At 47.9% G+C, this 55,448-nt stretch carries 61 protein-coding genes, 1 other RNA gene and 2 pseudogenes (2 of these 64 running past the window's edge); 43 read left to right on the top strand and 21 right to left on the bottom strand.

All coding sequences use genetic code 11. From position 1 onward, the window contains the following. Positions 1-402, bottom strand: partial view of a recombination-associated protein RdgC gene (rdgC, locus tag L8G48_RS07705; protein ID WP_248264020.1) — the beginning only. 489 nt of this gene lie to the left of the window's left edge; only the first 402 of its 891 coding nucleotides appear in the window; the start codon lies at positions 400-402; its stop codon lies off the left edge, out of view. 73 nt (positions 403-475) lie between these two features. Then, positions 476-2,209 carry a sensor histidine kinase gene (locus L8G48_RS07700; RefSeq protein WP_248264019.1) on the bottom strand — a complete coding sequence of 578 codons (1,734 nt, stop codon included), beginning with the start codon at positions 2,207-2,209 and terminating at the stop codon, positions 476-478. Between the two features lie 175 nt (positions 2,210-2,384). On the opposite strand from L8G48_RS07700, the gene L8G48_RS07695 reads away from it, so the two are divergent. The 15 genes from L8G48_RS07695 to phoU all read left to right on the top strand — a co-directional run bounded on the left by L8G48_RS07695 (position 2,385) and on the right by phoU (position 18,375). Continuing rightward, a complete protein-coding gene (locus L8G48_RS07695; protein ID WP_248264018.1) occupies positions 2,385-3,179 on the top strand; it encodes a DUF3450 domain-containing protein in 795 nt (264 codons plus the stop codon). 12 nt (positions 3,180-3,191) lie between these two features. Continuing rightward, complete coding sequence (locus L8G48_RS07690; protein ID WP_443986713.1) at positions 3,192-4,577, top strand: MotA/TolQ/ExbB proton channel family protein; 1,386 nt, start codon at positions 3,192-3,194, stop codon at positions 4,575-4,577. 2 nt (positions 4,578-4,579) lie between these two features. Then, positions 4,580-5,110 carry a MotA/TolQ/ExbB proton channel family protein gene (locus L8G48_RS07685; RefSeq protein ID WP_248264017.1) on the top strand — a complete coding sequence of 177 codons (531 nt, stop codon included), beginning with the start codon at positions 4,580-4,582 and terminating at the stop codon, positions 5,108-5,110. A gap of 21 nt (positions 5,111-5,131) precedes the next feature. Beyond that, complete coding sequence (locus L8G48_RS07680) at positions 5,132-5,539, top strand: ExbD/TolR family protein (protein ID WP_248264016.1); 408 nt, start codon at positions 5,132-5,134, stop codon at positions 5,537-5,539. Beyond that, the gene (locus tag L8G48_RS07675; RefSeq protein ID WP_248264015.1) at positions 5,540-6,148 is read left to right on the top strand and encodes an energy transducer TonB; all 609 of its coding nucleotides are present in this window, start codon (positions 5,540-5,542) and stop codon (positions 6,146-6,148) included. An 11-nt stretch (positions 6,149-6,159) separates the two neighbouring features. After that, positions 6,160-7,416, top strand: coding sequence for a tetratricopeptide repeat protein (locus L8G48_RS07670; RefSeq protein WP_248264014.1), 1,257 nt, complete (start codon positions 6,160-6,162; stop codon positions 7,414-7,416). Between the two features lie 138 nt (positions 7,417-7,554). After that, positions 7,555-8,526: a porin gene (locus L8G48_RS07665; RefSeq protein WP_248264013.1), complete on the top strand. Its 972-nt coding sequence runs from the start codon at positions 7,555-7,557 to the stop codon at positions 8,524-8,526. Between the two features lie 76 nt (positions 8,527-8,602). Next, positions 8,603-9,520: an AEC family transporter gene (locus L8G48_RS07660; protein WP_248264012.1), complete on the top strand. Its 918-nt coding sequence runs from the start codon at positions 8,603-8,605 to the stop codon at positions 9,518-9,520. A 94-nt stretch (positions 9,521-9,614) separates the two neighbouring features. Beyond that, positions 9,615-10,301, top strand: a complete 687-nt coding sequence (gene phoB, locus L8G48_RS07655; RefSeq protein WP_248264011.1) for a phosphate regulon transcriptional regulator PhoB — start codon at positions 9,615-9,617, stop codon at positions 10,299-10,301. Between the two features lie 17 nt (positions 10,302-10,318). Next, positions 10,319-11,620 (top strand): phosphate regulon sensor histidine kinase PhoR, encoded by a 1,302-nt coding sequence (gene phoR, locus L8G48_RS07650; protein ID WP_248264010.1) that lies wholly within the window; start codon positions 10,319-10,321, stop codon positions 11,618-11,620. 91 nt (positions 11,621-11,711) lie between these two features. Further along, positions 11,712-12,689 (top strand): PstS family phosphate ABC transporter substrate-binding protein, encoded by a 978-nt coding sequence (locus L8G48_RS07645; protein ID WP_248264009.1) that lies wholly within the window; start codon positions 11,712-11,714, stop codon positions 12,687-12,689. Between the two features lie 160 nt (positions 12,690-12,849). After that, the gene (locus tag L8G48_RS07640; protein WP_248264008.1) at positions 12,850-15,114 is read left to right on the top strand and encodes an ABC transporter permease subunit; all 2,265 of its coding nucleotides are present in this window, start codon (positions 12,850-12,852) and stop codon (positions 15,112-15,114) included. A gap of 23 nt (positions 15,115-15,137) precedes the next feature. Beyond that, complete coding sequence (gene pstA, locus L8G48_RS07635) at positions 15,138-16,793, top strand: phosphate ABC transporter permease PstA (RefSeq protein ID WP_248264007.1); 1,656 nt, start codon at positions 15,138-15,140, stop codon at positions 16,791-16,793. A 33-nt stretch (positions 16,794-16,826) separates the two neighbouring features. After that, complete coding sequence (gene pstB / locus L8G48_RS07630) at positions 16,827-17,645, top strand: phosphate ABC transporter ATP-binding protein PstB (RefSeq protein ID WP_248264006.1); 819 nt, start codon at positions 16,827-16,829, stop codon at positions 17,643-17,645. Between the two features lie 10 nt (positions 17,646-17,655). Further along, positions 17,656-18,375: a phosphate signaling complex protein PhoU gene (phoU, locus tag L8G48_RS07625; protein WP_248264005.1), complete on the top strand. Its 720-nt coding sequence runs from the start codon at positions 17,656-17,658 to the stop codon at positions 18,373-18,375. On the opposite strand, the gene serA is transcribed toward phoU, so the two are convergent. From serA to L8G48_RS07610, 3 genes are all read right to left on the bottom strand, one after another. Then, the gene (gene serA, locus L8G48_RS07620) at positions 18,372-19,601 is read right to left on the bottom strand and encodes a phosphoglycerate dehydrogenase (protein WP_248264186.1); all 1,230 of its coding nucleotides are present in this window, start codon (positions 19,599-19,601) and stop codon (positions 18,372-18,374) included. The genes phoU and serA overlap by 4 nt on opposite strands. Continuing rightward, the gene (gene rpiA, locus L8G48_RS07615) at positions 19,598-20,269 is read right to left on the bottom strand and encodes a ribose-5-phosphate isomerase RpiA (RefSeq protein WP_248264004.1); all 672 of its coding nucleotides are present in this window, start codon (positions 20,267-20,269) and stop codon (positions 19,598-19,600) included. Before rpiA ends, serA begins: the two co-directional genes overlap by 4 nt. A 74-nt stretch (positions 20,270-20,343) precedes the next feature. Then, entirely contained in the window at positions 20,344-20,931 is a 588-nt protein-coding gene (locus L8G48_RS07610) for a 5-formyltetrahydrofolate cyclo-ligase (protein ID WP_248264003.1), read from the bottom strand. A 50-nt stretch (positions 20,932-20,981) separates the two neighbouring features. On the opposite strand from L8G48_RS07610, the gene L8G48_RS07605 reads away from it, so the two are divergent. Next, positions 20,982-22,553: an amidohydrolase family protein gene (locus L8G48_RS07605; protein WP_248264002.1), complete on the top strand. Its 1,572-nt coding sequence runs from the start codon at positions 20,982-20,984 to the stop codon at positions 22,551-22,553. A gap of 3 nt (positions 22,554-22,556) precedes the next feature. Here the strand turns inward: L8G48_RS07605 and ssrS are convergent. Beyond that, a non-coding RNA gene (gene ssrS, locus L8G48_RS07600) (6S RNA) lies at positions 22,557-22,741 on the bottom strand. 43 nt (positions 22,742-22,784) lie between these two features. Beyond that, positions 22,785-23,096: a cell division protein ZapA gene (gene zapA, locus L8G48_RS07595; RefSeq protein WP_248264001.1), complete on the bottom strand. Its 312-nt coding sequence runs from the start codon at positions 23,094-23,096 to the stop codon at positions 22,785-22,787. A gap of 133 nt (positions 23,097-23,229) precedes the next feature. Between zapA and L8G48_RS07590 the strand changes: the two genes are divergently transcribed. From L8G48_RS07590 to L8G48_RS07575, 4 genes are read left to right on the top strand one after another with little or no spacing between them, the layout of a single operon-like run. Then, positions 23,230-23,796 (top strand): UPF0149 family protein, encoded by a 567-nt coding sequence (locus L8G48_RS07590; protein WP_248264000.1) that lies wholly within the window; start codon positions 23,230-23,232, stop codon positions 23,794-23,796. A 24-nt stretch (positions 23,797-23,820) separates the two neighbouring features. Continuing rightward, positions 23,821-25,143 carry a Xaa-Pro aminopeptidase gene (gene pepP / locus L8G48_RS07585; RefSeq protein WP_248263999.1) on the top strand — a complete coding sequence of 441 codons (1,323 nt, stop codon included), beginning with the start codon at positions 23,821-23,823 and terminating at the stop codon, positions 25,141-25,143. Then, the gene (gene ubiH, locus L8G48_RS07580) at positions 25,125-26,291 is read left to right on the top strand and encodes a 2-octaprenyl-6-methoxyphenyl hydroxylase (RefSeq protein WP_248263998.1); all 1,167 of its coding nucleotides are present in this window, start codon (positions 25,125-25,127) and stop codon (positions 26,289-26,291) included. The genes pepP and ubiH overlap by 19 nt, the downstream gene beginning before the upstream one ends. Further along, positions 26,288-27,481 carry an FAD-dependent oxidoreductase gene (locus tag L8G48_RS07575; protein ID WP_248263997.1) on the top strand — a complete coding sequence of 398 codons (1,194 nt, stop codon included), beginning with the start codon at positions 26,288-26,290 and terminating at the stop codon, positions 27,479-27,481. Before ubiH ends, L8G48_RS07575 begins: the two co-directional genes overlap by 4 nt. Positions 27,482-27,663: 182 nt before the next feature. Here the strand turns inward: L8G48_RS07575 and L8G48_RS07570 are convergent, their stop codons facing one another. Beyond that, positions 27,664-28,506, bottom strand: coding sequence for a LysR family transcriptional regulator (locus tag L8G48_RS07570; protein ID WP_248263996.1), 843 nt, complete (start codon positions 28,504-28,506; stop codon positions 27,664-27,666). Between the two features lie 140 nt (positions 28,507-28,646). Here L8G48_RS07570 and gcvT point away from each other — a divergent pair, with 140 nt between their 5' ends. From gcvT to L8G48_RS07530, 9 genes and pseudogenes are all read left to right on the top strand, one after another. Further along, positions 28,647-29,726: a glycine cleavage system aminomethyltransferase GcvT gene (gene gcvT, locus L8G48_RS07565; protein WP_248263995.1), complete on the top strand. Its 1,080-nt coding sequence runs from the start codon at positions 28,647-28,649 to the stop codon at positions 29,724-29,726. A 50-nt stretch (positions 29,727-29,776) separates the two neighbouring features. Next, positions 29,777-30,166, top strand: a complete 390-nt coding sequence (gene gcvH / locus L8G48_RS07560; protein WP_248263994.1) for a glycine cleavage system protein GcvH — start codon at positions 29,777-29,779, stop codon at positions 30,164-30,166. A 125-nt stretch (positions 30,167-30,291) separates the two neighbouring features. Beyond that, positions 30,292-33,180, top strand: a complete 2,889-nt coding sequence (gene gcvP / locus L8G48_RS07555) for an aminomethyl-transferring glycine dehydrogenase (protein ID WP_248263993.1) — start codon at positions 30,292-30,294, stop codon at positions 33,178-33,180. 395 nt (positions 33,181-33,575) lie between these two features. Further along, a complete protein-coding gene (locus L8G48_RS07550; protein ID WP_248263992.1) occupies positions 33,576-34,031 on the top strand; it encodes a DUF6998 domain-containing protein in 456 nt (151 codons plus the stop codon). A gap of 135 nt (positions 34,032-34,166) precedes the next feature. After that, complete coding sequence (locus L8G48_RS07545; RefSeq protein ID WP_248263991.1) at positions 34,167-34,544, top strand: hypothetical protein; 378 nt, start codon at positions 34,167-34,169, stop codon at positions 34,542-34,544. Positions 34,545-34,629: 85 nt separating this feature from the next. Then, positions 34,630-35,598 carry a hypothetical protein gene (locus tag L8G48_RS07540; protein ID WP_248263990.1) on the top strand — a complete coding sequence of 323 codons (969 nt, stop codon included), beginning with the start codon at positions 34,630-34,632 and terminating at the stop codon, positions 35,596-35,598. Between the two features lie 8 nt (positions 35,599-35,606). Further along, positions 35,607-36,302: a DUF2971 domain-containing protein gene (locus L8G48_RS07535; protein WP_248263989.1), complete on the top strand. Its 696-nt coding sequence runs from the start codon at positions 35,607-35,609 to the stop codon at positions 36,300-36,302. A 145-nt stretch (positions 36,303-36,447) separates the two neighbouring features. Continuing rightward, positions 36,448-36,708: pseudogene (locus tag L8G48_RS13620) on the top strand (BrnT family toxin); the annotation flags it as partial. Then, positions 36,701-36,910: a BrnA antitoxin family protein gene (locus L8G48_RS07530; RefSeq protein WP_248263988.1), complete on the top strand. Its 210-nt coding sequence runs from the start codon at positions 36,701-36,703 to the stop codon at positions 36,908-36,910. The pseudogene L8G48_RS13620 and the gene L8G48_RS07530, both read left to right, overlap by 8 nt. A 33-nt stretch (positions 36,911-36,943) precedes the next feature. On the opposite strand, the gene L8G48_RS07525 is transcribed toward L8G48_RS07530, so the two are convergent. Continuing rightward, positions 36,944-37,180 (bottom strand): addiction module protein, encoded by a 237-nt coding sequence (locus L8G48_RS07525; RefSeq protein ID WP_248263987.1) that lies wholly within the window; start codon positions 37,178-37,180, stop codon positions 36,944-36,946. A gap of 233 nt (positions 37,181-37,413) precedes the next feature. Between L8G48_RS07525 and L8G48_RS07520 the strand changes: the two genes are divergently transcribed. The 3 genes and pseudogenes from L8G48_RS07520 to L8G48_RS07510 all read left to right on the top strand — a co-directional run bounded on the left by L8G48_RS07520 (position 37,414) and on the right by L8G48_RS07510 (position 38,500). Continuing rightward, entirely contained in the window at positions 37,414-37,734 is a 321-nt protein-coding gene (locus tag L8G48_RS07520) for a helix-turn-helix domain-containing protein (protein WP_248263986.1), read from the top strand. Positions 37,735-37,820: 86 nt separating this feature from the next. Next, positions 37,821-37,964, top strand: a pseudogene (locus L8G48_RS07515) (type II toxin-antitoxin system HipA family toxin); the annotation flags it as partial. Then, positions 37,910-38,500, top strand: a complete 591-nt coding sequence (locus L8G48_RS07510) for a type II toxin-antitoxin system HipA family toxin (protein ID WP_348983650.1) — start codon at positions 37,910-37,912, stop codon at positions 38,498-38,500. The pseudogene L8G48_RS07515 and the gene L8G48_RS07510, both read left to right, overlap by 55 nt. 27 nt (positions 38,501-38,527) lie before the next feature. Here the strand turns inward: L8G48_RS07510 and L8G48_RS07505 are convergent, their stop codons facing one another. The 7 genes from L8G48_RS07505 to L8G48_RS07475 form a co-directional block, all read right to left on the bottom strand. Continuing rightward, positions 38,528-38,923, bottom strand: coding sequence for a TM2 domain-containing protein (locus L8G48_RS07505; RefSeq protein WP_348983646.1), 396 nt, complete (start codon positions 38,921-38,923; stop codon positions 38,528-38,530). Positions 38,924-38,937: 14 nt separating this feature from the next. Beyond that, complete coding sequence (gene yidD / locus L8G48_RS07500; RefSeq protein WP_248263985.1) at positions 38,938-39,162, bottom strand: membrane protein insertion efficiency factor YidD; 225 nt, start codon at positions 39,160-39,162, stop codon at positions 38,938-38,940. Between the two features lie 7 nt (positions 39,163-39,169). Next, positions 39,170-39,385: a DUF4177 domain-containing protein gene (locus L8G48_RS07495; protein ID WP_248263984.1), complete on the bottom strand. Its 216-nt coding sequence runs from the start codon at positions 39,383-39,385 to the stop codon at positions 39,170-39,172. 78 nt (positions 39,386-39,463) lie between these two features. Continuing rightward, positions 39,464-40,183: a GNAT family N-acetyltransferase gene (locus L8G48_RS07490; RefSeq protein WP_248263983.1), complete on the bottom strand. Its 720-nt coding sequence runs from the start codon at positions 40,181-40,183 to the stop codon at positions 39,464-39,466. Next, positions 40,180-40,632 carry a DMT family transporter gene (locus tag L8G48_RS07485; RefSeq protein WP_248263982.1) on the bottom strand — a complete coding sequence of 151 codons (453 nt, stop codon included), beginning with the start codon at positions 40,630-40,632 and terminating at the stop codon, positions 40,180-40,182. The genes L8G48_RS07490 and L8G48_RS07485 overlap by 4 nt, the downstream gene beginning before the upstream one ends. Next, positions 40,629-41,255 carry an NAD(P)H-dependent oxidoreductase gene (locus tag L8G48_RS07480; RefSeq protein ID WP_248263981.1) on the bottom strand — a complete coding sequence of 209 codons (627 nt, stop codon included), beginning with the start codon at positions 41,253-41,255 and terminating at the stop codon, positions 40,629-40,631. The genes L8G48_RS07485 and L8G48_RS07480 overlap by 4 nt, the downstream gene beginning before the upstream one ends. 95 nt (positions 41,256-41,350) lie before the next feature. Continuing rightward, the gene (locus L8G48_RS07475) at positions 41,351-41,986 is read right to left on the bottom strand and encodes a Crp/Fnr family transcriptional regulator (RefSeq protein WP_248263980.1); all 636 of its coding nucleotides are present in this window, start codon (positions 41,984-41,986) and stop codon (positions 41,351-41,353) included. A 174-nt stretch (positions 41,987-42,160) separates the two neighbouring features. Between L8G48_RS07475 and L8G48_RS07470 the strand changes: the two genes are divergently transcribed. The 3 genes from L8G48_RS07470 (at position 42,161) to L8G48_RS07460 (ending at position 43,973) form a co-directional block, all read left to right on the top strand. Then, positions 42,161-42,445, top strand: coding sequence for a helix-turn-helix domain-containing protein (locus L8G48_RS07470; protein ID WP_248263979.1), 285 nt, complete (start codon positions 42,161-42,163; stop codon positions 42,443-42,445). A gap of 5 nt (positions 42,446-42,450) precedes the next feature. Then, positions 42,451-43,731, top strand: coding sequence for a type II toxin-antitoxin system HipA family toxin (locus L8G48_RS07465; RefSeq protein ID WP_248263978.1), 1,281 nt, complete (start codon positions 42,451-42,453; stop codon positions 43,729-43,731). 65 nt (positions 43,732-43,796) lie between these two features. Further along, positions 43,797-43,973: a DUF6435 family protein gene (locus L8G48_RS07460; protein WP_248263977.1), complete on the top strand. Its 177-nt coding sequence runs from the start codon at positions 43,797-43,799 to the stop codon at positions 43,971-43,973. Between the two features lie 3 nt (positions 43,974-43,976). On the opposite strand, the gene L8G48_RS07455 is transcribed toward L8G48_RS07460, so the two are convergent. Next, positions 43,977-45,128, bottom strand: coding sequence for a DEAD/DEAH box helicase (locus L8G48_RS07455; RefSeq protein ID WP_248263976.1), 1,152 nt, complete (start codon positions 45,126-45,128; stop codon positions 43,977-43,979). 759 nt (positions 45,129-45,887) lie between these two features. Between L8G48_RS07455 and L8G48_RS07450 the strand changes: the two genes are divergently transcribed. The 3 genes from L8G48_RS07450 to L8G48_RS07440 all read left to right on the top strand — a co-directional run bounded on the left by L8G48_RS07450 (position 45,888) and on the right by L8G48_RS07440 (position 48,898). Continuing rightward, positions 45,888-47,444, top strand: a complete 1,557-nt coding sequence (locus L8G48_RS07450) for a Fic family protein (RefSeq protein WP_248263975.1) — start codon at positions 45,888-45,890, stop codon at positions 47,442-47,444. A gap of 323 nt (positions 47,445-47,767) precedes the next feature. Continuing rightward, on the top strand, positions 47,768-48,517 hold the full coding sequence (locus L8G48_RS07445; protein ID WP_248263974.1) for a hypothetical protein: 750 nt from the start codon (positions 47,768-47,770) through the stop codon (positions 48,515-48,517). A 156-nt stretch (positions 48,518-48,673) separates the two neighbouring features. Then, on the top strand, positions 48,674-48,898 hold the full coding sequence (locus L8G48_RS07440) for a hypothetical protein (protein ID WP_248263973.1): 225 nt from the start codon (positions 48,674-48,676) through the stop codon (positions 48,896-48,898). Positions 48,899-49,216: 318 nt separating this feature from the next. Here L8G48_RS07440 and L8G48_RS07435 read toward each other — a convergent pair whose 3' ends face one another. Beyond that, positions 49,217-49,978, bottom strand: coding sequence for an IS5 family transposase (locus L8G48_RS07435; protein WP_248263187.1), 762 nt, complete (start codon positions 49,976-49,978; stop codon positions 49,217-49,219). 268 nt (positions 49,979-50,246) lie between these two features. Here L8G48_RS07435 and L8G48_RS07430 point away from each other — a divergent pair, with 268 nt between their 5' ends. The 3 genes from L8G48_RS07430 to L8G48_RS07420 all read left to right on the top strand — a co-directional run bounded on the left by L8G48_RS07430 (position 50,247) and on the right by L8G48_RS07420 (position 51,101). Beyond that, the gene (locus L8G48_RS07430) at positions 50,247-50,489 is read left to right on the top strand and encodes a type II toxin-antitoxin system Phd/YefM family antitoxin (protein ID WP_248263972.1); all 243 of its coding nucleotides are present in this window, start codon (positions 50,247-50,249) and stop codon (positions 50,487-50,489) included. Continuing rightward, the gene (locus L8G48_RS07425) at positions 50,486-50,749 is read left to right on the top strand and encodes a Txe/YoeB family addiction module toxin (RefSeq protein ID WP_248263971.1); all 264 of its coding nucleotides are present in this window, start codon (positions 50,486-50,488) and stop codon (positions 50,747-50,749) included. The genes L8G48_RS07430 and L8G48_RS07425 overlap by 4 nt, the downstream gene beginning before the upstream one ends. Before the next feature lie 142 nt (positions 50,750-50,891). Then, complete coding sequence (locus L8G48_RS07420; RefSeq protein WP_282444715.1) at positions 50,892-51,101, top strand: type II toxin-antitoxin system Phd/YefM family antitoxin; 210 nt, start codon at positions 50,892-50,894, stop codon at positions 51,099-51,101. A gap of 130 nt (positions 51,102-51,231) precedes the next feature. Here L8G48_RS07420 and vapC read toward each other — a convergent pair whose 3' ends face one another. After that, positions 51,232-51,612 carry a type II toxin-antitoxin system VapC family toxin gene (gene vapC / locus L8G48_RS13615; RefSeq protein WP_443986716.1) on the bottom strand — a complete coding sequence of 127 codons (381 nt, stop codon included), beginning with the start codon at positions 51,610-51,612 and terminating at the stop codon, positions 51,232-51,234. Positions 51,613-51,792: 180 nt separating this feature from the next. Between vapC and L8G48_RS07410 the strand changes: the two genes are divergently transcribed. Further along, positions 51,793-52,257 (top strand): PAS domain-containing protein, encoded by a 465-nt coding sequence (locus tag L8G48_RS07410; RefSeq protein ID WP_348983645.1) that lies wholly within the window; start codon positions 51,793-51,795, stop codon positions 52,255-52,257. Positions 52,258-52,287: 30 nt separating this feature from the next. Here L8G48_RS07410 and L8G48_RS07405 read toward each other — a convergent pair whose 3' ends face one another. Continuing rightward, positions 52,288-53,721, bottom strand: coding sequence for a sensor histidine kinase (locus L8G48_RS07405; RefSeq protein WP_248263968.1), 1,434 nt, complete (start codon positions 53,719-53,721; stop codon positions 52,288-52,290). Further along, positions 53,718-55,103 carry a sigma-54-dependent transcriptional regulator gene (locus tag L8G48_RS07400; RefSeq protein WP_248263967.1) on the bottom strand — a complete coding sequence of 462 codons (1,386 nt, stop codon included), beginning with the start codon at positions 55,101-55,103 and terminating at the stop codon, positions 53,718-53,720. The genes L8G48_RS07405 and L8G48_RS07400 overlap by 4 nt, the downstream gene beginning before the upstream one ends. 220 nt (positions 55,104-55,323) lie before the next feature. On the opposite strand from L8G48_RS07400, the gene L8G48_RS07395 reads away from it, so the two are divergent. Beyond that, on the top strand, positions 55,324-55,448 hold the 5' portion of the coding sequence (locus L8G48_RS07395; RefSeq protein WP_248263966.1) for an efflux RND transporter periplasmic adaptor subunit. 1,126 nt of this gene lie beyond the right edge of the window; only the first 125 of its 1,251 coding nucleotides appear in the window; its start codon is at positions 55,324-55,326; its stop codon lies off the right edge, out of view.

Below are 55,448 nucleotides of genomic sequence, written 5' to 3'. Positions count from 1 at the left end.
AATTTGGCGATCCAAATCAATGTAACCCCAGCTTTGACGAAAGCGACTGAAGGCTTGTGGCAAAAGCTGATGAATTAAATCTTCTTTTAAATTTTGTTTCTCTTTACGCGGCACGGAACGGCCTTCAGCTTCGCTAATTTGGCGGACCTTCTCTTCTAATTGGGCGTTAACCACGGTGCTGGGCAGCACTTTTTCTTCACGTTTTGCACACAGCAGCCAGCAATTACCCAGGTTGTGGGTCAGCACTTCATTATCCGCACCAAACGGCGAGCTCCAGCCAAACGAGCTTTGATCCGTTCGTGAGCAGGGATGGAAGCTGTGTTCAGCTAATTGTTCAGAGAAGTCAGCAGGCAGTGAAAAGGTCTCGCTGAATTGATAAAACCGAAGATTTTTAAACCACATAGGTAAGCTATTCCTGTCGCAACAAATAAACCAAAGATAAGGTTTGCGATTGTAGCCCGTTAGCACTGAGCTGTCAGTGTAAAACCTTTACAGGAAACGAAAAGAAATAGCTCAAACCTCCGCCGGGTTGGCTTTCGGCTTTAATATCGCCGGATAAAGTTTGGGTTACCAGGTTTCTGACAATATGAGTGCCTAATCCGCTGCCGCCCTGGTTTCGTTTGGTGGTAAAGAAGGGGTCAAATAAGCGATTAAGCTGAGAATCGGATAAACCATTACCGTTGTCGGAATAACGAATCTCTATCGTTTCGTCCTCTAATTGAATAGAAATAGTCATTATGCCCTCCTCAATACCGTCAAACGCATGGCGTAACGAGTTGAGGATCAAATTGGTAAAAATCTGCGACAAAGCACCCGCCGGGCAACGTATGAAAATGTCATCGGCGCACTCAAGCTGTACCCGATGTTTGGTCTTTTTTAGGTGAGGTTGCAGTGACTGGACCAAGTCTTCAATATAACTTTTCAGATTAATGTCACGGATGGCATCCGATGCCTGGTCGACGGCGACTTGTTTAAAGCTACTGATAAGGTCGGAAGCGCGGTGTAAGTTATTGTCTAATAAGTTGAGGCTTTCGCGACCCTCTTCAATAAATTTCTTTAACTGTGACTGCGTCAGCTCTTTATTAAGCAGTGACTGGTCCAGCGTATCCAGTTTTTCGCGCAGGTAAGAAGAGGCGGTGACACTAATGCCTATCGGCGTGTTAACGTCGTGAGTAATGCCGGCAACCAGGCCGCCTAATGAGGCCATTTTTTCTGATTCAATCAACTGTTGCTGAGTTTCACGTAAGTGATTCAAAGAAGATTCCAGACGTTGGTTAGACTGACGTAAGGTCTTTTCTATGGTACGCCGCTGGCCAATTTCACGTTCCAGCTTGTCCTGACGCATTTCCAGTTCGTTTTTACGTTGTTCCAGGTCCAGCATAACCTGACTTAAACGTGATGTTTTACGCGCGACTTCCTGTTCCAGTATGGCATTTTGTTCGTCCAGTTGACGGTTGGCTGCTTTGAGTTTGTTTTGCGTCCGGTCTAAGTCGCCCTGGTACTCTTCAATATTGTCGAGTAATTGGTTATAAGCCTGCTCTACTAACACCAGCTCGTTATTGTGCTGGTTGTTCAGGCGAATTCTTGAGCGTTCCAGGTTATCCAGCCGGAAGCCCTTAATTTGCTGCGTCAGGTCACCCAGCGGACGGCTTAACATACGGTTAAAGGCAATGGTGAAAAGTATAATAAGGAACGTACTTTTAATAATGGCGTTACCAATAATAAAGCCCAGACTCACTTTTATACGGTCAATAGCAATATCGCGCGTTGAAAACAGGCTGACATCACCCACTTTGGTAGAGTGACCGGAAAACTCGAATATTAATGAGTCGTAGTAACCAAAAATACCTTCGCGCTCTGGTAATAACATGCCTTCGCTGTTGTCATTCGGTAAGTCGCTCATTTCTGTGGTTTCGCCCAGCTGTACCAGAATATTTCCGGCGTCGTCGCGAATAAGAACGCCGGCAATGGCGGGGATACTAATAAGGCCGTCGGCAATAGTATCAATCTGATTACTGTTGAATTCCCAGAGCGAGCGGGTCAGAGAGCCGTTGAAGGTACTCTGCTGATTTTGCAGTTCGGCAATCAGTACACGTTTAGTATCAAAGTATTCAGCGCCTATCTGCACCGCGGTTACTATCAATGTCAGCAAAAAATAGACAGAGAGAACCCGGGTTAATAAGGAGGATGAAATACTTTTGATTGCCATAAACTGAAGTCACGAATTGAACGAATAAGAGTAAACTAATTCATTGAATGAAATAACGCAATAAGGCCGTCAATGCCAATACCCTGCATTGACATAAAAATGACACATTAAAGTCATGAAGCTGTCACGAAAAGTCACTAAAGTCGCCATAAATTAATTCACAAAGGTCTTAATTATGAAGTTTATTACTTCTGCTGGCGCTTTAGCTATTGCTACTTTAGTTGCGGCACCGGTTTATTCGCAACAGGATACGCTGGAGCCTGTGGTAGAGCAGGCGTCCTCGATTAATGATTCCGCTCGTCAATCACAGCTAACCATCGATCAGATTTCTGATGACATGCAGGAACGACTGCAACAGTATAAACGCATCATGAAAGAAATTGATGGGCTAAAAGTTTATACCGCACAGGTTGAACAGCAAATTGGCAGTCAGGAAAGCGAGAAACAGGACATCAATAACTCCATTGATCAGGTCAGTTATGTCGAGCGCCAAATTACACCGCTGATGCTGCGAATGATTGATTCGCTGGAATCTTTTGTTGAACTGGATGTGCCGTTTTTGCAGACCGAACGAAGTGAGCGCTTACAACATCTCAATGATTTAATGGAAAGAGCCAATGTGGATGTTTCTGAAAAATTTCGCCGGGTAATGGAAGCGTATCAGATAGAAGCTGACTACGGCCGTAATATCGAAGCTTATAGCGCTGAACATGAGATTAACGGACAGCAGCAAGATGTTACCTACCTGCGTATTGGTCGTGTTGCGCTCATTTATAAGACCCGCGACGGACAACATTTGGGTATCTGGAATCAGCAGCAACGCAGTTGGCAGGCGCTTGATAGTAAGTACTTACCTGAAATTAAAGAAGCCATTCGTATTGCTAAAAAACAACTGGCACCTGACTTGTTGATGATGCCGTTGTTTGCAAACAAGTCGACCGCTTCAACGAACAACAGCGCAGGCCAATAAGGAGTGATAGCCATGAATTTAAAACGTATTGCACAGTGGTTTTCGGTAATGGCGTTGACCATCGCTTCGGTTGCGGCAATGGCGGCACCGGCTCCGCAGGATCCAATCAACTTAGACGAATTGTTACAGCAGTTACAGCAAGGTCAGTTTTCTCAGTCAGAGAATAACAAGCAGCGTGAGCAGCGCTTTCGTGAAAAAGAGCAAGAGCAAAAAGCGATGCTGGCCGACGCTATTGCTGAAAGAAACCGGCTGGAGCAACGGGCAGAGCAGTTAGAAACACAATTTGAGCAAAACGAAGTAGATTTAGGCAATTTGAGTGACACCCTGACGCAACGTATGGGGTCACTGAAAGAGTTATTTGGTGTGCTGCAACAGGTTGCTAATGACGCCTCCAGTAATTTTAATAACTCGGTAATATCGGCTCAGTACCCGGGTCGGGCAGAGCAGTTGTCTGAGCTGGCGGAACGTATGGGGTCCTCGTCTAAGCTGGCCTCCATTGAAGACATTGAAAGTGTCTGGTTTGCCTTGCAGCAAGAAATGACTGAGTCTGGCAAAGTCGCGGAATTTAATACAAAAGTGACCGCCGCAAACGGTGACAAAGCCGAGCAGCAAGTGGTTCGTGTGGGTGCCTTTAATTTAGTGGCTGACGGCAAGTACCTGGAACGTATGAGCTCGACGGGTTCGGTTGCTGAGTTGGTGCGTCAACCTTCCGGGCGTTATCTAAGCACAGCTGAAGACATTCAGCAAAAAGACAGCGGTATTGTCACCTTTGGGTTAGACCCAACCGGCGGCTCCATTCTTAGTTTATTAGTTCAGGCTCCCAGCTTGAGTGAACGTGTCGACCAGGGTGGTACCGTGGGTTACATCATTCTGGCATTAGGCGCTATTGGTCTGCTGTTCGCGCTGGAACGTTTGGTGTCACTGATGCTACTGGGCAATAAAGTGAAGCGTCAGTTGAAGAAAGCAAAACCCAGTGATGATAACCCGCTGGGTCGCGTTATGCTTCTTAAAGACAAATACCCGCAGGCAGATACCGAAACGCTGGAGCTTAAGCTGAGTGAGGGTATCCTCCGGGAAGTACCTAAGATAACCCGCAACCTGACCTTTATTAAGATTATCTCAGTGGTTGCACCGCTAATGGGTCTGTTGGGAACCGTAACCGGTATGATCAAAACCTTCCAGGCAATTACCTTATTTGGCACGGGTGACCCGAAACTGATGGCCGGTGGTATTTCGCAGGCATTGGTAACGACAGTACTGGGTCTGGTCGTTGCTATTCCAATGACGTTGCTGTTCGCAACGTTACATACTCGCAGCAAAAACCTGATTCATATTCTGCAGGAACAAGCATCGGGCATTATTGCGGAACGGTCGGAGCGGTCTGAGCGAGGAGAGTAACCGTGTTATTTCTCATTGAATTCAGTAATGCGATTAGAGATTTCATCGAGGCCGGCGGGCAAGTTCTGCTGGTCATCGGAATCCTCATTTTTACCATGTGGTTAATGATTCTGGAACGCATTTTTTACTATCTCAATGGCCATCGCACCAATGTGAAAGAAGTACGCAAACGCTGGCAGGAGCGGGAAGATAAGTCCTCCTGGAACGCGGAGCAAATTCGGCAGGCCATGATTTCACGCGTCAGCATAGCGTTAGGCGGCAATTTACCCGTCATAAAAGCCTTAGTCGCGCTGTGTCCTTTGCTCGGTTTAATGGGCACAGTGACCGGCATGATTGAAGTGTTTGACGTGATGGCGGTGACCGGAACTGGCAGTGCGCGGTCAATGGCCTCGGGCGTCTCTAAAGCAACCATCCCGACAATGGCCGGTATGGTGGGGGCTTTGTCCGGAGTATTCGCAGCAACGTGGCTACAACGCACAACCCGTCGGGAACGCATGAAGCTGGAAGACAAAATTTTATTAGAGCGTCACTAAGGTGATGTTGAGGACACGATTATGAAACAGCATTTTGCCAACTTAGTTGAAGAAGAAGAAAGTGCGATTGATATGACGCCAATGCTGGATGTGGTGTTCATTATGCTCATTTTCTTCATTGTCACGGCGTCTTTCGTGAAAGAAGCCGGTATTGATGTGAACCGCCCCGACGCCGCTACTGCCGTGCAAAAAGATCGCGCTAACATTCTGATTGCAATAAGTGAAAGCAATGAAATTTGGATTGATAAACGCCAGGTCGATGTGCGCGCAGTACAGGCCAATATTGAACGCTTGTACGCAGAGAACCCGCAGGGATCTGTGGTGATCCAGGCTGATGAGGAATCAAACACGCGGGTGCTGATTAAGGTGATGGATGCGGCCCGCTCAGCGGGGGTTTACGACGTTTCTGTAGCAACGGATGAAGAGTAAATGATGAGATTCCTGGCAGCATTATTGGTTGCGGCTGTTGTCACCATTGGACTGTTTTATCTGATGCAGTCGTTAATTAGTGGCGGCGAAGGCGCGATGAGCGAACCGCCACGCGGCAGTGTTCTGGACTTTGTCCGTACGCCAGAACCTGAACAAGTGCAGGAGAAAGAGCGCAAGCCCGAGCGTCCGCCAGAGCCTGAGCAGCCGCCTGAAGAATTGCCGCAGCCACAGATGAATAATGATATAGCGGATACTGATGGTGGCTCTGGTTACGATTTTTCAGCCAATGTGGATAGCGGTGCCGATATTGGCAACGGCATGTCACTACAAGCCAGCGATGGCGAGTATCTGCCTATTGTTAAGGTTCAGGCGGCGTACCCTCGCAGAGCATTGCAACGTGGCATAGAAGGCTATGTGGTGGTTGAGTTTAGCGTGACCAAACAAGGCTCGGTGCGGGACCCGGTCGTGGTAGAAGCGGAACCGGAAGGCATTTTTGACCAGGCGGCGATGGACGCGGTACTGAAGTTCAAATACAAACCTCGGGTTATAGATGGTGAAGCGGTAGAAGTGGATGGTGTGCGCAACCGCATGACCTTTGAAATGAACTGAATGGGTGACTTATGAAACTAAAATTCATAGCGTTGGCGGTTTGCGGGTGTTGGCTGGCTTTTGCGCATCCGGTGCTGGCGCAACAAACAGAACGAGTGCCTGCATTGCGGGAGAAAGTTTATGGTCAGTTGGCACGGGCCCAGGAGCAGGCTGACAATGGTAACCTGGCTGAGGGACTCTCGATACTCAGCGACGTGGCAGAAAAAGCCGATAGCATGAACAGCTATGAACGCGCCATGATGTGGAACTTTTATGGCTTTATGCATTACGAGCAAGGCAATACCAAACAGGCAATCAATTATTTTGAGAAGGTGGTGAAAGAGTCTCCTATTCCTGAATCTTTGCAAAAAAGTACACTGTTCAGCCTGGCTCAGCTTGCGTTAAGTGATGGTCAGTTTAAGCGTGCCATTGCTTTTTTAGGGCAGTGGGAAAGCTTAGCTGAAAAAACCGAGCTGAGTCAGGCCTGGGTACTAAAAGCTCAGGCGAACTATCAGGCGGGTGATCACCGCGCAGCTCTGCCGCTTATTGATAAAGCCATTGCCGCGGCAGACGCAAGACAAAAAACGCCCGATGAAAATTGGTTGATATTAAAACGCGCACTGCATTACGAGCTGGAACAACCGAAGCAGGTGGCTAAGGTGATGGAGCGTTTGGTTGCTGATTACAGTAAGCCGGAATATTGGTTACAACTGGCGGGTGTTTACGCACAGTTAGAGCAGGATGAAAAGCAGCTGGCGGTTTTAGAAGCGGCGCATCAGCAGAGCTTTGTTAAAAAAGGCAGTGAATGGCGGCAGCTGGCTCAGGCGTACTACTTTAATGAATTGCCCTATAAAGCGGCTGAAACCATGCAAGAAGCTATTGCTAACGGAAAAGTGGATGCATCCGTGGATAACTTAAAGTTTGTGGCTCAAGCCTATACTCAGGCAAAAGAGTACGAAAAAGCCATCGGTGTCTACAAAAAAGCCTCCGCCAGAGTGGAACACGGAAAATTTGCAGCACAAATAGCGCAGCTCTATTTAACGCTTGATAACAATGAAAAAGCCGTGGAATACGCAAAACAGGCGCTCACTAAAGGTGATTTGGACAACGAAGGTAATTTGTACCTGGCAGAAGGCATGGCGCTACTGAACTTAAAACGTTACGAGCAGGCTGTTGAGTCTTTTGAGCAGGCCGGAGGCCGGGAAGCAACCCAACGGCAAGCAAAGCAATGGCTGAAATACGCAAAAAGTCAGCATAAACAACAACAGCAAATGGCAAAATTACAATAGGAAACAATCGATAACGGCTTTGTAACAAAAATATCATGCAATTAACTCATAAGAGAAAAAAAACTGTAATAATTAGCGAGATCATTATAATGTGCGCGGAATTTATACAGTTTAATGTTTTGTCTTATGGGGATAATAATGAAAAAGTACTCGGCACCGTTGTTGATTGCTGCCACTGTGGCCAGTTTTCCGGTTTTTGCTAACGACGATGACCGTTTAACGGTTTACGGCCGGGCAAATGTGTCGTTACAAAGCAATGACTATGGTAGCGGTGCAGACACGGAGGTTGTCAGTAATTCCTCGCGGTTTGGTTTTAAAGGCGCCGCTGAGCTGGAGTCAAATTTAGAGGTTTTTTATCACATTGAGTTTGGTATCGATTTAGCCGACTCCGATGACGACGACGATGCCGTGTCCAACCGGAACCAGGTTGTCGGTTTGCGCAGTAACTTCGGTGAGGTCATGATTGGCCGCTACGATACCTTTTTAAAAGACTCTCAAGGCTCGGTAGACGAGTTCAAAGACTTTGAAGCTGATGTGAAAGGCTTGTTCCGTGGTGAAAACCGCCCTGACAATACGCTGACTTACTATTCTCCCTCATTCAGCCATTTTAAGGTTGGTGTCACCTATATTGCGTCAGAAAATGACAACCAGGATGACGGTTTTTCATTTGGCCTGCTTTATGGCGACAGTAAACTGAAAAAAACCAATTACTACGCGGCTCTGGCCTTTGACCGCGACGTTAATGGTTATGATATTACTCAGCTGACGGGTGCCACTCAGTTGGGTCAGACTCGGGTTGGGGTTGTGCTGCAGCAATTTGAAACCATTAACGGCTCTAACGATTCCGATGGCTATTTAATGAGTGCGGCGCACCCTTACCAAAACTGGGTGTTTAAAGCGCAATATCAAGTCGTTGATGCTGCCGACGACAGCGATTCATCGTTGTCATTAGGCGCTGATTACTTCTTCAGTGGCGATACCCGTGTCTATGCCTGGTACACCGGTCGTGAATGTGACATCGCCTTGTTTTCTACCCGCGGTTGTAATGCGACTCCGGGAGTTGAGCAAGACTTTGTTGCTGTGGGCATCCGGCACGACTTTTCCTGGTAAGCTTAAAACGCAAAAGTAGCCTGACTCAGGTTGTCAGGCTACACTATAGCGGTCACTCTTAACCTATCTGTACGCTATGATCAACCTGGCAGTATTGGGTCTTTATTTACTCATTGGTTTTATCCTGAAGCGCAGCCGCAAGTTCCCGGATGACACCGCGCAAGTTCTGAACCTCTATGTTATCTATGCGGCATTACCCGGTGTTATTTTTAGCAAAGTGCCGGCGCTGGAGTTTTCTTCCGACCTGCTAATCCCCGTTATTATTCCCTGGGTTTTATTACTTGTTAGCGCGGTTTTTATATGGCTGTTGGGGCGAGCGTTTAAGTGGCCAAGAGAAGTGGTCGGGGCACTGCTTATTTGTGTGCCACTCGGTAATACCTCATTTTTTGGTTTCCCGATGATAGAGGCCTTTTACGACAGTGATGCTATCGTCTACGGTCTGCTTTACGATCAGTTCGGTTCCTTTTTTGGCCTGGCCGTCTATTCAACCATTATTATAGCGCTGTACCGCGAACAGAATGAAAAACCGACCCTTTTAAGCGTTATCCGACAAATCAGCACTTTTCCGCCGTTTATTGCGTTGATTATTGCCTTGCTAACAAAGTCGTTGACTTATCCTGATGTATTTCAGCGACTGATTGACTCCCTCGCGGTGACTTTGGTGCCGGTTATTATGATAGCGGTCGGTTTTCAATTGAAATTTCGCTTGCCTAAGGGCAGTAAAACCCCCTTAACCGTTGGCCTGTTGACCAAGTTAGTGTTAATGCCGGCGCTGACAATTGGCCTGTTGTATGGGTTTGGTTTCGACAGCACATTAATTCAGGTCACTGTATTTGAAAGCGCTATGCCGCCCATGATAACCGCCGGGGCTGTTGCTATTATGGCAGGCTTGGCGCCACGCCTGTCGGCCGCCATGGTGGGTTATGGCATTCTGTTTGCCTTTGTTTCTCTGCCCATTGTTTACGAATTATTACAGCTGCTCTCTGCATATTGATATAAGAAATTTTACGCAAATGTGTCCGGCTTCATAAAAGTGTCATACTATTTAGTAATAATTGCAACATCAGTTCATATTAGGGAACCAATGCATGTCACGCAGAATTCTGATCGTTGAAGACGAAGCCCCCATTCGCGAAATGTTGTGCTTTGTTATGGAACAACATGGGTATCAGGCTGTAGAAGCTAATGATTTTGATGCTGCTGTTGAAAAAATTGCTGAACCATATCCGGATATGGTGTTGCTGGACTGGATGCTTCCTGGCGGTTCTGGTCTGCAGTTGGCTAAAAAGATTAAAGGCGATGATTTTACCCGCAACATTCCTATTATCATGCTCACGGCAAAAGGTGAGGAAGAAGATAAAATTAGAGGGCTGGAAGTCGGCGCTGATGACTACATTACCAAGCCATTTTCGCCAAAAGAACTCATGGCACGTATGCGTGCGGTTTTTCGCCGGGTTGCGCCAACGGTTCTGGATGAGCCACTGGAGGTTGAAGGCTTACAACTAGACCCGGTATCACACCGTATTTCAGTGGATGAGAAAGGCATTGATATGGGACCGACTGAGTTCAAATTATTGCACTTTTTTATGACCCACCCGGAGCGGGTCTACAGTCGGGAGCAATTACTCGACCATGTGTGGGGCACTAATGTTTACGTTGAAGACAGAACGGTTGATGTGCACATTCGGCGCTTACGTAAGGCGTTAACTGAATACGGTTATGAGCGTTTGATTCAAACCGTGCGAGGTGTCGGTTATCGCTTCTCAAATCGCTAAGTTCAGGCTGATTTAGCATGGATAAGAACTATTCTAACTGGCAGTCGTTGACTGGTTTATTTCTATTTTTGCTGCCTTTTTTGTTTGTTGGTTGGCTGTTTGGCGTGTTTTGGATAGTGATGGCAGTGGCCTTATTAGGTCTGGCCTGCTGGCATTATTACTACCAGCAAAAATTAATTAAATGGTTGTGGCAAAGCCGTACTTTAATGCCACCTTCTGCGCCAGGCAGCTGGGCTTACATTTACGATGGTATTTATCGCTCCCAGCGTCGCAGTCAAAGGCGCCGTAAAGCGCTGGCGCGTTTGTTACGCCGTTTTCGTGAAGCCGCTGAAGCCTTGCCGGATGCCGCTATCGTTTTCCGCGATGACGGAGCCTTGCTATGGAGTAACAAATTAGCGCAGTTCTATTTTGGTTTACGCTGGCCAGACGACGCCGGGCAGCGACTGTCTAACCTAATCCGCCACCCGGAATTTCATGCTTACCTGAATGAGGGTAAGTTTGAACAAGAACTGACAATTCCGTCGCCTATACGGGACAGCCTGAACATTGAAATTCGTATCATGCCTTACAGTGAAGACCAGTTTTTATTGGTTGCCCGCGATGTGACTCAGTTAAGGCGTCTGGAAAACTTACGTCGCGAATTCGTAGCCAATGTTTCACACGAATTAAAGACACCGTTGACCGTATTGCAGGGTTATCTGGAAATGGTAGACGAGCCCGAGCAGACTCCCCCGGCTATGCTGAAAAAAGCGGTGGAAAACATGAATGCCCAAAGTACGCGAATGTCTAATCTGGTTGATCAGTTACTGACTTTATCACGCATGGAAACCCCCAGTGATGACGTATTCGACCATAAAGTTGATATGCCGGCTATGCTGGAACAATTGCAGGCTGAGGCAAATCGCTTAAACGAGGTAAAGCAGCACCAGATAGAATTTCAGATAGCTCCTGTCAAAATATACGGAAAAGAAAATTTGTTGCGAAGTGCTATGCAAAACCTGATAACCAACGCGATTAATTACACCGCCGATGGTGGTATCGTCACAGTTAGCTGGAAGCTTGTAGCCGGTGGAGCTGAGTTCAGCGTGACAGATAATGGCAAAGGGATTGCGGCAGAACATTTACCACGTTTGACCGAGCGGTTTTACCGGGTTGAAGATGACCGCAATAGTACCAGTGGCGGTACTGGGTTAGGGCTTTCTATTGTCAAACATGCGATAGAACATCATAACTCACAGTTGGATATTAATAGCTCAGTAGCAAAGGGCAGCCGTTTTTCTTTTCGCATTCCAAGCGGGCTTTTAGTCAATCAGTCATAAATTTTTCACATTGTCATAAAGTTGTCACAAAAACGTCTTAAACTGGCCATAATCCGAAAACAGCTCAATAACCCTTAGAGGTGAATACACTATGTTTCAATCAACTTTGAACAAAACATTAACCGGCTTAGTTGTTGCCGGTTCATTGGCTTTTAGCTCACTAGCCGCCGCCACTGACGATTTACCCGAGTATGAAAAAGTCAGTGGACTGTCAGGTAACCTGACATCCGTTGGTTCAGACACGCTTGCTAACATGGTGACGTTCTGGAGCGAAGAGTTTCAACGCATGTACCCTAGTGTGAACTTTCAGGTTCAGGCTGCGGGTTCATCGACAGCGCCTCCGGGGTTAACCGAAGGGACTTCAAACTTCGGGCCTATGAGCCGTGCAATGAAATCAAAAGAAATTGAGTCTTTTGAAAAACGTCATGGTTACAAGCCGACAGCGGTAAGAGTCGCCATTGATGCGCTGGCGGTTTTTGTACATAAAGATAACCCGATTGACGGGTTAACTATCGCAGAAGTTGATGCGATTTTTTCATCAACGCGCAAGTGTGGCCTGAACCAACAGATTCGCCGTTGGGGTGACCTTGGAATGGAAGATGAATGGACGAATCGTGACTTGCAGCTTTATGGCCGTAACTCGGTATCCGGAACTTATGGTTACTTCAAAGAAGAAGCCTTATGCGATGGCGACTTCCGCTCTGGTGTAAACGAGCAGCCAGGTTCAGCATCGGTTGTGCAGTCGGTATCGACATCAATAAATGCCGTGGGTTACTCTGGTATTGGTTATGTGACTTCGGGCATAAAAACGGTGCCTTTAGCGAAAGCACAAGGCCAGCCTTTTGTAGAAGCCAATCGCGAGAACTCATTAACGGGTGAGTATCCGCTAGCACGTTTTCTGTATGTGTACGTGAATAAGCATCCGACTAAGCCGTTGGGTAAAGCAGAAGGTGAATTCCTGCGCATGCTTTTATCAAAAACAGGTCAGGATATTGTCAATAAAGACGGCTACATTGCATTACCAAAAGCAGTAGTTGATGCTGAACTTAAGAAGTTAGGTTTAGAGTAATCCATCGGTGTGATTATATCGCCGGTAGCTTGCTACCGGCTTTTTTGTCGCTATTTCTGCATTATTAAAGAAATATGACAGCGGTGTAACAGTACTGTCATATTTATCGGCTAAACTGTCTGCAGTAATAAATCATGCGTAATTAATTTTGAGGTTTCTGATGGCATCACTGTCAGCCCAACAACTAGCCGCCAACCGGGGACGATTGTTCAAAGATCGGGCCGCCCGCTATGGTGTCACTTTAGGTGGCATTATGGTGCTGGTAGCGCTGTTGCTTATCTTTTTCTACTTACTTTATGTTGTGCAGCCAATTTTCCGCTCCGTTGACTTAACTGAAGAACAGAGCTTTTCGCTACCAAACAGTGCCGGAGTAAAAGCCGTTGGTATGGAAGAGCAGGCTGAAATTGGTTATCGACTGATGAGTTCCGGTGAGCTCCAGTTTTTTGCTTTGCACGATAAGCCCGCGGTAGAACGAAAAGCCGGCGATATCATCAGCGGAGATCAGGTGGCTGATGCCGCTAAAATAACCAGTTTTGCCAGCAGTTTGCCGGTCAGTAAACAGTACGCTTATGGTTTAAATGATGGCTCTGCGGTGGTTCTGCAACCTAAGTTTGGTGTGACTTTTGCCGAAAATTCGGAAACCGGGCTCACTGAACGTACTATCACGCCTAGAATTGAAACCTTAAACAATGGCGACCCGCTGGTTGTCGATGAACAGGGCCAGCCATTAGAGCAGCTGGCTTATGATACCGATGGCGAAGCCATGCTGTTTGCTGCTGTGCAGGGCGGTAATAACTTACTGATCACGAAATACACGGCTGAAGAGAACTTCATGACGGGTGAGGTGACATTAAAGCCGATTTTCAGCCGAATCAGCTTGAACGGTAACATCGATGACTTGATTGTTACTCCCGACCTGCGTCAGGTTATGGCGCGCCGGGGGAATCGAGTTCATGTTTTCGATGTCGGCACAGGCGGTGATGTCACTGAACGAGAATTGATGGTTATTGATTCGCGTGAACAGGGCAATGCCACCGGCATGTATTTGTTAGCAGGTGCCAGTTCAGTGCTGTTAACTCATGACTCCGGGTTAATATCTCAATGGTTCCAGGTATCGACTGATCAGGGGCGCAAGTATCAGTACATCCGCTCTTTTGATGCCGGTTCTCCGGTAGAAAATATTGAGGTGGAATACTACCGTCGCACCTTTTATACCGTGTCTGAAAATGGTGACTTAGGTATTTTCCATACAACCTCAGAAGCCGACCTGTACCGCGGCAAACCGCTGGAAGCCAAGCTCCAGAATGTGATGGTAGACCCGCGCGCCAATTACCTGATTATGCAAAGTGGTGACCGCTTCAGTGTGTTCGATGTCGATAATGAGCACCCGGAGGTGACCTGGAGCGCTATGTGGCAGGAAGTCTGGTATGAGGGGTATCCTGAGCCTGATTATACCTGGCAGTCCACTTCTGGCTCGGACGACTTTGAGTCGAAATTCAGTTTAGTGCCTATCGCTTTCGGAACCATTAAAGCCGCTGCTTATGCCATGTTATTTGCCATACCTATTGGGTTGGCGGCTGCGGTTTACACGGCTTACTTTATGTCACCCTCTGTCCGTAAGTATGTGAAACCCACGGTTGAGATTATGGAAGCTCTGCCAACGGTTATTCTTGGCTTTTTAGCCGGGCTTTGGCTGGCTCCTGTCATAGAAAGGTATCTCCCCGGAGTCATCGCTATTTTGCTGCTGGTGCCGGCGGCAATAATACTCACGGCATTTTTATGGTCGAAGCTACCGTCCAAGATCCGTAACACCGTAAACGATGGCCGGGCCGCGTTGCTGCTGATACCTATTGTGCTGTTGGTCGGCTGGTTTTCATTCGGTCTCAGCCCATGGGTTGAAGAAACCCTGTTCGACGGCAATGTGCGTGGTTATTTAACCAATGAATTAGGTATTAGCTTCGACCAGCGTAACTCGTTGGTTGTCGGTATCGCGATGGGTTTTGCGGTTATCCCGACCATCTTCTCAATTGCCGAAGATGCGGTATTCAGCGTGCCTAAACATTTGTCTAACGGCTCGCTGGCGCTGGGTGCTACACCCTGGCAGACATTGACCAAAGTGGTTCTGCTGACAGCCAGCCCGGGTATCTTTTCGGCGGTAATGATGGGGCTGGGTCGTGCCGTAGGCGAAACCATGATCGTGCTGATGGCCACCGGTAATACGCCCATTATGGACTGGAACATCTTTGAAGGTATGCGCACCTTGTCTGCAAACATTGCGGTTGAGATGCCGGAGTCTGAGGTGGGTAGCTCGCACTACCGAATCTTATTCCTGGCAGCATTTGTACTGTTCATATTTACCTTCTTCTTTAACACCATTGCTGAATTTGTGCGTCAACGCTTGCGCGACAAATACAGCTCAATGTAATTCCGGAACAGAGGTTTAATTCAATGAAGACATGGTTTAAATCCGGAAAGCCCTGGATCTGGTTAACCGCCGGTTCAGTCAGTATCAGCCTGATAGCGGTTATTGGCCTAATACTTATGATTGGCTGGCGCGGGCTGTCATTTTTCTGGCCGGCAGCTATTCATGAAATGTCTATAGAGCAGGCTGACGGCTCAACACGCTCGCTCATTGGTGAAATTTATGACAGTGAGTCGGTGCCAACCTTAAGAGTCAGTAATGCGGGCACTATCATGGATGGTTACGAGGAAGAAGAAGTGACTCGCTACTTGATGAAAATTGGTAACCGCGAGTACGTACCTCTGGATTTCGCCTGGGTGCTTGGTCCGGCTATTCGCTCGGATGAAACGCCATCTGGCTTAGCGGTTATTGAGCGTACCAAAGACGGCAATTTTTATGGTTATCCTATAGCCCTGGAGCAACAAGGTGAACCTGTTGTCACTGATGGCGATTTACGCACTGAGTTGTTCAAGCGTGTTGAGCGTGCGGTAGAACTTAACGAACGAGCTATGGCGTTACAGGAAAATGAAATTGGTGCGATTAACTATCAGTTAAATCAACTAAACCTTGAGCGCCGCAGCATGGAACTCGACGGCAATGTGACTCAGGAAGCTTTGGACGATTTTGAGCGCCGTCGTGAGGCGCTCCAGAGTGAGTATCTGGAATATGAGAAAGAGCTGTTTGCGCTGCGTGAAGAGGCCGGTCGTGACTCAGTGATCATGCGTGATATGCGTGGTGAGGAAATTAAGGTGCCCATGTATCAGGTACTGGACGTTAACTTTCCGAACGACATGGGCTTTTTCGCCAAGCTGGGGCATTTCTTCCAGCAAATCGGCAAGTTTGTATCTGAACCACCGCGCGAAGCGAATACCGAAGGTGGTGTGTTCCCGGCGATTTTCGGCACCGTTTTCATGGTGCTGTTAATGTCGATTATTGTAACGCCCTTTGGTGTTATTGCGGCCGTTTACTTGCACGAATACGCCGGTAAAAATGCAGTGACTAAGCTGATTCGTATAGCGGTTATTAACCTGGCGGGTGTGCCGTCGATTGTTTATGGTGTATTTGGTTTAGGCTTCTTTGTTTATATGGTGGGCGGTAGTCTCGACCAGGTTTTCTATCCGGAAGCCTTGCCTAGCCCTACTTTTGGTACGCCGGGTGTTTTATGGTCTGCAGTAACGCTGGCTATTCTGACCCTGCCGGTAGTGATTGTCTCGACCGAAGAAGGCTTGTCGCGCATTCCGTCAAACTTGCGGGAGGGGAGTTTGTCTCTGGGCGCGACCAAATGGGAAACTATCTGGCGCATCGTTATACCCATGGCGTCGCCGGCTATTATGACCGGCTTAATTCTGGCGGTTGCACGAGCGGCCGGTGAGGTAGCGCCTCTGATGTTAGTGGGTGTGGTTAAGTCGGCGCCAATGTTACCAATGGACGGGAATTTCCCTTACTTCCATCTGGATCGCAAATTTATGCATCTGGGTTTCCATATTTACGACGTTGGCTTTCAGAGCCCGAACGTTGAAGCGGCCCGGCCGCTGGTTTACGCCACCTCATTTTTATTAATTACCGTTATTGTCGGTTTGAACTTAACGGCTATTGGTGTGCGTAACCATTTACGTGAAAAATACCGCTCACTTGAGCAATAAAGTTTTGATGAATTAGCGAAAAGGTCTGAACTTATGATTTCGGTCAACCCGGGTACAAGCAACTTAGAAAAGCTGGATTTACACAATTTGCCAGCAGAACAGACTGCTTTAGATATTAAAAACCTGAACCTTTACTACGGTGAAGAACAGGCGCTGTATGATGTTTCAATGCGTATCCCTAATAACCGCGTGACCGCGTTTATCGGGCCGTCGGGTTGTGGTAAATCAACCTTATTACGTTGTATAAACCGTATGAACGACTTAGTCGAAATTTGCCGCATTGACGGTGAAATTGCTCTGCATGGTCAAAACATTTACGACAAAAAGGTGGATGTTGCAGCGTTGCGCCGCCGCGTGGGTATGGTATTTCAACGTCCGAACCCCTTCCCTAAGTCAATTTATGAGAATGTGGTTTATGGTTTGCGTTTGCAGGGGGTAAAAGATAAACGCATACTGGACGAAGCGGTAGAAACGTCGCTGCGTGGTGCTGCATTATGGGATGAAGTGAAAGATCGCTTAAATGCCAGTGCTTTTAGTTTGTCGGGTGGTCAGCAGCAGCGTGTGGTTATCGCACGTTCTATTGCTATTGAGCCGGAAATTCTGTTGCTGGACGAACCAACATCGGCTCTGGATCCCATATCGACATTGACCATTGAAGAATTAATTACCGAGCTGAAAGAAAAATATACCGTCGTTATTGTTACGCATAACATGCAACAAGCGGCGCGGGTATCAGACCAGACGGGATTTTTGTACATGGGTAAACTGGTAGAGTATGCCGATACTGATACTCTGTTTACTACGCCGGCTGAGAAGCAAACCGAAGACTATATTACCGGTCGCTACGGTTAAGGAGAGTATTATGGACAAAATTAATATGGGTAAGCACATTTCGGGTAAGTTCAATGACGAACTTGAAGCTGTGCGTAACCGTGTACTGAGCATGGGTGGCCTGGTAGAGCAGCAACTGCATGACGCACTGCTGGCGGTTCAGAAAAGTGACATTGACCTGGCGGAAAAAGTACTGACCAGCGACCATAAAGTGAATAAATTGGAAGTACAAATTGACGAAGAATGCGTGCACATTATTGCGAAGCGTCATCCTGCCGCCAGCGATTTACGTCTGGTAATATCCATTGTCAAAACTATTGCTGATTTAGAGCGCATTGGGGATGAAGCAGAGCGCATTGCTAAAGTTGCGAAAGAAAGTTTTAGTAATGACCAGCAACAGCTGTTAGTTAGCCTGGAGAACTTAGGACAACACGTGCTGAGCATGTTGCGTAAAGTGCTGGATGCGTTCGCCCGGATGGATCTGGAATCGGCTTACGGCGTGCACCAGCAGGATGAACAGGCAGACCGTCAGTACGAAGCGCTGACACGTCAGCTAATGACTTATATGATGGAAGATTCACGCTCAATTCCGAAGATCATGGATGTGCTGTGGTCGGCGCGTTCATTAGAGCGTATCGGCGACCGTTGTCAGAACATCGCTGAATACATCATCTTCTTTGTGAAAGGCAAGGACGTGCGCCATGTCTCGCCAGAGAGCATGGAACGCACGGTTATGGGCAAAAAAGACTAGAATAAGCGCCGGGTACGGATAGTGCCCGGAATGTCCTTAAGCTGCTGCAGTATATTCGCACCATTGTCGCTGTCGATATCCATCACGACATAGCCGACGCTGTCGTCGGTTTGTAAATACTGAGCGGCCACGTTAATTTCGTTATCACTAATAATACGGTTAATAGCGTTTAGCATACCCGGCTGGTTTTTATGAATATGCAGTAGCCGCTGTGCCGTAGCGTGCGTAGGCAGGCTGACTTCCGGGAAGTTGACCGCAGACAGCGTCGAACCGTTATCTGAGTAGCGTACTAACTTGCCGGCCACTTCTACACCAATATTTTCTTGTGCCTCTAAAGTTGAACCGCCAATGTGCGGTGTCAATAAACAATTTTTTAAACCGCGTAAAGGTGACATAAACTCGTCACTGTTGCTTTTCGGTTCAACCGGAAAAACATCAATAGCGGCGCCGGCAAGGTGTTTTGATGACAAAGCCTCTGCCAGCGCATCAATGTCTACTACGGTGCCACGCGAGGCGTTAATCAACAGACTACCCGGCTTCATGCGCTCAATTTGGCGGCGTCCGAGCATCCACTGGGTTTGCTCGGTTTCCGGTACGTGTAGAGTGACAATATCGGCTTGTGCCAGCAAATCATCCAAAGTGGCTACTGACTGAGCATTGCCCATGGGCAGTTTGTCTTCAACGTCGTAGTAACGAATGTGCATGCCCAACTGTTCGGCTAATACACTGAGCTGACTGCCTATATGCCCGTAACCGACAATTCCCAGAATTTTGCCGCGCGCCTCATAAGACTGTTTAGCTGACTTTAACCAACCGCCTTTATGGGCACCGGCATTTTTTTCCGGAATGCCACGCAGCAGCATAATAATTTCTGCAAGCACTAACTCGGCAACGCTGCGGGTATTTGAAAAGGGCGCATTAAAAACAATCACGCCGTGTTTTTTCGCCGCGCTTAAGTCGACCTGGTTGGTGCCTATGCAAAAACAACCCACGGCAATCAGTTTTTCCGCAGCTGCAAACACACGCTCACTTAGCTGACTACGTGAACGAACACCCAGAATATGAGCGTTTTTAATTTTGTCGCAAAGCTCGTCTTCACTGAGTGACGTTTGTAATATTTCCAGATTGTGGTAGCCGTGGTGACGGAATAACTGAATGGCGCTGTCGTGTACTCCTTCCAGCAGCAATACCTTGATTTTGTCTTTTGCCAGAGACTTTTGCATCAGTCGCTGACCTTCAGAGTTTGTACGCCGTCTTCACGAGCAATAAGTGCGATGTTAGCGCCGCGCTGGGCGAATAACCCGTTGGTGACTACGCCGACAATGTTGTTCAACTGGGCTTCTAGTTTCATCGGTTCCATAATATCGACGTTGTGCACATCGAGTATCCAGTTGCCGTTGTCTGTGGTGAAGCCTTGACGCCAGACCGGGTCACCGCCTAATTTCACAATTTCACGGGCAACGTAAGAGCGTGCCATAGGAATCACTTCTACCGGCAGAGGAAACTGACCTAAACGGCCCACCATTTTGCTCTCGTCTGCTACGCAAACAAACTGTTTAGCAACAGCCGCAATAATTTTTTCGCGAGTCAGTGCACCGCCGCCGCCTTTAATCATCTGGCCGTGTTCATTAATCTCATCGGCACCGTCTACGTAAACCGGAACTTCGACAACCGAGTTTAGGTCAAACACCTCAATGCCATGAGACTTCAGTCGTTCTGTGGAAGCGTCAGAGCTTGAAACCGCACCCTCAATGTCATGTTTACGCTCGGCTAAGGCATCAATAAAAAAGTTGACCGTTGAACCGGTGCCGACTCCGACCACAGTGCCGTCCTCAATATATTGCATTGCAGCTTCTGCAGCCGCCTTTTTTTGTGCATCAGCATTGCCTGACATGACCATTTCTCCGCGTCGATTATTTAAGCGCCAGTATAGAGAATCTGTTGGGTTTTATCGATCTTTCTTTTGCTTTAAAAGCGCCAGTGTTTAGCCGGTGTTATGATTTCAGGCAGCGGAATATCCCAGCTCTCAACCGGAATACTTTCAACCTGCTGTTCGTTATAACTTAACCCAATGGGCGATAAGTTGGGTCTATTGCCGTTATGCCACTGAGCTAATGTGCGGTCATAATAGCCACCGCCCATGCCCAGCCGATTGCCCTGGTGGTCAAACCCGACCAGAGGCATCAGCAGCACCTGAACTTCAGACAATGGCATCACGTTTTGAGCATTTAACTCGGGTTCCTCAATACCGTACTTATTAATCGTCATGGGCGTTTTTGAGGTGTAGCTTAAGAACAACAAGTGCCCTTTAGCAAAAGGATGCAGCACCGGTAAAACGGTTTTAAACCCCAACTGCCACAGCCTTTCAATAATGGGGGAGGTTGGTAGCTCACCGGCAAAGCTCTTATATACAGCGACGGTGGTCTCCTGCGGCACGAAACTCTCCAGTCGCTGCTCAAGTTTATCAGCAACCTGAAATGCCGCCGCCAGCTGTTGTTCAGCGGGTAAATTGCGGCGAACTTGCTGTAACTTATGTCGGAGTTCTTGTCGGGTCATGCTAGAGTCTGCTTTAAAGAAACTACTGAATAATTGCCCGAGGATAACCCATGAAAATAATAAAAACGATAGCTTTAGCTACAGTGGCTATAGCCTTTACGGTTGCAGCGCACGCTGTGCAGGCGCCGCCAAAAGCATCCGAACGTGACCGCGGTGAAGGCCCTTATGAGCGGCTTATTTTGCGTGGTGGCACCTTAATTAACGGCGAGGGTGCGCCGCCCTTCGGACCGGTCGATATCGTCATTGAAGATGATCGCATCGTCAATATTGTCAGTGTGGGTAACCCAGGCGTTCCGATTAAGCCCGCAGGACGTCCTGAAGCGACTGCAAACGACAAAGAACTGGATGTCAGCGGGCAGTACATTTTGCCCGGGTTTGTCGATATGCACGCGCATATTGGTGGCTCCGCTAAAGGTATTCCGGCTGAGTATGTTTTAAAGCTGTGGCTGGCGCACGGTATTACTACCATTCGCGAACCCGGCAGTTTTAACGGCCTGGACTGGGTGCAATGGCACCAGCAGCGAGCCGCTGACAACCGCATTACCGCGCCGCGAATTATTCCTTATGTGGGTTTCGGACAAGGCCGGGAAGAACCGATTTATAACGCAGAGCAGGCGCGTGACTGGGTTCGCTATATCAAAGGCGAAGGTGCCAAAGGTATTAAGTTTTTTGGCGCCTCGCGCAGAGTCATGGCAGCCGCGCTGAACGAAGCCAATAAACAGGGCTTAGGCACCATGATGCATCATGCGCAGTTGAATGTAATGTCAATGAACGCGCTGGACTCAGCGCGAGCGGGGCTAACATCTATGGAGCACTGGTACGGCTTACCCGAAGCCTTGTTCGACGGCCAGCGTATTCAGGACTACCCGGCCGATTATAATTACAACAATGAGCAGAACCGCTTTGAAGAAGCCGGTCGTTTATGGAAACAAGCGGCAGAACCAGGCTCAGAAAAGTGGAACTCGGTGCGTGATGAGCTGATTGAGCTCGACTTTACCATCAACCCAACCCTGACCATATATGAAGCGTCGCGTGACTTAATGCGTGAGCGTCAGGCTATCTGGCATGACGAATATACCCTGCCTCGGTTGTGGGACTTTTTCGAACCCAGTCGTTATGCGCACGGTTCTTACTGGTTTGACTGGACTACTGACAACGAAATTGCGTGGAAAAATAACTACCAGAAATGGATGGCCTTTTTGAAGGACTACCACACAAATGGTGGGCGCATTACGGTGGGCTCTGACGCCGGGTATATCTACAAAATTTATGGTTTCGGTTACATTCGTGAACTGGAACTGCTGCGTGAGGCGGGTCTGAATGCGTTAGAAGTGATCCATGCTGCAAGCCTGGCCGGTGCCGAAGCATTGAATATGGACGACGAGATTGGCTCGGTCGCTATTGGTAAGAAAGCCGACATGGTTATCGTCAACGAAAACCCCATGGACAACTTTAAAGTGCTATACGGCACTGGCCATTTCAAGTTGGACCGCAATAACCAGCCGATGCGCACCGAAGGTGTTCAGTACACCATTAAAGACGGCGTGATTTTTGATGCTCAGCAACTGTTGCAGGACGTAAAAGCCATTGTTGCTGAAGAAAAGGCCGTACGCCTAAAATAAGGGTGGTTTCCCAAGGTGCCGCTGCTGGCTGTAGCCCTTGAACCCATTGGTTCAAGGCGGGGAGCAAGTGGTATCTGCCGTAGGCTTCCCGGTGCATGCCGGGCTTGCTCATGGCAGGCCAGTGATCCCCTTTTAATACAAGCATCGGCTCAGGGACATAAGCCTGCTGGCAAACACCCCAGGAAACCGCAAAAGGGTTACTCTGTTACTTCTGGCTGAAAAATACCGCAGTTAACGACTGCGTTGTGAGCGCTGCTCACTCATTGCCTGTTCTATCGTTGCCTGAAGTAACTGAATTTTCTCTTCCAGTTTAGCTGTTTTTGCAGATTGTTCATTCTGGTCGCGAATCCATTCGTGACACAAATTCAGGGCGGTCATAACCGCTATTTGTTCGACATTAGTCAGTTGTGTTCGTTCTTTGGTTTCTTCGAGCCTTTCATTAAGAGCATCGGCCGCTTGCTGTAACGCGCCTTCCTGGCCGACAGGACAAGCCACCTTATAGTTACGCTCCAGCAATTTTATATCCATGGTTTTTGCGGTCATTCAAAGACTCCTTGCAACTGACTCAACAGCCTTAATAAACGTATTATGGCATGAGCCAACGGTGTTTGTCAGCTAGCGATTACGTAAAGCCAGTGTTAGGATTAGGGCATAATGAATCAAAGGCAGAATGTTCATGTCGACACGTTTTAATTATGACCGATTAGTTGAGCTTTATGCGCAGTATGAGATGACCCCAAGTGCGTCAGAAGTGCAGGGCATGTTGACCGGGTTAATAGCCACCGGCAGCGATGCTAAAAGCAATGATTTAATAACCTTGATGTCAGACTTTGCTTACGACGAGGGGGCATTACCAACGGAATTAAAAAACTTATTACAGCAGCAGGCTGAGGAAATCGAACACTCGCTGGGCGATGAGGATTTAGGTTATCGATTGTTGCTACCCGAAGACAGCGCACCAATATCGGAGCGCTTAAGTGCTCTGGCCGGCTGGGTCAATGCCTTTTTAGTAGGCTATGGTGTTAATCAGGAAAACATGACCAACTTAAGCGGTGATTTAAAAGAAGCCATAGAAGACATGGTTGAACTGGCAAAGGTTGAATTTACCGATGACGGTGATGAAGAAGAAGAACGCGCTTACGTTGAAATTGTAGAGTATCTGCGTATCTCCGCCATGATGTGCTACGCCGAGCTGGGCCGTAATGAACACCCTGCAAACAAACCACCCCAAATTTTACATTAATCACTGGCGGAGTTGAGGTCGCTAATGAAAGACGTTATTCCTCAGGATGAATTTAACCAACGCCGGCAACAGCTGCTGCAGTCATTGCCGGCACATTCATTGGCGCTGGTGGCTGCTAACAGTGAAGTCACCCGCAGCAATGATACCGAATACCCTTTTCGCCAAAACAGCGATTTTTTCTATTTAACCGGCTTTAATGAACCCGACGCCGTATTGCTGCTGATCAACGACAGCAACCCGCGCAGTGTTTTATTCTGTCAGGACAAAGACCCAAAGCATGAAGTCTGGCACGGGTTGCGTCTGGGTTACACCAATGCGGTTAAAGCCTTAGCGGTAGATAACGCAGAAGATCTCGACACCTTGCCGGAGCGTTTGCCTGAACTACTGCAGGGTATTGAATCGGTTTTTTATCCTATGGGTGAAGACTCGGTTTTGGCTGAAGTGGTCAGTGATGCGCGTGATGATGTCAGCGTTAAAGCGCGCCGCAGTGGTAAACTGGCACCCCAGAGTTTGTCCGATTTACGACCGCTGCTGGATGACATGCGGCTGATTAAATCAGCCAATGAAGTAGCGGTGATGAAAGAAGCGGCGCGTATTAGTTCGGGGGCGTTCCGCCGTATTATGCGTTTTGTGGAGGACGGAAAGCACGAGTATCAGGTTGCCGCAGAATTACACCACGAATTTGCCATGAACGGCGCACTGCATCCGGCATACGGCATTATTAGCGGCGGCGGTGCCAATGCCTGTATTTTGCATTACACCGATAACCGCGACGTATTGCACAACGGCGACTTGCTGCTGGTGGATGCAGGTGCTGAATATCAGGGCTACGCAGCGGATATTACCCGCACGTTCCCGGTTAATGGAAAGTTTAACGAGCCACAGTCCATACTTTACAATTTGGTTCTGAAAGCTCAGCAGGCCGCCTTTGCCGAAATAAAGCCCGGCAGTAATCTCGTTAAGGCGAGTGAAGCGGCTGCCAGAGTTATTAGTGACGGACTGACCGAACTGGGCATTTTAACCGGCGATGCGGAAGAGAACTTTAAAGAACAGCGCTGGAAAACCTATTTTATTCACGGACTGGGTCATTGGCTGGGTCTGGATGTTCACGATGTGGGTCGTTATCGCGATAATGAAGGAAAACCTGTTGCCTTTAAACCCGGCATGGCACTGACGATAGAGCCTGGCATCTATATTCCGCAAGATGCCGACGTAGATCCAAAATGGCGAGGCATAGGTATTCGTATTGAAGACGACCTGGTAATAACCGCTGATGGCTTTGACAACATGAGCGCCGGGGTACCCAAAACCATTGAAGAGATTGAAGCATGGATGAAAAGCCAGTAACCCAGGCAGATGTTGCCATAGCCGGAGGCGGCTTAGTCGGCGCCTTAACCGGCTTAATGTTGTCGCAACAACGGCCGGACTGGCGTATTGTGGTTTGTGAACCCCGGCCAGATGGGCCACCTGCTGATAAGCGAATTATTGCACTGGCAGCGGCTTCAGCGCAGCGGTTGAAAAGCCTTGGGGCACTTGATGGTATCGACAGTACACCAATAAAGCACATTCATATTTCCGATCGCGGTTTTGCCGGTGCCACTGAACTGCATGCTGAGCATGAAAACGTCGAGGCTTTAGGGCGGGTTGTTTCGGCCTCTGAGCTGGTCAATAACCTGTACTTAAGCTGCCGGCAGCAGCCGAATTTAAACTGGTGTTCCGGTGTTCGGCTGGAGCAAGTGACGCAGCAGCAAGAGCATATTGAATTAAGCCTGGATAACGGGCAGCCGTTGCTGGCTAAGTTACTCATTGGCGCCGATGGCCAGAATTCGCTTGTGCGTGAACAATTAAGAGTAGAGTCTGATGTTTATGACTATGGCCAGTTTGGCTGTATTGCCACACTGGACCTGAAACAACCTTTAAACGGCTGGGCTTACGAGCGTTTTACCGAAGCCGGTCCCATTGCTCTATTACCCATGCAGAATTCGCAGGCCTCGCTGGTGTGGAGCTTCACCGAAGCACAGCGTGAAGCCGCCGAACAATGGTCTGACGCTGAGTTTTTGCGCCATTGTCAGCAGGCTTTTGGCTACCGCGCCGGGTTATTCTCCGGCGTGTCTAAACGTGTTTTTTACCCGCTCATTTTACGCCGCGCAAAACGCTCGGTGCATCATCGCAGCGTGATTATTGGCAACGCGTCGCATGCGCTGCACCCCATTGCCGGTCAGGGTTTTAATCTGGGATTACGCGATACGGAAGTTCTGTGTGAGTCGCTGGCAACCACTGGTGATCCGGGAAGTTTCCGCGCCTTGCAGCGCTATGAACAAAACCGCGAGCGCGATTATCAGGCCATCATTAAACTGACCGATGGCCTCGTGCGAGGCTTTTCGAACCGTTATTTGCCAACCGTAGTTGGTCGTAACAGCGCGTTGATGCTGTTGCAGCACTGCGCACCGTTAAAGTCAGCCTTTGCGCGCTTAACCATGGGAATGCAGCCATGACAATGAAACGAAAAAAGCGGGATGTGGTGATTGTTGGCGGCGGCATGATAGGTCTTAGCCTGGCTATACGGCTGGCTCAGAAAAACCGGCAGGTGGTCGTGCTGGAACGCTATGAACAACCCGCACTTTCAAATGAGCTGGCGTTGCGGGTGAGCGCACTGAATGCTCGCAGTCGCGGTTTATTACAGAGCTGTGGTGCCTGGACTAAAATTCAGGCGCACCGCACCGGGCCGTATGAAAGCATGCAAGTGTGGGACAAAGACAGCCCGGCGCACATTGAATTTTCTGCCGCAGAAATTAACGCCGCTGATTTAGGCGCTATTGCTGAAAATAATGTGGTTGAGCACTTTCTGTGGGAATGCGCGGAACAGGCCGGTGTTGAGATTCTGCAGGCCGGTGAATGGTCTATTATTGAGGCGGGCGATGAGAATAGCCCGGTTGAAATAAAAGTGGGTGAGTGTTTACTCACGGCTAGCCTATTGGTGGGAACCGATGGCGGCCGCTCGAAAGTGCGTCAATACACCGAACTGCCGTTAACCTTCTGGGGTTACGGTCAGCAAGGTATAGTGGCGAATATAAAAACAGAACAGCCGCATAACGGCGTTGCCCGGCAGGTGTTTTTACCCACCGGGCCGCTGGCGCTGCTGCCAACACCGGATGCTCATACCGTTTCTATTGTCTGGTCTGCCGATGAAGAGCTCGCTGCTGACTTATTCAAGGAAACGCCTGAGCGCTTTGCTAAGCAAGTGGAGACTGAATCAGGGCGGGTACTGGGTGCCTGCGAATGTGTCTCCGATGCGAAAGCCTTTCCGCTGAGAATGCAGTATGTGCGCCAATGGTATCTGCATCGCATTGTGTTAGCTGGTGATGCCGCGCACACCATTCATCCGCTGGCCGGGCAGGGTGCTAATTTGGGCTTTGGTGATGTGAACGCTTTAACTGCGCAGCTTGATGGCGTTGATTTGTCCTCACTAGCGCAATTGCAGCGTTCGTTAAGTGCGTATCAGCGTGAACGAAAAGCCGACACCCAGCTAATGATTGCTGCCATGGAAACGTTCAAACGCGGCTTTGGTACCGCTAACCCTTTGGTAAAAGGGCTACGCGCCCTGGCTTTTGCACTGCCAAATAAATTCACTCCGCTAAAACGCAAATTAGCTGAAACTGCGCTGGGCACTGACCCCCGGAGTTAGGCGGCTGTGGTTGGTGCCTGCTGGTCAAGGATACGCCCGTGAACCCATCCCTGGGGGGCTTGGGCGGCGCCATCCATGGCGCCGCACACTCCCTGACCAGCAGGTACCAATCATAAGCGCCACCTATCCCCGTTGCTGAGCACCCAACGCATGTAGCCTGACGTTCACGTCAGGTGAGATGCTTAAATCCTGGCCTTAAGGTAATCGGCTAACTGCGAAGCGGCGCTTGAAGCCCCGCCGGCCAGGCGCATAATCACGTTAACCGAGCCAGCGTCAGGTAAGGGCTTGTTACCGGAAAAGTTTTCTAAAACCGGAATGTCCTGCGGTACCGTGCTTTTAGCCAGCACGGTCATACCCAGGCCACTATTCAGTGCTGCGGTCAACCCGGAAAAATCCGTATTAGTATAGGTAATTCGATAAGGCTGACGAATGCGTTGCAAGCTCTGTTCTGCCCGGCGCCGGTAAATACAGCCTTCGGGGGCAACTACCATTGGCCAGCTGGGCTGCTCTAATAAGCCGGGTAAGCCCACCCAAACCAGCTCTTCGCGCTGAATCAGCACATCACTTTTATTGGTTTGTTCGCGCAGTGCCAGAATAATATCGAATTGTTGGCCAAGCCCGGACAGTAAGTCTTTACTCAGTGCGGAGGTTACCTGCAACGTCACCTGCGGGTAAACCTGAGCGAACTGACCAAGAACTTTTGGCAGCAGGCTGGAGGCAAATTCACTGGTAATACCCAGCCGGACTTTACCGCTGACTTGTTGCGGTTCAAACTGCGCCCAGGCCTGATCATTCAGAGCCAGCAAGCGCTGGGCGTAATCAAACAGCAGTTCGCCGTCGGCTGATAGCGCAAAGCCGCTGCCGTTTCGGGTCAGTAACTCGCACCCCAATTGTTGCTCCAATTTTTTAAGCTGCAGACTAATGGCTGGCTGGGAACGTCCCATGCGCTCTCCGGCTAAGGTCATGCTGCCCAATTCAACCACGGCACTAAAGCTGCGTAAGGCTTCTAAGGATAAATGCTTCATTGTATTGATTTATAAAACCTTGGTTAGGTATTTAAAAGGTTAATAGCATTATAAGCATTATTGATTTTAAGTTTAAGTGAATCACGCCTATAATTTGCGACCATAAATGGTACATAAAGTGAACAAAAAAGGAACACAGTATGGGTAGCAAAACGCCACTGTACGAAGCACACGTTAAAGCCGGTGCAAAAATGGTCGATTTTCATGGCTGGGACATGCCGCTGAACTATGGTTCGCAAATTGAAGAACACCATGCTGTACGCCGTGACTGCGGTGTTTTTGATGTGTCGCACATGACTATTGTCGATGTTAAAGGCCCTCAGGCTCAGGCCTTTTTGCGCTACTTGCTGGCTAATGATGTTGCCAAGCTGAAAACCGAAGGTAAAGCACAGTACACCAGTATGCTGAATGAAAACGGTGGTGTTATTGACGACCTCATTGTGTATCACTTTTCTGACACCTCATACCGCATGGTCGTAAACTCCGCTACGCGTGACCGCGACTTAGCCTGGATAGAAAAAGTAGCCGCTAAATTTGATGTCACCACTAAAGAACGCGATGACATGGGTATGCTGGCGCTACAGGGCCCGAAAACCGCTGAAAAAATCCAGCAGGTATTAACCGCCGAGCAATATGCACCAATTGATGGCATGAAGCCATTCGTGGGTAAAGAAGTGGGCAGCTACTTTATTGCGACCACCGGTTACACCGGTGAAAAAGGCTATGAAATTGTGGTTCCGTCTGAGCAGCTGGAAGCGCTATGGGATGAACTGCTAAAAGCAGACGTTGCTCCGTGTGGCCTTGGCGCCCGTGACACCCTGCGTTTAGAAGCCGGCATGAACCTGTATGGTCAGGACATGGACGAAGAAATAACGCCGCTGGAAGCCAATATGGGCTGGAGTGTAGCGTTTGAACCGGCTGAGCGTGATTTCATTGGCCGCAAAACCTTAGAGCAGAAAAAAGCCGACGGCCACGACAAGCTGGTTGGCCTGGTCATGGAAGAGAAAGGTGTTCTTCGTCATGGTCAAAAAGTGACCACTGAAGGTGGCGAAGGCATCATTACTTCTGGTACATTCTCGCCTACGCTTGGTTTCTCGGTTGCAATGGCTCGCGTTCCATCCAGTGTTGGTGATACAGCTGAAGTGGAAATGCGTAAGAAACAAATGCCGGTTAAGGTAGTTAAGCCAGGTTTCGTCAGAAACGGTCAATCTGTTTTATAATCGAACAAGATTCAATACATTCCGGCTACGCCGGTTAGAAGGACAGTAAAATGAGCAATATTCCAGCAGATTTGAAATATGCGTCAACCCACGAATGGGTTCGTGATGAAGGTGACGGTACTTTTACCATTGGTATCTCTGAGCACGCGCAGGAACTTCTTGGCGACATGGTGTTTGTTGAGTTACCGGATGTTGGTGACGAAATTGCCACAGGCGATGACATTGCTGTAGCTGAATCGGTAAAAGCGGCGTCAGACATCTACGCACCGATGACCGGCGAAGTGATCGCTATTAATGAAGATTTAGAAGATGCGCCTGAAACCGTCAACAACGACCCATACGGCGATGGCTGGTTATTCCGTATTAAAGCCGAAGACAGCAGTGAGCTGAAAAACTTACTGGACGCTGACGCTTACGAGGCTTCAATCGACGAAGACTGAGGCTATTGGTGCGCTGCACCGATGACACAGAGCGTCTTGAGCCCCGGAAATTAGCCGGGGTTTGTTGTTTCTTATTTCCGATAAGTTTTCGGTAAATTTCCGATAAATGCACGAGGCCGAGTTATATGAGCAGTACTACCCTGACGCAATTAGAACACCACGATGAATTCATTAGCCGCCATATTGGCCCCAGCGCCGATGAACAAAAAGCCATGCTGGCTGAACTGGGTGTCGATTCTTTAGAAGCATTAACCAAAGACACCGTACCCGGGACCATTCTGCGCGAACCTTTTCTACAAACCGGAGAGCCGCAAACAGAACGTGAAGCTCTGGCTCGGCTTAAAACTATCGCGAAAAAGAACCAAATTTGCACCTCGTACATTGGCATGGGCTATTACGACACCGTAGTGCCCAATGTTATTTTGCGTAACGTACTGGAAAATCCGGGTTGGTACACCGCGTACACGCCGTATCAGCCGGAGCTTGCTCAGGGCCGCTTAGAAGCACTGCTTAACTTCCAGCAAATGACCATGGATTTAACCGGCTTAGACTTAGCCAGTGCCTCGTTGCTGGACGAAGCCACCGCCGCCGCTGAAACAATGGCCATGGCGAAGCGTGTTTCCAAAAACAAAAAATCGAACGCGTTTTATATTGCTGACAACGTTTACCCGCAAACCATCGACGTGGTGAAAACCCGTGCCGAATACTTTGGCTTCGAGATTATCGTCGGTCCGGCGCGTGAAGCGTCCGATCACGATGTATTCGGTGCGTTGTTGCAGTACCCGGACAAGCAAGGCCAGTTGCACAACATTGAGCAGCTGATTGGTGAGTTGCAGGAGAAAAAGACCATTGTTGCCGTTGCTTCTGACTTAATGAGCCTGCTGATGGTGAAAGCACCCGGCGAAATGGGTGCCGACATGGTGTTCGGTAACGCTCAGCGTTTTGGTGTCCCTATGGGCTACGGCGGTCCTCATGCGGCGTTCTTTGCCACTCGTGACAAGTTTAAGCGTTCACTGCCTGGCCGTATTATCGGTGTTTCTAAAGACTCGCGCGGACGTCCGGCGTTGCGTATGGCCATGCAGACCCGTGAGCAGCATATACGCCGTGAGAAAGCCAACTCGAACATTTGTACCGCACAGGTACTGTTAGCGAATATGGCCTCGTTCTACGCCGTTTATCACGGCCCGGACGGTCTGCGCCGCATTGCCAACCGCATTCACCGCTTAACCGACATTGTCGCGCTAGGCATGCAGGACAAAGGCGTGAAGCTGGTGAACAGCCACTGGTTCGACACCTTAACCTTTGAAATGAAAGAAAACGCCGCCGACATTCTGGCGCGTACTAAAGCCCTGGGTCTTAACCTACGTGTTGATGGCGAAGGCGTATTTGGCCTGAGCCTGGACGAAGCGAAAACGCGCGATGACGTTGAAGCGCTATTCTCAGCCCTGTTTGGTGACAACCACGGGTTAGACATTGATGTACTGGACAGCCGCGTAGCCGGTGGTGATGTTGAATCTATTCCGGCTGATTTAGTGCGTACCTCTGAGTATCTGCAGCACCCGGTATTTAACGAATACCAATCAGAAACTAAAATGCTGCGTTACATCAAAAAACTGGAAAACAAAGATTTAGCCCTGAACCACTCAATGATTTCATTAGGTTCATGCACCATGAAGCTGAACGCTACCGCCGAGATGATCCCGGTCACCTGGCCTGAGTTTGGTCAGCTGCACCCATTCTGCCCGGCAGAGCAGGCGCAGGGGTATCACGAGCTGGTATCGACCTTGTCTGAATGGTTGATTGATGTGACTGGCTACGATGACCTCTCGATGCAACCGAACTCCGGTGCACAGGGCGAATATGCCGGTTTGCTGGCTATCCAGAAATACCACGAAAGCCGTGGTGACGGACACCGCAACATTTGCCTGATACCAAGTTCTGCGCACGGAACCAATCCGGCTTCTGCGCAAATGATGAACATGAAAGTAGTGGTGGTCGACTGCGATAAACACGGCAACGTGGATATGGATGACCTGAAAGCCAAAGCCGAAGAAGCGGGCGAGAACCTGTCGTGCGTTATGGTAACTTACCCGTCCACGCACGGCGTGTACGAAGAAGGCATTAAAGACATTTGTGACCTGGTTCACAGCTACGGCGGTCAGGTGTACATGGACGGCGCTAACATGAACGCCCAGGTAGGCGTAACGTCACCGGGTTATATTGGCTCGGACGTATCGCACCTGAACCTGCACAAAACCTTCTGCATTCCGCACGGTGGCGGCGGCCCGGGTATGGGTCCTATTGGTGTAAAGCAGCACCTGGCTGAGTTTTTGCCAAACCACTCTATTGTGAACATCGACGGACCTAAAGCCGGTAATGGTGCGGTGTCGGGTGCTCAGTTTGGTAGTGCCAGCATTCTCACCATTTCCTGGATGTACATTGCCATGATGGGCGGACGTGGTTTACGTGAAGCTTCAGAAGTTGCCATTTTAAATGCTAACTACCTGGCTAAAAATTTGAGCAAGCACTTCAAAATTCTGTACCGTGGCCGCAACAACCGTGTGGCACACGAATGCATTATTGACCTGCGCCCAATGAAAGACGCCGCCGGCATTGCCGAAATTGATGTGGCTAAACGCTTACAGGACTACGGTTTCCACTCACCCACCATGAGCTTCCCGGTAGCGGGTACCATTATGGTTGAGCCAACCGAGTCTGAGTCTAAAGCCGAGCTGGACCGCTTTATTGAAGCCTTAGTCAGCATTAAAGCCGAAGCCGAGAAAGTGGCTGCCGGTGAATGGCCAAAAGACAACAACCCACTGGTTAACGCTCCGCATACACTGGCTGACATTACCGACGCTGAATGGGACCGCCCATACGATCGCAAAACAGCGACCTACCCGGTAGAAGCCGTTGGCTACGATAAGTTCTGGCCAACAGTCAACCGTATTGACGACGTGTTCGGCGACCGTAACCTGATGTGCTCATGCCCGAGCATTGAAGAGTACCGGTAAGGGTTGTGCTGGGGATGCCTGACGTTTACGTCAGGTTCGATATCTCTGACATGACTATGGAGCCCGCTTTTTAGCGGGCTTTTTTATTGGTGGAGAGCGTGTTGTAAGTAACCTTGGTTAGCGGGCTAAACAGACTACCTCCCTTATCTCGCCATATTGCACGTTTTCTTGTTGTTTTGTGTATTTAAGTCGTTTAATGTCAAATACATAATAAAAAAATCCAAGTTAGATATTGTGCGTCCGTTAGAGTGTAACTGAGCATGCTCAAATTGCTTTTGCTTGTTTAGAGGGCTTAAATACGGGAATTTTTTATTTATCAGCAACTTAATAGTCGGTAGCCATCAATTTAACGAGTTACAAAGTGCGCAGGGATAATATATAAATGTTAAATGTCTATGATCGATCACGATAAATTTCGGGTCTTGGTTAATCAGCTCTATGCAACGGTCAATGAGCTGGAAGCCATGTTCCCAGGCAGGCACTTCACCCCGGATGGTCATATGGTTGGCAGTTTGGGTGAATGCCTTGTGGCCGATGCATACAACTTGGAGCTGAAGACAGCGTCCAACAAAGGCTATGACGCTGTCACCGAAACCGGCTTGGAAGTTGAGATCAAGGCTACGCAATCCAACGCTGTTGCGTTCCGGAGTCAGCCGCAGCATACGATCATCATCAAGATCCTGCGTGACGGTTCATTCGAGGAAGTCTATAACGGGCCAGGAGCCCTTTTTTGGGAGCAATTCAAAGGTAAACGGCTACCGAGTAATGGCCAGTTTCAAGTTTCTCTAAACAAACTCCGGCAACTCAATCAAACAGTGGCTCGAGCGGACCGTGTGCCCAGGGCCATTTAACAAGGCGTATCAGTACGCGGCCGGTGGCCGCCGGACGCCCTTTATGTGGCTCCTTCGTCGCCACTCCAAGGTCGCCGCTGTGCTTCGGCGTTATGCAATTCGATCCACCACTAAGATCATCCTCATGCAGGGTAGGTGACAAAAGAACGAATAGTCATGTTTAGTATCGCAATATTCTTCTTTATTGCCACGGAAATTATGCGAACACTTTATCGGCCATGGGTCTATAGTGACGGTGTGAACGATTATGGCGTGGCCGATAGTGTTGGGAGTTTTGGTGGAGCATTTGTCATAGTTTTCGGTCTTACTCCAGTCTTGAGTAGGACGCCCAAAAAGGCCCGCGGTAATTCAATCGCTCTAGCTATGAGTTGCGTGATATACGAAGTTCTTCAGCCGCATCTCGGAACTGGGGTATTTGACTGGCTTGACCTCATTGCAGCTGCGATTGGAGGGTCTATTGCAGCGCTTTCAGTTGGTTTTTGGCATCATAAGGTAGACCTAAGAAATGCATAACCAAACCATTAAATACGCTCCCTTCGGTCGCCGGACCTCGTTTCACTCGGCCGTTTATGGCGGGCGTTAGCCTCCATGGAGACTTATGAGTAAGCCTTTAATTTACATCGATCAGAATATCATCGGACTGCAGTTGCAGGGCATTATCAGCCTAGCTAAACGGGATGATGTAACTTGGGTTTACTCAAAGGAACACTTTGCGGAGATTAGACGTTCTGATGAACCCGCGAAATATTTAGATGTACTCGATGCTATAGATGCAAAATTATTGGATCTTGTTCTCGACGAGAACTGGAAGATTACTGGTGAAGCCCGGTTAAATGAGAGCGGACCCCCTCATCAGCATTATGATGCCTATATTGAGGCAAACAGAGATGTGGATTTCGACGATACCCTTTTTGACCCATTTCAGGTTTGGGTTAACGGTGGCGGAGACGAAGGGCCATTAAAGGATCTATCCGAAAAATTCGCACACCAAATTCTCAGCCTAACTTCTGAGTTGCCTTTTGATACTACCGAAATGACCGGCAAAGTTAAGTCTATAAAGCCCAAATTTGATTCCATGATCGATGAAATGATCTTGAATGGAAATAATATAGAGAAAACTAGGGCCGCTTTTGGCGATGAGAAAGGCGCTATCGGTAGCATTTCAGGAGAAAATGAGATCGAAAAAATATGGGAAATAATATCTCCAACAATGCAGGGAGCTGAGATTAGTTGCGATCAATTTTTTGGCTTTGATCCTATTGAAAAGCAAGGTTACGAGTCCTGGCCGATGTATCTCGGAATAATCGGATGCAATGCGGTACTTGATATATTAGGTTTTCAAGCAGAGAAAAAATGCCGAAAACTAAATAAAATTCATAACGTAAGGAGCGATGCCGGCCATATAGCAATGGGTGCGTACTGCTCAGCAATCCTATCAGAGGATAAGCGTTTGATAAAAAGAGCAAAAGCCATATACGGATATAAAAGTATAGGAACTTCCCCCATTTTGGTCACACGAGAGGCTAACAAGTCAATCCAGCCGACCGCTGACGCGTCGGCTGATTGAAGCGTTAGATGCAACAAGGAAAGCTTGTGCCCAGAAATCACGATAGAGATTACTTCTACAAATTTATGCCTTGTGATACGGCCACGGCAGTACTCGAAAATTGTTCGCTGAGATGGAGGGAGCCTAAACAGTTTAATGATCCATTTGATCATCAAATGTCGTTCAACTTTTCATATACACAGGAACAATTCTCGTCAGCTATAGCTGACGAGGTTGAACGGTTAGTGTATTCGGACGACGAGCCTGTGTTTGTCGAAGAAACTGGCCTGTCTTTGATGGTGCGAATGCTCAGGGAACGTAGAGACTTGATTCCGAAAGAGGAGGTGCTTCGTACTTTACGGGAAGGTGTAGCAGAATCAGGGGCACGATTTCAACAATATCAAGATAATATAAATTCGTTAATCACCAACGATCTAAATCGATCACGTGTGATATGCCTCAGCGAAAAAAACGACAATGTTGTTATGTGGTCTCATTATGCAGACTCGCACTCTGGAGTATGCATCAGGCTCCAATGCATAGAAGAAATTGACAACACATTGCTAATGGCGAAGCCAGTAAATTACGACAAATCGTTCCCGCTATTTCCGTCCCTACAAGAACATGTAAAGCATCTTACCGGTGAGGCTCCGATTGACTTTGCTGAACTTCTTTATCGCGTACCTTACATAAAGCATGAGCATTGGAGGTATGAAAACGAGTGAATATAACCAGGGCGGTCAAGGGACGCTCCGTTCGTCGCGCCTCTGCCGCTAGCGTTAACAGTATATGACTCGGCACCTTGACAATACCTACGCTGTAACTACAATGTAATTCACGAGCCATCTCACCTTTGACTGGGATCCTCGCAAGGATGCCTCTAATCGAAAGAAGCATGACGTCTCGTTCAACGAGGCCAAAACTGCCTTTACAGACGAGTTCGGGCGCCTAATAGCGGATCCTGATCATTCTACTGACGAGGACCGATTCATACTCCTCGGAACGAGCATCCATTCTCGTTTGCTGGTGGTGTGCCACTGCGTTAGAGACGGTGAGACCATCCGAATCATCTCTGCGCGAAAGGCTGATAAGCGAGAGCGAAAGACTTATGAAGGGTATAGGTATGCGTGATCACTACAATTTTTCAGACTCCGTTAAGAATCCTTATGCCAAAAAGCTCAAGAAGCAGGTTACGATTAGGCTGGATGAAGATACCGTTGCGTATTTCAAGAATCTGGCCGAGGAAAAAGACCTTCCGTATCAGAGCCTAATTAATCTCTATCTGCGCGACTGCGCACAGTCACATAAAGACCTTAAGATTGAGTGGCAATAAACTGTTAACAAACGGCTTCTGCTACCTTCAAGTTCAGTCCTTAATCTGAGCTCTGGCGCGTGAAATGGCTTCATCAGCATCAAGAAGCTCAGTTTTACCTGATTCAATGTCATTGATTCTTAGACAAATTTCAATGTCCCAAGCCTCGGCAATACTGGTATCGGCCGGACCATCTAAACTTGCGACCAAATCATGTGCCAATTTAGCTCGCTCTTTCTCAGGCAAGGTCATAGCGACACTAGTAATATTTTCAAGTTGTGCTGTGTCCATTACCTAAAGCTTTTAAAATGGGAATGAATAAATAATGCACTAAAATACACCTCATAACGAGGTCAAACACCGTGGTAGTTCTTTCGCTGTGTATTATAGCCTTCTAAATGAATTTTAAACTTAAAATTTTACTTTGTAGCCTATATAAAGTCTTTTATATAAGTTAAATTGCGTACCATAAATAGTCTGCTAAACTCTAATCATAGATTTAAAGACTATAAAAGGTACTTTATATGAATTATGAACGTGTTCCAGCAGCCATTGGTCAACGAGTTAAACAGTACCGACTGAATCAGGACTTAACCCAGGAGGATTTAGCTACCTTAGCTAATGTCTCACTGAATGCGGTTAAATCGGCGGAAAGTGGTAAAAGCACGTTGCCCACCTATGTCGCTATTCTTCAGGCGTTAGGTCATATCGATAACTTACTGGCGGCCTTCCCGGACGAGGGCGTTTCTCCTGTGCAGTTGCTAAAAAGCAGCACCAAACAAAAGAAACGGGCGAGCGGTAAAACTCGTGTGCAGCCTGCTAAGAATGAGGAGCTGGACTGGTGATCAATACCATTGAAGTAAGATAAAAAGATGCGCCGGTTGGTGCCTTAAGCTATAGCAAAGGCGATACGGCGGCGCGGTTCGAATATTTTTCTGAATTTGTCGACAAAAACATTCCCCTTGCGCCTTTAACCATGCCCGCTGAAAAAGGCCGGATATTTTCGTTTCCGGGGTTAAACTGGGATACCTTCAGAGGCTTGCCCGGTATGCTGGCCGACTCTTTGCCCTGTTAAAATTCGACGGCGTACAAGAAAGAGACCCGGCTCAGCAAACTTTTGGTGACCCACTGGGGTACGGCGCCATTAAGCACGTAAATTATCACGATATTGGCTCTTTCTCTTACGAGGAGCTGTTTCAGGTGGCCCGCCAGCTGCGGCTGCCACGGGAAGACGCGATAGATTTATTCCGACGCATGGTGTTCAACCACGTAGCGACGAACCACGATGACCATTCAAAGAACTTTGGCGTTATGCTGGAAGGCACACAGTGGCGGCTGAGTCCGGCCTACGACGTGGCATTTAGCTACAAGCCCGGGAACCCCTGGGTCGAGCAGCACTGGATGTCCCTAAACGGAAAACGCAGTGACCATTCCCGGGCCGATTTTTACGCGCTTTCAGACGTGCATTTGTCAAAAGTACCCCGACAGGAAATTGATGCGATTATTGATGATGTGATTAACGCGGTGGCTCAGTGGCCGCAATTAGCGAAAGAGAATGAAGTGCCGGAAACGCTGGCAGATTCAATAAGCAGCCACCTAAAGCTGAAGTAATTTCGCTGATACGTAATTATGCCTTATTCAGGTATGACCGGACTTAACCTCCTCAATCAGCTGGCGCATAAGGTTGTTATTGTAGGCATGCACAATCTGTTGCGATTTAAACAGCTGAGGCAGCTCAATAATCACAATGGCAAGCAGAATGATAACGCCAAGTAATGGTAAAAACGGCAGCATGGCCAGCCCGAGTAGCATGACACAAAGGTTGATAACACCGCGCTGGGTGTTGTTTAAATAAAAGTGATGCAACCCCGCCAGCAGAAACCAGTTGAGTACCGCATAGGTGTCGGGATCTTTTATCCGCTGACCTTCAAGGCGGTAATACTGTTTTCGCTGTTCGTCAGAAAGCTCGCGTATTTTTAAACGTAACGCTTCTTCTTCATCACGCAACTGTTGGGAGGACATTTTATCAGACATAGAAGTCACCTCGTTTAAGGAACCGGATCGTGCTTTTTATGCACGCAGTCCGGGTCATTACAGCGCCGCATGCGCGCAATACCAAGCTTAAAACCCCGCCACGTACCATATTGGCTAATGGCCTGGTAAGTATAGGCGGAACAGCTTGGTTCAAAATTACATTCTGTATTAAAAAAGCGACGCGAGCCGCCATGCCGCTGATACCAACGAATTGATGCCAAAAGCAGTCGCTTCAGCATAACGTTTTTATCGACCCAGAGTCAGAATGGCCGCCTCACGAGACCAGAATAACCAAAAGCGTTTCTGCTCAATAACCTGAAACACCAATTGCCAGCCGTCGGCCGCTTCCTGGTTCAATGTGGATTCAATTTTCTTTAACGGCAGGCCACTAGAGCCTAACAGCAAAGTACCGCAACCGCCTTCGGCAATATGAACAACTTTGTATTCCGTAAATTTAGACATGGTTTCTTCCTTGTTTTTAGTTAGGTTTACGTAACTTACGTAAAAAGCCGAAGAGCGTCAATTAACGTGGTTCTGCGCTTACTTAACATAGTTATGAATAGCACCGAGGGACCGGTAACCCAATGAATGATAAAGAGGCTGGCCCATTGCCGATGCCTGCAGTTGTAATGTGTTGATATCGGCTGACAGAGCCAGCTGTTCAAGCAGGAGCATAGCTTCTCTGGCCAGCCCTTTGCCCCGGTATTGATCAATAACGCCGACCTGATGAATGCCCATTTGCTGATTATGAGTAAAGGTCATAGCGGTACCGGCTATGCCACTCTGATAAACAATAAAATAAAGCAGGGCATGACCGTGCAGGAGGTTGGTTACGGACGATGCAGCGACCATATAACCAAAGCACTTGCCGGTGGTAATAGCCCATTGCTGCGCCTGTTGCGGGCCTGTAGGCTCTAGTGCTAAATGCGGAAAAGCAGAGCCGGGTGCTGAGGCATCCAGGTTTTTGGTCATCATTTGTTGACTAAAACTGAGGGCTAACGAGTTAAGCCCGGGTTCGCCTTTAGGCAACAGAGCTTCCGGCATCGATAACGTGTGAGATGCCGACATTTGCGTGCTCAACTCCGCAAATAGGTGCGTTTTCTCGGCTTCTGAGTAATTACCGGGTTGGCACCAAGCTCTTGCCGGCCATTGTTCGAGCTTATAAAAAGGAAGACCACGGCTGGTGGTTAGCTCCTGATAAGGCTGAAGCCGCCAGAGCTGATGTAAATTATGCAGGTTTTGATGTTGTTCTGTGGTCATTGTCTTGCTCCCATATTAATCAGGAAGACACCGGAAATAAGTAACCCGGCACCCAGCAAACGGTAACTGTTAAGTGCAATGGCGGGGCTGCCTAACACACCAAAATGGTTGATTATCATGGCACCAATTAATTGCCCGGTAAGGGCATAAGCCATGACTTGTCCAATGCCTAGTTTCGGAATCAGGAAATACATGGTGCCCACCCCAAAAGAGGTGAAAACGCCTGCAATTAGCCAGAAGTACCCGGGTAAATTTGAAAAAGTGAGCGTACTGCGTTCGCTAAATCCCCAGAGAGCCATAGCCGAGAACAGCGCGCTAATGGTAAAAGCAATGGTGAGAGACAAAAAGGTATTATGCGCCAGTTGTCCCATCATCGCATTAATACTGGCTTGAATGGCTATCGACATACCCGCCGCAATAGCCATAATCACAAGTACCGTCTGTGTCATAAGGCGACTCTGAACTGCGAAAGTGGCAGGCGTACTTTTTTCTGCAATTGAGTAACGTCCTGTTCGCTTCTGTAGCCTACCGGGCAAACGAACGCGGTATTAAGCCCGCGGGCAGGTAAAGACAGAATGTCGTCGTAGCGTGCTTTCTCAATGCCTTCCATAGGGCAGCTATCCACTTGCAGCTCTGCTGCTGCCAGCAAAAACGTGCCTAAGCCAATATATGCCTGACGCGTCGCCCATTCTTTAAGCTCCGCAGCGGACATAGCTTGCAGGCGTTCGATTAAATAGCCGTGGGTGCTTTGCGCCTGTTCATCAGTGAGTTTGCGCTGCTGCGCTAATTCATTGATATAGGGAGTCACAATATCCTCGACTCTGGCGGCTTTTGTAGCAAAAACGACCAAAGCAGAGCTGTCCGCAACTTTCTGCTGGCCATAAGAGCAGTGAACCAACTGTTGTTGTATGGCTTTATCACGAATGACCAGCGTGCGATAAGGTTGTAACCCGTAGGACGACGCCGTTAACCGAGTCGCATTCAATAACTGAGTTAATACCTCATCAGACACTTCGGTGTCAGAGAAGGTGTTGGTTGCGTAACGCCATTGCTGTAATTTTTCTAAGTACATTTAGAGCTCCTGTTTAGCTATATTCTTAGCAAGTGAGCTCTATTATTCAGATACCTCAGAGAGGGCGCATTAACATAGTTTAATAAGCGAAAAAATTATTCGGTGCTTTGTAACTGCTTGCGTAAGCGTGACAGTTGCACGGGAGTGATACCGAGGTGTGAGGCAATGTGATATTGCGGAACCCGGCCTGCCAGGTGAGGGAGCTGTTCAATAAAAGTCTGGTAGCGGCGGCTGGCCGTGGTTTGGCCAAAGGCGTTGTCGCGCTCGTCTTTTTCCAGCAGCCAGTTCTTTTCTAAGTAACGGATATGATAAAGCATTAGATCCGGGCTTTGCTCTAACAGCTGCCGATAACCGTGAAAATCAATGTGTATTACCGCGGAGTTTTCTAAGCATTCGACACTTAATGCCGAGCGGGTACTGGTTAGTAGCGCGGTCATACAGGCCGGAAACTCACCTTCACTAAAGAAGCGTTTGTTATATTCCTGACCGTTTTCATCCAAATGAAACACCCGGGCTAAACCGCTATGAATAAAGCTGAAGCTTTTAGGGTGTTCACCCACGCAGTAGATTAAGTCGGCACGGGCGTACTCGCGAAAGGTTAATAATTGCTGAAATTTCTGCCAGCAGCCTTCGGTAATTTCATGATAACGGTTCATGCAAGTACGCAGGTGTTCTAGGGCATCTTTCGGTATCTTTGGCGTTATGCCGGCTGGGCTGCTTTGAATTGTCATAACCTTTAGTCGTGTGGTTCGTGGGTTTATGGCTTATCGAGTTTAACCTTAACAAGCCAATGAATCATAGAAGCCGAGTAAAATGATAAGAATAACAATATAAGAGTTGTTTTTATATTGATTTACAATTTTAATGTTGTATATTGGCTTTATGTACAATTTATAAGTTGTTTTATGAAAACGATAGAAGACATTGCAGAACGACTGATTGCAGAGCGAAAAAAGCAGAACTTATCTCAAAAAGATATGCGGATGCTTATTGGTATGTCGCAGCAACAATACCAACGAGTTGAGTCGGGCCAGGATCTTAAAGTCTCAACTTTACTGCGTATTCTGGCTGGTCTGAGGCTTGAATTATCGATTATAGATCCAGAGCAAATAGAAAACAGTCAAACCGTTGAACCTTCCCGCTCGGCTGATGATTTTTGGTCAAGTCAGCATAAGCATCTAGAGGACTGAAAATTATGGCTGACGCGAAAAGAATAGAAAATGTCGAAGGGCTCCGACTATCCATTAACGGCCAGGAAATTGGAGTTTTGACGCACTATTCCGGAGGCAAAAATATTTTTGTATTTTCGCCCAATTATATTGCACTTCCTGAACCTGAGCGCCAGACCACAACCCTGACTCAATTAGCCAATAAGCAGTTTCTACAGCAGCCATTAATCAGCGCGCAGCGATTAACACCTACTCTGTCAAACCTATTGCCGGAAGGTGCATTAAGAGAGTGGATGGCTCGTTCACTAAAAGTTCATGCAGAGAATGAATTTCCTTTATTGGCTCATATGGGAGGAAACTTACCCGGAGCACTACGCGCCGAGGCGGTAAAAGCCGGTCAGGTACCTGATTGGGCGCTGGATCATCGTCAGCAAGTTGAAGCCGTACAAATTGATGTCGCACAGAGTCAAAATAAGTTTTCTCTGGCTGGTGTACAAATGAAATTCTCGTCAGTAAGGGGACAAGAAGGACGGTTTAATATTGGCGAAGACGCTAATAGTGATAGCTGGATAATTAAAACACCGTCAACGGTGCACAAGAACGTACCCTATAATGAATATACCGCCATGTTAATGGCGCAAGCGGCAGGTGTTGATATCCCTGAAGTTAAATTGGTTGAACTCTCGCAGTTGGATAATCTGCCTGACATTCAACTGCCGAATGAAGCTCATGCTTATGCGATAAAACGGTTTGATCGAGATGAGGGGCGTCGCATACATACCGAAGATTTTGCACAGGTTTTTCAGGTTTACTCTCATGATAAATATAAAAAGTTTAATTACGAGCAAATTGCTAATGCTTTGTATCAGTATGGCGCGAAAGGGTTACAAGATATTCAGCAAATGACTCGAAGGTTGTTAGTTAATATTTTATTAGCCAACGGCGACGCACATTTGAAAAATTGGTCTCTAATTTATTCAGGCGGTGTGAGGCCGCATTTATCGCCAGCCTATGACATTGTATCGACATTACCTTATGTCGATAACGAGCAAGAGTTTGCGCTTAATATAGCAAAAAACAAAAACTGGTATAAGGTTGATATGGCCTCATTTGAAGCGTTGGCAACTCGCATAAGTGCTCCCTGGCCGGCTGTTAAAGTTCACTTAGAAGAGGTGCTTGAGTTAGCAAGAACGCGTTGGCCAAATATGTTGTCAGAGTTGCCTATGGCTGACCCACAGAAAAAGATATTGAAAACTCACTGGCGGAATCTGCAACCAGATTTTCGGATTAAGGATTCATTTCTTTGAAGTAAAACTTTTCATCTCTTTGTGTCGTATCAATAACCACAATAGTTAACCTCAGGTCATTCATAATGTTTGGATTGTTTAAGTCAGACCCGACGAAAAAAATGCGCAAAGAACTGAAACAGCTGCAACAGAAAGCACTGGAAATGGAGCGTAACGGTAATCTTCGCGACAGCTCACATATCAGTCAGCAAGCCGATGAGCTCTGGAAAAAGATTCAGGCACTGGAAAATAACAGTCAGTAAGCTCTAACTTTTGCCCGTGAGCTCAACGTTGGTAAAACCTGCCAGCTTACGCTTTTCAATAGGCTGGCTTATCAGTTTTTCAATGGCTTTCAAGAGCTTGAATTCATCGTCCGTTACCAGAGATATAGCGTGCCCAACCTGGCCGGCACGACCGGTGCGGCCAATGCGATGCACGTAGTCTTCGGCAACCTGGGGCAGGTCGTAATTGATAACGTACGGCAGTTTTTCGATATCGATTCCACGCGCGGCAATGTCGGTTGCGACAAGTACCTGCACATTGGCAGCCTTGAAATCGGCTAGTGCTTTGGTGCGGGCGCCCTGGCTTTTGTTGCCGTGAATAGCTGCCGCCGAGAAGCCGCCTTTGTCGAGCTGCTTCACTAATCGATTGCAACCGTGTTTGGTGCGTGAAAACACCAGCACTTGCGGTAAGTTAAGGTCGCGGAGTATTTCCATGAGCATACGCGGCTTTTCACTCTTCTGCGCCGCATACATTATTTGCTCTATACGCTCCGCCGTGGCGTTCGGTGGTGCCACGGAAATTTCGACCGGGCTGTTCACCAGGCCTTTCGCCAGAGTACGAATGTCATTAGAAAACGTGGCCGAGAACATCAGCGTCTGGCGCTTTGCCGGTAACAACTTAATAATTTTCTTAATGTCGTGAATGAAGCCCATGTCGAGCATGCGGTCGGCTTCATCAAGTACCAGGACTTCCAGCTTCGGAAAGCGAACGGCGTTCTGCTGATAAAGGTCAAGCAGGCGGCCCGGCGTGGCGACCAGAATATCAACGCCTTTGCGAAGCTTCATCATCTGCGGATTAATTTTCACACCACCAAAGACCACCGCGTAGTTTAAGGGTAAGTCCTTGCCGTAGTTCGCAACATTTTCACCCACCTGAGCCGCTAATTCGCGAGTGGGCGTCAGAATAAGAACCCGTGCGGTGTTTGATTTGGCGCGTTCGTTGTCTTTAAGCCTTTCTAAAATCGGTAAGGTAAAACCTGCTGTTTTACCCGTGCCCGTTTGCGCCGCAGCCATTACGTCATTACCCGCAAGCACGGTTGGAATGGCCTGCTCTTGAATGGGTGTTGGTTGGGTATAACCCTGGCGTGACAGGGCGGCAAGAATTTCAGGGCAAAGTCCGAGTTCAGAAAAAGTCATGTATTAATGTGCAGCTTAATAGTGATAAGAGCGGGTATTCTACCTTAGAGCTGTGCTGTTTGGTAAGGTTTGCCTTTCTGGGGCAAAGAAATCATCGTGTTAATATTTTGTAACCAACCAGGATGTGTTTCAGTGTATTCTTTGAAAGAATCTATTCTGTTGTTAGTTGCCGTAGTTTGTTCAATAGTTTTCATAGTGAACATTATTGACATTGTTTTTTACTGGCCAGATACCGGTTTTGACTGGATGTTTCTTGGCAAAAATCTGATTTACGCATCGGCCACCGGTTATTGGGTTTGGAGGCTATTGATTATGCCTTATAGAAAACGAAAAGCACTTGAGGCGGAGAGTCACCGATGACATCCAGTGTAACGATGTGGCGTTCTGTTTTGGCATTCACCTTCTTCATTATTCTAGTGGATGGATATATAGTCATTCGGACGTTAAGAAGTTGGCGAACAGATAGCTCCCTTAGACAAGGGGCGGAAGTTTAAATTGCGGGCGTGCTGGTAGTACCAGAGAACAACATAACGGTGTCCGTCGATACTTAAAACAAAAGACTGCTGAATGAAAGCTCGTGGCAAGGCTTGCAAGGTGATACTGAAAATGGGCGAATTTCCATTGCCATAAGCTCCTATAAACTAAATTTCTCGCACTATTTATGCACAATAAGCGAATTATCGTTCGACATAATAAGCGAAAAATGGTACAACACAATAAGCGAATAGTAGATACGCACGATAAGCGAGTAGAACCACCATGGCAACACCTTCTGATAAACTGGCTGATGCCTTAGAAGCACTTCACGATCTTCAGATCAATGGTTCAGTTGCCATACGCTCTGCTGATCTCTCGCGCACTCACCGAGAACGCCTCGTTCAAAATGGCTTCCTTGAGGAAGTCATCAAGGGCTGGTATGTGCCAGCACGCCCAGATGAAACACGCGGGGAGAGCACGGCTTGGTATGCCTCCTTTTGGCAATTTTGTGCAGCCTACCTTAACTACTTAAAGGGCGACGATTGGTGCTTATCACCTGAGCAATCTATCGCGCTTCATACTGAAAATAGGACTGTGCCCAAACAGTTATTAGTTCGAGCTACCAAAGCACGGAACAATGTAACAGAATTGCCTCACGGTACATCACTATTAGATATTCGCGCTGCGCTCCCCGAACCGGCTCAGGTGTCGAGCAAAAACGGTCTGCGCATATATAGCCTTCCTGCTGCTTTGATTGCCTGTAGCAAACAGCGCTTTACTCAAAACCCAACAGATATGCGCGCGGGACTATCTATGATTAGTGATGCATCTGAAGTTTTGGATCAATTGCTAGAAGGTGGGCATAGCTCTATTGCTGGCCGTTTAGCAGGTGCATTCAGAAATATTGGCCGGACTCAAATTGCTGACGATATTATGGGTACAATGCGCGCGGCTGGGTATGATTTGCGCGAAACAGACCCGTTTGAGGAACAATCCAGCCTAAGCTTCTCACGGCGCGAGCAATCCCCATACGTAAATCGTATACGGCTTATGTGGCAGCATATGCGGGAAACTGTGATAGCGCACTTTCCAGCATCCCCGATGCAAACAGTCGATAAAAACGCATACATGCAGCATGTTGAAGATGTGTATGTAACGGATGCCTATCACTCGCTTTCTATTGAGGGCTATCGCGTCACGCCTGAGTTGATTACCCGCGTTCGCACTGGAGATTGGAATCCAGAACAAAGCGCTGATGATAAAGAGCGGCTAAATGTTTTGGCCGCCCGAGGTTATTGGCAGGCTTACCAAGCCGTGCGCAATAGTATAGATCGAATACTCGATGGGCATAATGCAGGAGAAGTCGTCGATAACGATCATCGCGTATGGTATCGCGAAATGTTTGCGCCGGGAGTGACGGCTGGTATTCATAAACCTGCCGATCTTGCTGGTTATCGGAATGCGCCCATTTTTATCCGTCGTTCCATGCACACACCGCCAAGCCGAGAGGCTGTGCGCGATGCTATGCCAGCGTTTTTTGAGTTGCTGAAAGCCGAAGAAAATGCCGCTGTGCGTGTTGTGCTAGGGCATTTTATATTTGTCTATATTCATCCTTATATGGATGGTAACGGCCGCACAGGGCGTTTTTTGATGAATGCCATGCTTGCCAGTGGTGGCTACCCTTGGACGATTGTGCCACTGAAACAGCGCAATGATTATATGGTTGCACTTGAAGAGGCGAGCACAAACCAAAACATAGAGCCTTTCACGAAATTCTTGGGGGCACTTGTTCAAGCTTCACTGGATGGTGAAGCAGAGCCTTCAATTCCGAATGATTAACGAATAATCAAGATATACCGCGTATGATATTAGTAGATACGTAGCTTAATTCTGAGAAGCCTGAAGGTCTGAAATACGTACGGAGCTGCCGCATGCGAGTTGACGTTCCAATGGCAGCTTTTGGCACATTGCAGAATCTTATCCCAAGTAAGTGCATAAATGAAAAGTTCTCGGGCGTTTATCAGTTGCCCGTCCTTCAACTGACTTATTTCGAGCTATGCCAAAGCCTTTTTCATACTTTCTTCATCTAATCGCAATATCGTTCAATAACATATAGTCTGCCCGAGCTACTATAGCCCAAACATTCATTGGGAGTATATATCTTGACTAAACACTACTGGGTTACTGCTAAATTGATAGCGCTGGTAACCGTCATATTATTAACCGCAGGTTGCTCGGCCAAAGGCATTATTAACTTACAAAGCGGCAACGCGCTGGCATCCCAAACGTGGTTAAGTGAAGAAGAAAGTTTCACGGTGCCTTTCGTTTGGCATGACGGTCACATTATTATTGAAGTTGCGGTTAATGATACGGAGTCATTAAGGTTTGCTTTTGACTCAGCGGCCTCTGCGACACTATTTTTTGAGACGCACCGAACTAAGAACGTACCACTTAATGTGGAAAGGCAAATTGATTTACAGGGGCGGCAAGTTGACGTCGTAAATGATGGCGTTATAAAGGTGGGTGACATAGAGCTTACTGAGCTGACTTTTATTCATGTTCCTATTGAGCAAAATCCGCTGTTTAGTGACTATGACACGGCTTATTTTGATGGCGCAATTGGCTACGACTTATTGAATCATTTTAATATCACGGTGCTTTACGCAGAGCAGTTGTTGCGGTTTTCTGAAAAGACCACAAAAAGCGAATTCAGCGGCAATAACTGGGTTACTTTGCCATTGTCCGTTCATGGCCGAATTCCTTATATTGATGCCACCATGAAAAACAAAAACGGTACTAAAACAAACTATGCGTTTGTCGTCGATACCGGAGCGCCTGACTCTATTTATTTGAACGAAAAACTCGCTGCTGACATAGCGTTCCCAACTAAGTATTTTGAAACGAAAACATAGAACTTTGATGGCGAACAGGTCTTAAAAACCAGTCGTATTAACTTTTTTGGACTGGGCGATGCAGAATTTAAAAAGGTAGCAGCCCATGATTTACCCTACTTTAAAGATGAACACGGCGTGGGGATGATTGGCAGCGGACTACTTCGGAACTTCGATGTGCACTTTAACTACCAGGAAGGCTTTATTGCGCTTATGAAAAATAATCGGTTTAGTTATAAAACGGATATCGACCGCAGCGGCTTAGTACTCGAACCACACAGGCTGGGCGCTTTGATAGAGCAGGTAGCAGAAGACTCACATGCAGCGGAATTAGGGATTACCGCACCCGCAATAATGAAAGAGATTAACGGCAAAAAAAATAACGGAAAGCAACTTCGATGAATTGCGCCGATTATTGAGCAGTGAAGCACAGTTTGTGGATATATGCTGGCAAGTAAATGGCTCGGAGAGGTGCGGAAAACTGAAGTTAGGAGACCGTATATAGCGCTGGCGCTACTGAATAATTGCTGATGATATGAGTACTTTTAGCTCAGCAATATGGCATAGTTTGTTGTTGTACTGCGTGCTTAACTCGTTTAATGTCAATGACATAATAGATAATCAAAGTTGGATATTGCGCACTTCTTAGAACGCTAATGAGCATGCTCGAATTGTTTTTCTGTTTTTAGGGCGTGTTGATCTTTCCTGTACATATTTTGTTCAGCAATACATCGGTAGCCACATCAATGAAAATGCCAGTGACACCATACTGGCATAATTTCTCGCTAACTTTTCATACCTGGTTGATATTGAACGATAATGTTTTATTCGTGCGAACGCATTTTCAACTAAATGCCTATATTTATATAGGCACCAATCGACACTGTCTTTGTCTATATCCTGGCCATAATTACGTTTGGGTATGACTGAAGTCCCTCCTTTGACTTCAACATATTTCCTCAATGCGTCACTATCGTATCCTTTGTCGCCTACGAAAATGTTTACTTCCCTCAAATGGTCTACCAGACTTTGAGCCCGAGCTATGTCATTTCTCTGGCCTTCTGATAGTTCAAAATAAATAGGAAGGCCGCCACTATCCACGGCTAAATGAATTTTTGTAGAGTTACCACCTCGGCTCTTTCCAATGCACTCATTATCCACGGTAGCCGCTCCGGTACTATGCTGATGAGCTTTAACAATAGAGCCGTCAGCAAAGACCCAATCGTAATCAGATAGTTTTGCTAACTCATTGAATAACATATTTAATAAACCTTTCTTCGACCACAAATTGAACCGGCGATAAACCGCGCTCCAATCACCAAATTCCGATGGCAAGTCACGCCACGGAATTCCGGTTCTCAGCCGGAATAATATCCCTTCAAACGTCATTCTGTGTTCTGGTTTATTGTAAATGCGGCCTGTGCTCTTCATTACTTGAAGTAGCTTTTTCCACCGCTTATCAGTTAGCATTAGTCTCGGCATGGTATTGAGTTGTTAGTTTATTTTTGGCGAAACAAATTATAACTCTTTACCATGCCGCTCAAAAACTAATCACGAAAGATCAACACGCCCTAGGGACTTTTCGAGAAAAATAAATTATTTATTAATGGGTTGCGAAGAAAAAGGCAGCAACTTCATGAATGACAAAGTGCGCATGCGCAATATTAAAAGCTTATGCAGGGCGTTCGTGTTGACGTACGTACTCATAGGCGTACACTTGATTAAAAGTTAAACACGCAAGAGGTGCGTCATGACCGGAATCACAGCAACTGAGGCACGCAGCAACCTTTATCGGTTGATTGACGAGACTGCCGAGTCCCACCAACCAATCGTCATCATGGGTAAGCGGAACAGAGCCGTCTTGGTCTCCGAGGAAGACTGGTCTGCAATTCAGGAAACGCTTTACCTGCTCTCCGTACCCGGTATGCGGGCGTCTATTCGTGAAGGGATGGATACCCCCGTGGATGAATGCGATGAGGAGTTGAACTGGTGACATGGAAGTTGGTTTACACTAAGCAGGCCCAGAAAGATGCAAAGAAGTTGGCTTCCAGCGGCCTCAAACCAAAAGCCCAGGAATTGTTAGCGCTGATAAGGGAAGATCCATACCGCAAGCCGCCTCCGTTTGAGAAGCTCATTGGTGACCTTGCGGGGGCTTATTCACGCCGCATCAATATTCAGCATCGTCTGGTTTACCAAGTGCTCGGCAACGAGCAGGTAGTGAAAGTTCTCAGGTTCTGGAGTCACTACGAATAATGCATAACCAGCCGCTGTTGCCGGACAATCTTTCCACCGCTACGCGGCTCCAAAATTGCCGCAAAGCTCTGCGTTAGGTTTCTTAATAGCAACTGTTAACGGGTGCTATTAATAGCACTAAATCGTTGATCGGGTAAATACTATGCAAGTGAAATTTTCTGAGGATGTCATTCCTCTATCAGACCTGAAGATTAACCCCGGAAAGATGGTTGGTCGAGCGCAGGCTACGCATCGTCCACTCCTGCTTACTAGTCGTGGTCGCGGCATAGCTGTTGTTCAGGGGCTTATGGATGTTCGTGAGGGCAATACCGTATCGCTGGAGGACGCCAAGGCAACGTTGGGTATACCTTAGGCAGACAACAGAGGTTGTGCTCATTCGAGTCTGGCGTAGTGAGAGGCAACTCGAATTACCGGATACCGAAACATAACCAGGCCATGCAACGTGGCGCCGGGTTATTATCAACGCGGGAAAGTCATTGTGTTTATGTGTATACTGCGTTTCGCAGACCCAGATGCTCCACGAAGGGTTGGAAGCCCTTATCTGAGAGAAGCAAAGGAAGGTTATGCTCAATACAGTACGATGCAATGATAACGTCGGCGGTCTTCCAGATAGTAATTCCTTTCTTGAGCAGCTTTCGGAAATTGTCCGCGCTCTTTATAGCCATTTTCTTTCCGAGAAGCTCAAATACGGTAAACTCCTCCAGAATACTCTTGGCAATTCTGTAGTCTTTTTCATGTCGAAACCCCTGAAGTACTTCCGTGAGTATCCGGTCGCCAATAACAACTGTGCGATTGCCCAGGGTATGATCGAGAAAATCGGCCTCTGTGGAGTCGTGACCGCAGCAATTCCGAAGGCCGTGCATAAACGTACTCAAGAGCTATACTCTAAAGGCGAGCGAAAAAGTTTACTGAAAATGCAAAATATTTAATGTAATACCTATTGCCGCATGAGTGGTAATTACCATCTGGGAGACACTAAACAAATGAAGTCCAGCAGCAAGCCTTAAGTTCTAAAGACAGCCATAGACCAGCCCGATTATGCAGTGTTTATCACCACCGTCGAGCTTGAGCCACCAGGGCCGACTATAGTTCATGCTAACGCTGCGATGCTGAGCATGACCGTCTACACGCGTGAAGAGCTGCTGGGCGCCTCGCCCCGTATTTTGCAAGGACCAGACACCGACCGTGGGGTTCTGGATCGCCTGGTGATGAACTTGCGCGCCGGCGATTCGTTTGAAGGTTGCACCTGGAATTATCGGAAGGATGGCACTTCTTACCAGGTGGAGTGGAGAATTACCCGTATGCGCCTGAAAGATGAAGATGTTGACTACTTTCTATCCGTGCAGCGCAACATTACCGAGGAAAACCCGCCCCAGCAGAAAATACATCGTCATATCCGGCAGTTGAATGCCATGCTGAATTCGGCCGGGGCGGTTATTATTCCGGTGGATTCCGACATAATGGGTGATCCAGAAGGTCATCTGATGACGCGGGCGCACCCAAAATGAAGACGATTTCTATTCGCTGGGCGAGTGAATCTACCCAAATACGCACCGAAAGTGCCCCTGTTTGCTTTCATTGAGCAGTAACAGGTTACCACCCTGCGAGAGCATCAACGCGCGGGCGAGGGGCAGGCCGATGCCGGTACCGTTTGACTTGGTGGTGAAAAAAGGCACGAAGATGCTGGCGGCGGCTTGTTCGCTGATGCCTGATCCGTTATCGATGATATCAAGACAGGAGACCTGCCCGATGTGTTGTGCAACTAACCGGATTTGCCGATTATCCTGACCCAAGGTGGCTTCGCACGCGTTCTTAATCAGGTTTATCAGTACTTGCTCGAACAGTCCCGGGTCCGTCATCACCTCAAATGTTGGGGAGATATCAATGCTGACTTCAACGCCGGCGCATTCCTCTTGCATTAACAGCAACACCTCTTCAACTTGAGTTTGTAAAAAATTTGCCTCGAGTCGGGCTTTAACGGGGGTACTGAGGGCTTTAAACGACTGAATAAATTGTGTCAGATGCTGGCCGCGCCGACTTACGGTGGCCAGCGCTTCTACCAGGTCTTCACTGCCTTCGACACCCTTGTTGAGCATGCCTGTACTGATGGATTCTGCGCTTTGGGTCAGTGACACCATGGGGGCAATGGAGTTTGCAATTTCATGAGTGAGCACTTTGACCAATTGCTGGTGGGCTTTAACCTCGTGCGCAACCAACTGCTTTTCAATGCTTTGCAAGGTCAGTAGGGTGCGTTGCTTACCTTGATTAAAACTCTGAATAAGAGTGTAGATAAAGGTTTCTTTGTGGTTGGGGTAGTGCCAGGTGAGCTCGCCACGGCTGCTTGCTTTATGCTGCTGCAGAAGCTTACGCATGTTATCGATATTACGCTGATTGTGTGTTTGCTCAGTATCGTGGTGGGGACCTGACGTTGACACTGCGTTTTCCGTTGTGGGGCTGCTATTTCCGGCAAGTGTTTCTTGCCAGGCATGAATAAAGCTTAACCTGAGTAAACGTTCCGCTGCTGGATTGGATTGGTCAATGTGGCCTTCGTCAGTGACTTCGAGTACCGCAATATCCAGTTGTGCAATTAGGACTTTCAGGTAGTTGGCCTGAATTTCTGCAGCATCCCGGCTGCGGGCAATTTCATCTTGTACTTCTGTTAGTAAAGGCTGAATGTTTGGCGCACTGGCATAGCTTAGACTGGTATCCCGGTTAATTAATGACTTTAGCACTTGTGCTATCTGGATATGCTGTGTTGTAAATTGGCGTCGAATCATCACTATTGATGTCAGCGCAATAATGCCAAATAACGTCAGTAGAGCAGAGCCCGGCAGTAACCAACGGTCAAATATTGGGTTTGGCTCGGCCATTGAGTTATAAAGACTAGAGTGTTGCCAGTTTGCCATGACTCCCGAGACTAACAAGCCAACGGAAACGATGAGAGTCATCAACCACATCATCATGGCCTTCATAAGCCGTATTTCTCCATCCGCCGGTACATAGCGCCGCGGGTAAGGCCGAGGGCTTTAGCCGTATGACTGATATTACCCCGGAAGAACTGCAGCGCTTGCTGAATGGTTTTACGCTCAACATACTCAAGCAGGAATGGATTGGCTTCGGCATCGTCGGTAGCAGAAGGTGTATTCGCGTTAGTTTTTGTACTTCCCGCTGAGGGAGTGAACTCAAGATACTGGTCATCGGCTAGTACCACCGCACGTTCAATGCTATGCGCTAATTCACGCACATTACCAGGCCACTGGTAGCTACGTAGCCATTTGCGATCCGAATCTTTAATGCTCAACCCACTGCGACCGTAGTGTGCGGTATAACGATCGCAATACCAGTCGAGCAGTAAGTCTATATCACTGCCACGTTCACGCAGCGGTGGTAGCTGTATCTCTACGGTGTTGATGCGATAAAACAGATCCTGACGAAACAAGCCTTCAGCAACCTGTTGATGCAGGTTTTCGTTGGTTGCACTGATCAAGCGGATATCAATAGGTGTTGGCGTGGTGGCTCCCAATGCAGTAACGGAGCGATTTTGCAGCGCGGTGAGCAGCTTCCCTTGCTGAACTAAAGGCAAATTACCCAGCTCATCAAGGAACAAGGTGCCCTGACTGGCATGCACCAAGCGTCCTGGACTGTCTTGAGCAGCACCGGTAAAGGCCCCTTTTCTATAGCCAAACAGCTCACTCTCAAACAGGTTGTCGGGAAGGGTACCCATATCGACACTGACAAAGTGCTGTTTGCTGCGCTGAGACAATTGATGAATTTGCCGCGCGACCACTTCTTTACCCGTTCCACTTTCTCCCAGAATCAGGACATTGGCGCCACTGCCCGCCACTTTTTCGATCATCTGCTTAACGGCACGCATCGGCTCGCTGTCGCCAATCAATGGCGTTTCACCGTCGGCCTGAGTGGAGGACGATGATGGATCAACAAGGGTTTGAGAGCCGGTGCTTTTAACTGCATTCTTTACCGCACTCTTAACTGCACTGTCTACCGCCGTAATTAACTGCTGGTTGTCCCAGGGTTTGGCAATAAAGTCCTTTGCGCCAAGATGCATAGCTCTGACTGCCAGACTGACATCGGCGTAGGCCGTCATCATTATCACCGGTAACTGAGGGTGGGCTGCGATGATTTGTTTTAAATAGAAAATACCTTCTTCGCCACTGCTGGAATCGCGGGTGAAGTTCATGTCGAGCAGCACTAAATCAATCTCGTTGACTTTAAGCACACCCATCAACTCGGTTGGGTTTGCTAAAGTCAGCACGTCATCAACGTGGTGTTTTAGACACAGTCGACACGCGGTAAGAATATCCTGATTGTCGTCAACCACTAGCACGCGAGGCATACAGTCCCTTATCTTTGACGCTTTTGATAAAGAGCTATCTAAGCGGAAATTGGTCAGCGGGTCAAAGAAAGATTTGCAGGTATCCACGAATGGACACTAGTGTGTGCTATTAGTGGACACCTGGAAAGAGTGGTTAACAATAACTTATTGATTTTTATTAATTATTTAGTTGGCACGAAATTAGTATAACTCGCAGCATGATGTTACTGCGAGATAGGCTATGGACAAACAATTAGAGAAGAACCGATTCCCCCTTAAGAAGCTTAGCATTACCGGCTTCATCCTGATTTTGATTGCTGTTGTCGCGTGGCAGCTCAATTCGTCAGAAAGTAGTTTACGTAGCAC

This window comes from Idiomarina aminovorans (assembly GCF_023155095.1).
Taxonomy (GTDB): domain Bacteria; phylum Pseudomonadota; class Gammaproteobacteria; order Enterobacterales; family Alteromonadaceae; genus Idiomarina; species Idiomarina aminovorans.
This window is presented reverse-complemented; position numbering and strand designations above follow the sequence as displayed.

What these genes read in the sequence shown, in the direction of transcription:
- L8G48_RS07700 (WP_248264019.1), bottom strand. Translation starts at nt 2,209, where the DNA reads ATGGCAATCAAAAGTATTTCATCCTCCTTATTAACCCGGGTTCTCTCT.
- L8G48_RS07695 (WP_248264018.1), top strand. Translation starts at nt 2,385, where the DNA reads ATGAAGTTTATTACTTCTGCTGGCGCTTTAGCTATTGCTACTTTAGTT.
- L8G48_RS07690 (WP_443986713.1), top strand. Translation starts at nt 3,192, where the DNA reads ATGAATTTAAAACGTATTGCACAGTGGTTTTCGGTAATGGCGTTGACC.
- L8G48_RS07680 (WP_248264016.1), top strand. Translation starts at nt 5,132, where the DNA reads ATGAAACAGCATTTTGCCAACTTAGTTGAAGAAGAAGAAAGTGCGATT.
- L8G48_RS07675 (WP_248264015.1), top strand. Translation starts at nt 5,540, where the DNA reads ATGATGAGATTCCTGGCAGCATTATTGGTTGCGGCTGTTGTCACCATT.
- L8G48_RS07670 (WP_248264014.1), top strand. Translation starts at nt 6,160, where the DNA reads ATGAAACTAAAATTCATAGCGTTGGCGGTTTGCGGGTGTTGGCTGGCT.
- L8G48_RS07665 (WP_248264013.1), top strand. Translation starts at nt 7,555, where the DNA reads ATGAAAAAGTACTCGGCACCGTTGTTGATTGCTGCCACTGTGGCCAGT.
- L8G48_RS07660 (WP_248264012.1), top strand. Translation starts at nt 8,603, where the DNA reads ATGATCAACCTGGCAGTATTGGGTCTTTATTTACTCATTGGTTTTATC.
- phoB (WP_248264011.1), top strand. Translation starts at nt 9,615, where the DNA reads ATGTCACGCAGAATTCTGATCGTTGAAGACGAAGCCCCCATTCGCGAA.
- phoR (WP_248264010.1), top strand. Translation starts at nt 10,319, where the DNA reads ATGGATAAGAACTATTCTAACTGGCAGTCGTTGACTGGTTTATTTCTA.
- L8G48_RS07645 (WP_248264009.1), top strand. Translation starts at nt 11,712, where the DNA reads ATGTTTCAATCAACTTTGAACAAAACATTAACCGGCTTAGTTGTTGCC.
- L8G48_RS07640 (WP_248264008.1), top strand. Translation starts at nt 12,850, where the DNA reads ATGGCATCACTGTCAGCCCAACAACTAGCCGCCAACCGGGGACGATTG.
- pstA (WP_248264007.1), top strand. Translation starts at nt 15,138, where the DNA reads ATGAAGACATGGTTTAAATCCGGAAAGCCCTGGATCTGGTTAACCGCC.
- pstB (WP_248264006.1), top strand. Translation starts at nt 16,827, where the DNA reads ATGATTTCGGTCAACCCGGGTACAAGCAACTTAGAAAAGCTGGATTTA.
- phoU (WP_248264005.1), top strand. Translation starts at nt 17,656, where the DNA reads ATGGACAAAATTAATATGGGTAAGCACATTTCGGGTAAGTTCAATGAC.
- rpiA (WP_248264004.1), bottom strand. Translation starts at nt 20,269, where the DNA reads ATGTCAGGCAATGCTGATGCACAAAAAAAGGCGGCTGCAGAAGCTGCA.
- L8G48_RS07610 (WP_248264003.1), bottom strand. Translation starts at nt 20,931, where the DNA reads ATGACCCGACAAGAACTCCGACATAAGTTACAGCAAGTTCGCCGCAAT.
- L8G48_RS07605 (WP_248264002.1), top strand. Translation starts at nt 20,982, where the DNA reads ATGAAAATAATAAAAACGATAGCTTTAGCTACAGTGGCTATAGCCTTT.
- zapA (WP_248264001.1), bottom strand. Translation starts at nt 23,096, where the DNA reads ATGACCGCAAAAACCATGGATATAAAATTGCTGGAGCGTAACTATAAG.
- L8G48_RS07590 (WP_248264000.1), top strand. Translation starts at nt 23,230, where the DNA reads ATGTCGACACGTTTTAATTATGACCGATTAGTTGAGCTTTATGCGCAG.
- pepP (WP_248263999.1), top strand. Translation starts at nt 23,821, where the DNA reads ATGAAAGACGTTATTCCTCAGGATGAATTTAACCAACGCCGGCAACAG.
- ubiH (WP_248263998.1), top strand. Translation starts at nt 25,125, where the DNA reads ATGGATGAAAAGCCAGTAACCCAGGCAGATGTTGCCATAGCCGGAGGC.
- L8G48_RS07575 (WP_248263997.1), top strand. Translation starts at nt 26,288, where the DNA reads ATGACAATGAAACGAAAAAAGCGGGATGTGGTGATTGTTGGCGGCGGC.
- L8G48_RS07570 (WP_248263996.1), bottom strand. Translation starts at nt 28,506, where the DNA reads ATGAAGCATTTATCCTTAGAAGCCTTACGCAGCTTTAGTGCCGTGGTT.
- gcvT (WP_248263995.1), top strand. Translation starts at nt 28,647, where the DNA reads ATGGGTAGCAAAACGCCACTGTACGAAGCACACGTTAAAGCCGGTGCA.
- gcvH (WP_248263994.1), top strand. Translation starts at nt 29,777, where the DNA reads ATGAGCAATATTCCAGCAGATTTGAAATATGCGTCAACCCACGAATGG.
- gcvP (WP_248263993.1), top strand. Translation starts at nt 30,292, where the DNA reads ATGAGCAGTACTACCCTGACGCAATTAGAACACCACGATGAATTCATT.
- L8G48_RS07550 (WP_248263992.1), top strand. Translation starts at nt 33,576, where the DNA reads ATGATCGATCACGATAAATTTCGGGTCTTGGTTAATCAGCTCTATGCA.
- L8G48_RS07540 (WP_248263990.1), top strand. Translation starts at nt 34,630, where the DNA reads ATGAGTAAGCCTTTAATTTACATCGATCAGAATATCATCGGACTGCAG.
- L8G48_RS07535 (WP_248263989.1), top strand. Translation starts at nt 35,607, where the DNA reads ATGCAACAAGGAAAGCTTGTGCCCAGAAATCACGATAGAGATTACTTC.
- L8G48_RS07530 (WP_248263988.1), top strand. Translation starts at nt 36,701, where the DNA reads ATGCGTGATCACTACAATTTTTCAGACTCCGTTAAGAATCCTTATGCC.
- L8G48_RS07525 (WP_248263987.1), bottom strand. Translation starts at nt 37,180, where the DNA reads ATGGACACAGCACAACTTGAAAATATTACTAGTGTCGCTATGACCTTG.
- L8G48_RS07520 (WP_248263986.1), top strand. Translation starts at nt 37,414, where the DNA reads ATGAATTATGAACGTGTTCCAGCAGCCATTGGTCAACGAGTTAAACAG.
- L8G48_RS07505 (WP_348983646.1), bottom strand. Translation starts at nt 38,923, where the DNA reads ATGTCTGATAAAATGTCCTCCCAACAGTTGCGTGATGAAGAAGAAGCG.
- yidD (WP_248263985.1), bottom strand. Translation starts at nt 39,162, where the DNA reads ATGCTGAAGCGACTGCTTTTGGCATCAATTCGTTGGTATCAGCGGCAT.
- L8G48_RS07495 (WP_248263984.1), bottom strand. Translation starts at nt 39,385, where the DNA reads ATGTCTAAATTTACGGAATACAAAGTTGTTCATATTGCCGAAGGCGGT.
- L8G48_RS07490 (WP_248263983.1), bottom strand. Translation starts at nt 40,183, where the DNA reads ATGACCACAGAACAACATCAAAACCTGCATAATTTACATCAGCTCTGG.
- L8G48_RS07485 (WP_248263982.1), bottom strand. Translation starts at nt 40,632, where the DNA reads ATGACACAGACGGTACTTGTGATTATGGCTATTGCGGCGGGTATGTCG.
- L8G48_RS07480 (WP_248263981.1), bottom strand. Translation starts at nt 41,255, where the DNA reads ATGTACTTAGAAAAATTACAGCAATGGCGTTACGCAACCAACACCTTC.
- L8G48_RS07475 (WP_248263980.1), bottom strand. Translation starts at nt 41,986, where the DNA reads ATGACAATTCAAAGCAGCCCAGCCGGCATAACGCCAAAGATACCGAAA.
- L8G48_RS07470 (WP_248263979.1), top strand. Translation starts at nt 42,161, where the DNA reads ATGAAAACGATAGAAGACATTGCAGAACGACTGATTGCAGAGCGAAAA.
- L8G48_RS07465 (WP_248263978.1), top strand. Translation starts at nt 42,451, where the DNA reads ATGGCTGACGCGAAAAGAATAGAAAATGTCGAAGGGCTCCGACTATCC.
- L8G48_RS07460 (WP_248263977.1), top strand. Translation starts at nt 43,797, where the DNA reads ATGTTTGGATTGTTTAAGTCAGACCCGACGAAAAAAATGCGCAAAGAA.
- L8G48_RS07455 (WP_248263976.1), bottom strand. Translation starts at nt 45,128, where the DNA reads ATGACTTTTTCTGAACTCGGACTTTGCCCTGAAATTCTTGCCGCCCTG.
- L8G48_RS07450 (WP_248263975.1), top strand. Translation starts at nt 45,888, where the DNA reads ATGGCAACACCTTCTGATAAACTGGCTGATGCCTTAGAAGCACTTCAC.
- L8G48_RS07435 (WP_248263187.1), bottom strand. Translation starts at nt 49,978, where the DNA reads ATGCCGAGACTAATGCTAACTGATAAGCGGTGGAAAAAGCTACTTCAA.
- L8G48_RS07430 (WP_248263972.1), top strand. Translation starts at nt 50,247, where the DNA reads ATGACCGGAATCACAGCAACTGAGGCACGCAGCAACCTTTATCGGTTG.
- L8G48_RS07420 (WP_282444715.1), top strand. Translation starts at nt 50,892, where the DNA reads ATGCAAGTGAAATTTTCTGAGGATGTCATTCCTCTATCAGACCTGAAG.
- vapC (WP_443986716.1), bottom strand. Translation starts at nt 51,612, where the DNA reads ATGCACGGCCTTCGGAATTGCTGCGGTCACGACTCCACAGAGGCCGAT.
- L8G48_RS07405 (WP_248263968.1), bottom strand. Translation starts at nt 53,721, where the DNA reads ATGAAGGCCATGATGATGTGGTTGATGACTCTCATCGTTTCCGTTGGC.
- L8G48_RS07400 (WP_248263967.1), bottom strand. Translation starts at nt 55,103, where the DNA reads ATGCCTCGCGTGCTAGTGGTTGACGACAATCAGGATATTCTTACCGCG.